The sequence below is a fragment of the Exiguobacterium sp. UBA6309 genome (genome assembly GCF_002439205.1).
Taxonomy (GTDB): Bacteria; Bacillota; Bacilli; order Exiguobacteriales; family Exiguobacteriaceae; genus Exiguobacterium_A.
In genome coordinates this window covers 1-56,546 of sequence record NZ_DJTL01000012.1, presented here as the reverse complement: position 1 = coordinate 56,546, position 56,546 = coordinate 1, and the positions used below count along the sequence as shown (strand labels likewise).

Genomic DNA, 56,546 nt, shown 5'->3' with positions numbered 1-56,546 from the left:
AACAGATCATTGACGTCTGGTGCCTTGAATTGCTCCATCGCAGTTACTGCCGCTTCGACTTCTGCCTGGTGCCGTTCCTGCAGCTGTTGCATCCATGTTTCGTCAAAGTAGCCTTGATGTTGTAAGAACTGTTCAAGTCGATCGAGCGGATCGACCCGGTCACGCGAGCGGGCTTGATCACGGTATTTCGTTGGATCGTCTGCTGTCGTATGGGCACCAAATCGCCACGTGACGGCTTCGATCAATGTTGGTCCACCGCCAGAACGGGCACGCGCAACGGCTGCTTGCATCGTGAAATAGACGGCAAATGCATCGTTCCCATCGATTCGGACGCTTGGCATCCCGTAGGCGATCGCTTTTTGTGCGATCGTTTCGGAATGCATCTGTTTTTCGATCGGAACAGAAATCGCGAATTGATTGTTTTGGTTGAACAGAATGACTGGTGCTTGGAAGACACTCGCGAAGTTCATCCCTTCGTGGAAGTCGCCTTCAGACGTCGCCCCGTCACCAAAGTAGGCGACCGCGACGTTCGTCGTACCTTTTCGTTTTTCCGCCCACGCGGCGCCGACGGCATGCGGAATTTGCGTCGCAATCGGAACGGTAGGAGGGAAGATGTGTTTCTCAGACGGCACGCAACCTTCGACACGACCGTTCCAGTAGAGAAGGGTCCGCACCATGTCGGCACCGAACGTCAACGTCGCACCGTGATCTCGGTACGTCGGGAATAACCAGTCCTGCTCTGACAACGCCAGTGCACTACCGACTTGCGCTGCCTCTTGTCCTTCGAACGGTGCATAAGTGCCGAGGCGCCCTTGGCGTTGTAAGTTGATCGCCTTCCGGTCGAACGTCCGGATCCGATGCATCTGTTCATATAGGGTGAGGGCGAGCTCTTTCGTCAGATCGTGTTCTTTTGAGGCGTCGATGATACGACCTTCTTCATCGATGATGCGTTGAATCGGAAAATGTTGCTCCATGTCAGTCCCTCCTTCAGTGGTTACGGATATCCCATTTTGGTTTTGTCGTATTCGTGAAGATGTTGTTGTGTTTTGCCCGGATCTGCATCCGTTTTTCACACATCCGGTTCGCGGCTTCGACCGTCGTGATGTTTTCTGCTTGCGATTCCTTGAAGACTTCGAGCACGGCGTCATAGATGTGACGCGTCTTCAGGAGGACCCGTTCGTGATTTGCTCCGTACAGTTCGTCAGCGACTTGAATCAATCCACCACCGTTGACGATATAGTCTGGTGCATACAAGATGCCGCGGTCCATCAAGACGTGAGCGAGCTGTTCATCCGCAAGCTGATTGTTTGCCGAACCGCAGATGGCTTTGCACGGTAAGAGGGCAATATTTTGAGCGTGAATGACACCACCGTATGCACATGGAACGAAGACATCAGCATCCGTCAGATGAATTTCGTGAGGCGAGACGACGCGAACTGTCCCGGGTGCCATTTCGGCTTGAGTTACGATTGCTGCGAGCGCGGCTTCATTGACGTCTGAAACATAAATCGTCGCACCGGCGAGTAACAGTTGTTCTGCGACCTTGAAGCCGACCTTTCCAAGTCCTTGAATCGCATAAGTCGCGCGACTTAAGTCGTCCGAACCGAATAACGTCTCGATTGTCGCCCGGAGTCCATAGACGACACCTTCAGCCGTCGGGATCGATGAATCGCCACTTCCGCCAAAGGCTTCCGGAATGCCGACGATCCGTGACGTCTCCCGACTAGCATGAACGAAGTCATCCATCGTCGTACCCATGTCGGTTCCGGTGTAAAAACGTCCGCCGAGCGAATCGACGAAGCGACCGAAGGCACGAAAAAGCTCTGGTGATTTATCTGTTGCCGGATTGCCGATGATGACGGCTTTACCACCACCAAAATCAACATCAGCGGCAGCGCATTTATACGTCATGCCACGTGACAGGCGGAGGACATCGTCAAGTGCTTCATCGACAGAAGCGTAAGGCGCCATGCGGCAACCACCGAGAGCGGGACCGAGCGTCGTATCGTGGATGGCGATGATTGCTTGTAACCCTGAGACAGGGTCGTTGCAAAAGACGACTTGCTCGTGACCCGCGATTTTTTCCATGATCGAGAGCGTTGGATTCGTAGATGGGTTTAACATGTTCATAGTAGAGTCCTCCTCTATCAAATATAAGTAAGCGCTTTCATTTTGTTGGAGCATTGACTTGCAATTTTTCTTGAATCCGGCTTTTTTCTAAAATGAATTGTGTTACTTCTCCTGTTCCAATGACCGCTTGTCCGTCTCGGACTTCGATGTCAGCGTCAACGCGACGTGCTGTGACGCGTGTTACTGTAGCGGTCACGATCAATCGTGCGCCTTCAGCTGCCATACCAAGATGCTTCAGTGAAACTGCACCCCCGACACCTTCTTCACCAGCTTCTAGGTAAGGCAAGATCAGTTGACGTGCTGCCCATTCCATGTGATAAACCATCGAAACGGTGGAGTATGCTGGATGAACGAGCTGACCTTCGAATCGTGCAAACATATCTTCCGAGACGACTGCTTGAATCTCTGCTGTATCCCCGACAGCTAAACCTGGCTTCATCGTGATCCCCCTTCACTACAACGAATCCTCATTCCATCAAGTGGTCTTACCAAAAATAGTATAACACTTGTCACACGATATTTTATCAATCCGTTACAAAATGAGCAAATCATTTCAGAAATATTTTCCAAAAAAAGACTCTCGTCATGAAAAAATAGCTTTATAAGCCGATTGATTTACTGGTAAGGTGCATTGAAGTGATAAAGTGAGAATCGTTTGGGAGCATTTAACAAAACAAGATTGACAACATTGTGAACGTATCGTACGTTAAACATATAACTAAAAATAAACGACCGTCTTATTATTGTATACATGATGAGGAGGTGCAGATGTGTACGATCAACATCACGAAACGATGGATGCTCAAACGCGGGAGCAGCTACAAATGGAGCGATTGCGCCAAACGATGGAACACGTCACGCGCGTCCCTTTCTATCAAGAACGTCTGCAGACATTGCAGATGACGGCACATGATTTTCAAACGATCGAAGATCTACGAAAATTTCCCTTCACACGCAAGCAAGATTTACGCGATCATTATCCGTTCGGGCTATTTGCCGTCGAACGAGAACAGGTCACTCGAATTCACGCCTCGTCTGGTACGAGTGGTAAACCGACTGTCGTCGGGTATACGCAAGAAGATTTAGACGACTGGGCAGATGCCGTAGCACGGAGCTTAGTCTTAGCCGGTGGTTCACCAGCTGACTTGTTGCACAATGCATACGGCTACGGACTGTTCACAGGTGGACTCGGTCTTCATGCAGGTGCTGAAAAACTAGGCATGACGATCTTGCCGATTTCCGGTGGCAACACGGATCGGCAAATCACGTTAATCGAGGATTTCCGACCGGATGGCATCTGTGGGACACCTTCGTATATTTTGCGATTAGCAGAACGCATGATCGAACGGGGGATCGATCCACGCAAGACAAGCATGCGTTACGGCATATTTGGAGCTGAACCATGGTCGGAAGAGATGCGGCAGACACTCGAACAGACCTTTGATCTACAGGCATTTGATATTTATGGACTCAGTGAAATCATGGGACCAGGTGTCGCGATGGAGTGTCAGGAGCAGGCAGGTCTGCATATCATGGATGACTTATTCATTACGGAAGTCGTCGATCCCGTTACGGGGGAACCGGTACCAGATGGCATGGTCGGGGAACTCGTTTTTACAAGCTTAAAAAAGAAAGCGCTTCCAATCGTTCGTTACCGGACAGGTGACTTAGCATCGATCACGCACGAAGCGTGTGCTTGTGGTCGGACGACAACACGGATGTCACGTGTCAAAGGGCGAACGGACGACATGCTGATTATCCGAGGGGTCAACGTCTTCCCGTCAGAAATCGAGCGGGTCTTACTCCAACAGCCGGACGTGACGCCGCATTATCAAATTCATCTCGTGCGTAAAGCAGGACTCGATGCCGTTGAGCTACATATCGAATTCGAAAACATCTCGGAGCGACAAATGCGTTCGATATGTGACGCCATCAAGTCGGAATGCCTCATTTCCATTGATCTCGTCTGTCACCCGCACCAAGGGTTACCACGATCGGAAGGGAAAGCCGTTCGGATCGTTGATCGACGCTCGACATCACTCGTCTGATTCAAAGGAGGAACTAGCATGTATGATGCAACACAACTGTTCGAACCCGTCCAACTGACGGAAGAAGAAAAATTAGCACGCTTCAAGGAACGAATCGAGCAAGGTGAAAAAATCGAAGCCGATGACTGGATGCCTGATTTTTACCGGGACACGCTAATTAAATTGATTTCGATGCATGGTATCAGTGAAATCATGGGTGCGCTTCCGGAAAAAGAATGGGTTCCAAAAGCACCATCACTTCGCCGGAAGCTTGGCATCATGGCGAAGGTTCAGGATGAGATGGGGCATGGACAACTGTTACTTCGTGTCGTCGAGGATTTGATGAAGCCGTATGGCAAGACACGCGGGGATTTGATGGACGATTTATTCACCGGACGATTGAAGTTCCACAACGTCTTCCACATGCCGACGCGGTCATGGGCCGATGCCGGGATGATCGGTTGGCTCGTCGATGGCGCGGCAATCATCACGCAGACGAACATGCTCGGTGCTTCGTACGGACCGTACGCACGTGCCTTGCAACGGATCTGTGCAGAGGAAGTCTTCCACGCACAACACGGAGAGTCGATCATCATGGCACTCGCGGAAGGAACACCGGAACAGCGGGCGATGATTCAGGAATCACTGGATGAGTGGTGGGAATCCTTGTTGATGTTCTTTGGACCAGCCTCGAAAGAGACGACCGGGACATCAAAACAGGACGTGACGATCGCTTATAAGATTCGGACGAAAACGAATGAAGAGCTCCGACAAAACTTCTTTACGAAGTACGTGCCACGGATTCGTTCACTCGGACTCGTCATTCCAGACCCGACGTTACGTTTTGATGAAGAGACAGGGCAATGGGAATATGCGCAGCCAGACTGGACGAAATTCAAGACGATCATCCAAGGGGGAGGACCACGTTCGAAAGAGCGACTGGATCTGCGCCGGACATCTTACGAAAATAACGCCTGGGTACGGGATGCACTCGCTGAAACGAAGGCATGAGAGGGGAAAGCACGATGAACGAGACGTTTTATCACGAATTCGAAGTCTTTAGCAAACGGACGCCGAACGCGGCGTTCACCCATCAATTCAGCTTGCTCGCTCCGAACAAGGAGATGGCACTGTTGATGGCGCAAGAAAATTTCATGCGCCGGGAACCGGTCGTCGACATTTGGGTCGTCAAACGCGAAGATATCCGTGGTTTATCACCCGATGAGAAGCAGATGCTCCAACGCCTCGATAATAAGGACTACCGGACAACGAAAGGATACGGCTACTTGAAGAAAAAATGGCGTCATTACGAGCAACAGATGCTCGATGAAAAAGAGATCATGTCTTGGCAAGGAGGCGATTCGAAATGACGGAACAAGAACGGACGGCACTCGCCTCCTTACTGTATCAACTCGCAGATGATGACTTTCTCTATGCGTATCGTGGTTCGGAATGGCTCGGGCTTGCACCGCATATCGAAGAGGACGTCGCTTCATCCTCGATCGCGCAAGATTCGATGGGACACGCGGCGATGTATTACCAACTCCTTGAGGAACTTGGTGAAGGGAATGCTGATGCGTTAGCCCACGTCCGCTTGGCACACGAACGGAAGAACTCGATTCTTGTCGAACGTGTCAATGGACCCGGCTATTATATGGAAAAACCCGAATATGACTGGGCATTCGCTGTCGTCCGGAACTATTGCTATACAGTCGCGAAAAAGATTCGGATTGATGCGTTGAAATCGAGCAGTTACGAGCCACTCGCTGCGGCTGCCGTCAAGATCAACATGGAGTTGTACTATCATTTGCTGCACTGGCAAACATGGTTCACCCAACTTTATCAATCGACGGAGACAGCTCGCCAGAAGATGGATGCAGCCCTAGAAAAAGTCCTCTATGACTTCGGCGACATGTTCGATTATGGCGAACACGGTCAACTGATCGAAGAGATGCGGTTGATTGAAGGGCAAGGGATTTTACTTGATTGTTGGTATCAGACGATCACACCGTTACTCGTCGAATTGAACGTGACCCTCCCAGAAATGCAGATGACACGCAACGGGCGGGACGGCGATCATACGGAAGACTTGAATGATGCACTCGCGACACTCGGAGAAGTCTATCTGATTGATCAAACGGCGACGTGGTGAAAGGAGAGGGAAGCATGACGACGACACTTCAACATGCGATCCGTGAAGCCCTGAACGGGGTGAAGGATCCAGAAATCGATAGCGTCAGTATTTTAGATCTTGGCATGGTCGAAACGATGGACGCGGAAGCGACGGCGCATGGCTACACAGTGCACGTCACGCTTCTCCCGACGTTTCTCGGTTGTCCGGCGCTTGAAATCATTAAAAAAAATACCGAAGCTGCTTTGCAGGTGATTCCGAACGTCGAGCAGGTCGATGTCCAGTTCCGGTTTGATCCACCGTGGACGTCAGACCGGATCACAGAACAAGGGATGCAAGGATTGAAGGCATTCGGCATCGCACCCCCTCGATTCGAACAAGGGAAGTGGGAGATCGACTGTCCGTACTGTGGGTCGACGTACGTGACGATGGAAAACTTATTCGGACCGACCGCTTGTCGAAGTATTCTCTATTGTAAATCGTGTAAAAATCCATTCGAGGCGATGAAACCCGTCTCTACTCTCATGTGAAGGAAGGTAATCAATATGGCAAAATTAATCGCACTGTACAAACATCCGGAAAACAAGGAAGCATTCGATCAGCATTACTTTGAGGTCCATGGTCCATTGACAGCAAAAATTCCAGGACTGCAAGAAATGAATGTCACGAAAATCGTCGGTTCACCAATGGGCGGGGACGGAAAGTATTACTTGATGTGCGAGATGGTCTATGAAAGTCAGGAAGCGATGCAAGCAGGCATGCGTTCTCTCGAAGGAAAAGCGTCAGGGAAAGACTTGATGAGCTTTGCGGGGGATCTCGTCACATTGATGATTGGTGAAGATGTCCATGCCGACACAACAGTACGTTAAGACAGAAACGGTTGGTCGGATCGGTCGAATTCGGCTCGACCGGACGGCACGATACAATGCGCTGAACCGGACGATGGTCCGCGAAATCGTCGAGGCGATGGAGATATTTGATCGTGACGATCGGGTGACGGTCATCGTCTTGACGGGAAACGGAAAGTCGTTTTCAGCAGGTGCTGATATCGAGGAGATGCTCGAAGCGACACCGATCTCGATGGAACTCCTCGATCCGTTCGCGGACTGGGACCGGATCAGCCGAATCAAAAAGCCGATCATTGCAGGTGTCCATGGTTTCGTCCTTGGCGGCGGTTTCGAACTCGCACTTGCTTGTGATTTAATCTACGCCGATCCTGCGACACAGTTCGGTTTTCCAGAAGTCGGACTCGGCGTCATGCCGGGAGCAGGCGGGACGCAACGTTTGACAAAATGCATCGGTCGGACGCGGGCGCTCGAATGGCTCTTCACGGGTGACCGGATGCAGGCAGACGAAGCAGAACGACTTGGCATCATCAATCGAGTGACGATGGATGTTGAAGCGACGGTGCTTGCGATGGCAGAGCGGTTATCGAACCAGCCGAGCATGGCGTTACGACTGATCAAGGATGCAGCAAACAAAGCCGTCGATTTATCGTTACAAGATGGCATGGAGCACGAACGCCGGAACTTCTATCTGTTGTTCGCAACAGCCGATCAAACAGAAGGTATGCAAGCTTTTCTCGAAAAACGCCCACCGATTTTCAATCAACAGGAACAGGAGTGAATACAATGTCGACAGTACATGAAAAAACACTTGAAATGAAACGGTCCGTCTATCATTTGCTCATTAACGGCGAACAAGTCGAAGGTGCAACAGGCGAGACATTTAAAACATATAATCCGGCAACAGGTGAAGTGATTGCGGAAGTTGCAAAAGCCTCGAAGGAAGACGCTGATCGTGCCGTTCAAGCCGCACGGGATGCGTTTGATCACGGGAAGTGGAAGATGTGGCCGGTCGGACGCCGCGCGCAAATCTTAAATAAGATTGCGAGCATCATGCGTTCCCGCTTCAACGAAATCGTTGAACTCGAGATTCTCGATACAGGGAAATCACTAGCAGCGGCACAAGGACAAGTCACGCAAGCGATTGAAGACTTTGAGTTCTACGCAGGTGCGATCGTCGGTCATCGTGGTGTCGTCAATAACGTGCCGGGACAATTCCATAACTACACAGAAAAAGAAGCGGTCGGTGTTTGTGCGCAAATCATTCCGTGGAACTATCCATTGATGATGGCAGCTTGGAAAGTCGCACCAGCGATTGCAGTCGGTTGTTCGGTCGTCGTCAAACCAGCGACATTGACTCCGTTGACAGCGATCATTCTCGGTGAGATTTGTCTAGAAGCTGGCGTTCCGGCAGGTGTCGTCAACGTCATCCCAGGCTCAGGACGCGAAATCGGCAACCATCTCGTCGAGCATCCAAACGTCGATAAAGTCGCCTTCACGGGCTCGACGCCAGTCGGAAAAGACATCATGGGACGTGCCTCGGAAACACTAAAACGAGTCACACTCGAACTCGGTGGAAAATCACCGAACATCGTCTTTGAAGATGCAGATGTGACAGCAGCCGTTGATGGTTCGTTGTTCGGAATCTTCTATAACAGCGGTCAATCATGTGAAGCACGCTCGCGTTTGTATGTTCACGAAGAGATTTACGACGCGTTCATGGAGCAATTCGTCGCGAAGACAAAACAACTCGTTCTCGGCAATCCATTTGATAAAGGGACACACGTCGGAGCGATCATCGACCAACAACAAGTCGATGTTATCGATGGATACGTCCAGTCAGCGAAAGCAGACGGAGCGACAATCGTCACAGGTGGTCATGCGACAGCACCAGAAGGATACGAAAAAGGCTTCTGGTACGCACCAACGATCATCACGGACGTCACGCACGAGATGAAAGCGGTCAATGAAGAAATCTTCGGACCGGTCGTCGTCGTCATGCCGTTCAAAGATGAAAAAGAAGCGATTCGTTTAGCGAACGACACATCGTTTGGACTCGGATCAGCGGTTTGGACAAAAGACGGTGCAAAAGCGACGCGCGTTGCCAACCAAATCAAAGCCGGTATCGTCATGGTCAACTGTCCGTTCTCTGCTTTCCCAGGTACACCGTTTGGTGGGTATAAGCAATCAGGATTCGGTCGTGAACTCTGTATCGAAACACTTGATCTGTACACAGAAACGAAGAGTATCTTGTCGTATTACGGCAGTCGTCCACTCAATCCGTTCGGACTATAAGCAAGAGGGAAGGCTGGAGTTCCGTCGGGAAGTCCAGCCTTTTTTAACAGCACAGGGGATAAGGGGGAAGTCAGATGATAGAACAAATCGTTGTCGTCGGATCCGGCGTCATGGGACGTGGCATTGCGTACGTTGCCGCACACCGCGGATTTCAGGTGACACTCGTTGATATCAAAGAAGCGTATGTCGAAAGTGCCTATCAAGAACTCGAACGCATCGCGGAGAAAGGCATCGCGCGAGGCAAAATGTCCGCGAGTGAAGTCGAGGGACTGTTCGATCGATTAAGTTTGTCGACGGATTTAGCAACAGCTGCACAACAAGCGGATCTCGTCATTGAGGCGGTACCGGAACAACTCAGCATCAAACAGCAAGTCTTTGAAACGTTAGAAGCGAATGCACGTCCGGACTGTTACTTTGCGACGAACACGTCGACGATGAGTCCGACGGAAATTGCCTCTTTTACGAACCGGGCGGACCGGGTCATGGCGATGCATTTCTTCAATCCGGTCCATCTGATGCCACTGATCGAGCTCGTTCGTGGTCTTGAGACATCGGATGAGACGGTCGCAGCTCTTGAGCAGGTAGCGAGTCAGATGCAGAAGGAAACGGTCGTCATCCGTGAGTTTCCTGGGTTCGTGACCTCGCGGATCAGTGCGCTCGTTGGAAACGAAGCGTTCTACATGTTACAAGAAGGACTCGGGACACCAGAAGAGATCGATAAAGCGATCAAACTCGGCTTAAACTATCCGATGGGACCATTCGAACTCGGGGACTTGGTCGGACTTGATACTCGGCTCCACAACTTAAAGTATCTGCATGAGAAGCTCGGCGAAAAATACCGTCCGGCACCACTGCTCGAACAGTATGTCAAAGCCGGACGACTCGGTCGTAAAACAGGTCGTGGCGTCTATGACTATACGAATCGCGAGGTGACATCATGAAACGGGTCGCCATCATCGATGCCGTTCGGACACCGATCGGTCGCTATAACGGCGCGTTGCGTCAGGTTCGTCCAGATGACTTAGGAGCACGCGTCATCGAAGCGTTGCTTGAGCGTAATCCACAAGTCGATCCGAAGACGATCGAGGAAGTCATTTTCGGCAATGCGAATCAGGCGGGGGAAGATAACCGGAACGTCGCCCGGATGTCCGGACTGCTGGCTGGTCTACCGGTCGAAGTCGCCGGTACGACGATCAATCGCTTATGTGGATCAGGACTCGATGCTGTCATCGCAGCTGCTCGCGGAATTGCCTTAGGTGAAGGGGACATCTATATCGCTGGAGGAACGGAAAGCATGACACGTGCACCGTTCGTCCTCGCGAAGCCGGATCAAGCCAACCCACGTGGCAATCAGACGATGTATGATACGACGATTGGCTGGCGGTTCGTCAATGATCGCTTAGCAGATAAATATGGAACGGATTCGATGCCAGAGACAGCTGAGAACGTCGCCCGTCAGTACGGCATCTCACGCGAAGCACAGGATGACTTTGCGTTTGAGAGTCAGCAACGCGCAAAACGAGCCATCGAGGCAGAGCGCTTCACGGAAGAACTAGTTGCGGTTACGCAAATGGATCGGAAAGGCAACGTCAGCGTCTTTGATCAAGATGAACACCCACGCCCTGAGACGACACGTGAGAAACTCGCGACGCTTCGTCCTTTATTCCCGAACGGTACCGTGACGGCGGGAAATGCATCTGGCGTCAACGATGGTGCGTCGGCGCTGTTATTGATGAGTGAAGAAAAAGCAAACGAACTCGGCTTGACACCGCTTGGGTATTACCGAGCGAGTGCGACAGCAGGCGTTGAACCCGCCATCATGGGCATCGGACCGATCGACGCGACGGAAAAAGTTCTCCGGCGGGCAGGATTGACGGTCGAACAGCTCGATCAGATTGAGTTGAACGAAGCGTTTGCGGCTCAAAGTCTTGCTTGTATTGAAGCACTCGGTCTACCGAGCGAAAAAGTCAACGTCAACGGCGGGGCGATTGCCTTTGGTCATCCGCTCGGCGCAAGTGGAGCGCGGATTTTGACGACGTTATTGCATGAGATGCGCCGGACGAACCGGACATATGGTCTTGCCACGATGTGTGTCGGAGTTGGACAAGGGATCGCACTCGTCGTCGATCGGGAGGGACTCGTATGATTCATTTGGAACGAGAAGGCTATATCGCGATCGTCCGGATCGATCGCCCAGAACGGTTGAACTGTCTCGATTATCCGACACTTGTCGCCTTACAGGAACAAGTCGATATGTTGTCGGTCGACTTGGAAGCGCGGGTCGTCCTGTTCACCGGAACCGGTAAAGCTTTCAGTGCCGGCGCCGATTTAAAGGAACGCGTACATTTGAATGAAGAAGAAGTCCGACGTAATGTCCTTGCGATTCGCAACGTCTTCACCTCGATTGCACAATTACCCCAACCGGCGATCGCTGCCGTCAATGGGCACGCGCTCGGTGGTGGCTTTGAATGGATTCTTGCCTGTGATTTCCGCTTTCTCGTCAAGGATGCACTCGTCGGGTTGACGGAGACTAGCTTCGGAATCATTCCTGGGGCTGGCGGAACACAACGCTTGCCGCGATTGATCGGGGAGACACGAGCAAAGGAATTGATCTTCACGGCGAAAAAAATCGATGCGATGACAGCAGAACGGTACGGACTCGCGACAGCCGTCGTCGCCCGGGAAGCGTTGATGACGACCTGTCTTGAGTTTGCCCATCAGATGTTACAGAACGGTCCGATCGCCTTGCGCCAAGCGAAACGAGCAATTGATCAAGGACGGGACGTCTCTCTCGAACAAGGACTGCAGCTCGAGACGGAAGCCTATGAAGTCGTCATTCCGACCGCCGATCGTCAGGAAGCGCTACAAGCCTTCGCTGAAAAACGACCACCACGCTTTGAAGGAAGATGAGGATGGTCGACGTTTGAAATAACCCGTATACTAACGATACACACTATGAACGACTGAAGAGAGAGTGAATACCATGAGTGCGAACACCCAATCAATGATCTTTACGATTTACGGCGATTATATCCGTCATTACGGAAACAAAATCTGGGTCGGGAGTTTAATTCGACTCGTCAAAGAGTTCGGACATAACGAACAAGCCGTTCGGGTCGCAGTATCCCGGATGGTCAAACAAGGCTGGCTCGTCTCCGAGAAGCAGGGGAGTAAAAGCTTCTATTCGTTGACGCCGCGTGGGGTGGAACGGATGGAAGAAGCAGCGCGCCGGATCTATAAATCAACACCGCACGACTGGGACGGGAAGTGGCGGACGTTAATGTACACGATTCCTGAGGATAAGCGACAGATTCGCGATGAGCTTCGTAAAGAACTGACGTGGAGTGGGTTTGGCAACTTATCAAACGGGGTCTGGATTTCGCCGAATCCGCTTGAAAAAGAGGCGGAACGATTGATTGAAGCGTACGAAATCGAAGAGTATGTCGATTTCTTCGTCGGTGAATACCACGGTCCAAAGCAAGACCAATCCCTTGTTGAGCGCGCTTTTCCACTAGAGGAATTGCAGGAACGTTACGAAACGTTCATCACGGATTATAGCCGGCAATACATCGTCCATCAGAGTCAGCTCCAACTAGGAGAAATGACGGATGAGCAGTGTTTCGTCGAACGGACGATGCTCGTACATGAGTACCGGAAATTCCTCTTCACGGATCCGGGACTCCCGCAAGAACTATTACCGGATGCTTGGAGCGGACACCATGCGGCACTGTTGTTCGAGCAATATTACCGTCTGCTTGCGCAACCAGCGAGCCGGTTCTTTGAATCAATCTTTGAAGAGACACACGATGTGTCACAACGTAGCGCTTCGTATGATGCAACAGAACACCCGCTGTTTGCGGAACGATGATATACAAAAGAGCGGGACGGATCGCGCGATCCGCCCCGCATTCGTGTCATTCAGATGTGTTCTGTTCAGCTGATCCTGCGAGAATGTTTCGGAAAGCATATCCTTTATCGACGTAGGAATCAATCGACTCCTGAATCATCGCGAGATCCGCTTCCGTCAGTTCACGCACGACTTTACCGGGTGAGCCGATGATCAGCGAACGGGGTGGGAAGACTTTTCCTGATGGAATCATCGTGTTCGCCCCGATGATGCATTCTTCACCGATGTCTGCATGATCAAGAACGGTCGCGCCCATTCCGACGATCGAACGACGTCCGATTTTACAGCCGTGTAAAATCGCGTTATGTCCGACCGTCACTTCATCCTCGATGACGACAGGTGCGCCTTCGTACAGATGAATCGTTGCGTTGTCTTGGATACTGCAGCGTTTGCCGATTGTAATCGGTCCTTCGTCACCGCGTAAGACAGCGTTGAACCAGATGGTAGACTCGGAACCGATTGTGACGTCTCCAATCAGATAAGCGCCAGGAGCGATGAATACATCGGATGCTACGTTCGGATGAATCGATTGATACGGAATCTTCATAACAGAACGACCTCATTTCTAGGATAAGATGAACTACTATTCATTCCCTGTCAGTATATCATGCGGTGGGAGTCGAGAACGGAGGAAAGATATGTTTCCGATTTGTGAGCTATTCAACATTCGTTATCCATTGATCCAAGGAGGGATGGGTAACATTAGTCATGCAGCACTCACGGCAGCGGTGTCGAATGCCGGAGGACTCGGAACGCTTGGGTGCGGTACGTTGTCGGTCGATGAAGTAAAGTCTCGGATTCAGGAGACACGAATGCTGACGGATCAACCGTTTGCCTTGAACATCGCGATTCGTGTGTCTCCTTATACGGAAGCACTGATCGATCTCGCGATTGCAGAAAAGATCCCGGTCGTCTCCTTGTCGGCGGGAAATCCGGCACCGTACATAGAGCGACTTCAAGTTGCCGGTATCAAAACGATCGCGGTCGTCGCTTCAGTCAAACAGGCAGTAAAGGCAGAACAGGCAGGGGCAGATGTACTCGTAGCGGAGGGAGTTGAAGCGGCAGGCATCAATTCACCGCTCGAGTTGACGACACTGACCTTGATTCCGCAACTCGTCGATCGGGTCAACATTCCGGTCCTTGCAGCAGGTGGGATTGGCGATGGGCGTGGACTAGCAGCTGTCCTGTTGCTTGGTGCTGCCGGCGTCCAGCTCGGAACACGGTTGATCGCGACGGAAGATGCGAAGGTCCATCCAGTTTATAAATCGCGCTTAACGGATGCGACAGATACCGATACACGCATCATCGGGCGCTCCGTTGGATTTGTCCGACGTGTCCTTGGTGGTCCTTACGTCGAACACCTCACAGCCGAGACACCTGCTGCTTTTCTCGATCAGACGAATGAGTCGTATCATATTACAGGCGCTCTTGAAGGCGATGAAGAGAAAGGATATGTCAACGCTGGACTGGTTGCCGGTTTGATTGGTGATGTGCCAACGGTTGCTGAGTTGTTTATGCGCATGATGGAGGAAGCAGAGGAACAGCTGAAGCGGACGACTGCTCGTTTTGCGACATGAACATACAATGATGACCCGTAAACCCGCTTGTGGAAAGCGGGTTTTTTCATGTTTTTTTGAAAATGGGACATTTGTCCTTTTCAAGTGAGGCACGAATAAGGTCTACTCTAGTGTAGAGATTAAAGGAGGAGATGACGTGCAAGGAGTCGTGTTTGCTTTGATGAGCGGTCTGTTCATCGCCCTGCAAGGCATATTCAATGCGCGCCTTGCGACAGGCGTCGGACCGTGGTTATCCGTATTGATCGTCCACTTTGTTGGTCTGATGGGTTGTTTAGTCATTTATAGCTTCGTACGAGATCGGAAAATCGGCGGATTCCGTCAGTTACCGTTGATTTATGCGAGCGGTGGTTTGATTGGCGTGCTAGTCGTCGTAACGGAACTGACAGCGATCCAAAAACTCGGCATGACATGGGCGATGTGTTTGTTACTCGTCGCGCAGATTTTATGTGCCTTTCTGATTGATTTAAAAGGATGGTTCGGTGTCTTAAAAAAACAAGGAAATCGTGGTCAGTGGGTTGGTGTGGGTCTCATGCTTGCAGGAGTTGCGATTTTCTCACTTGCCTAAAGGGAGGGAACGAACATGGAAACCGTCATCCAACAATATGGACTGGATACGATTTTAACGAAAGAGACGCGCGCTTGGTTGCGTGAAGAAACCTTCCGAAAAGGAGAACTCCTCTGTACGACCGGTGCGACAATCGACCGGATGTACTTCATCGTCGCAGGCAAGGTCAAGATTTCTGCTGCTTCATCAGAAGGAAAACAACGGATTTTACGATTCAAAACACCACTGACAGTGATTGGTGACGCCGAGTTCATCAATGAACGAGAAGTGTTGAATACAGTTGAGGCGGTGACCGATGTCGATGTGTTGAGCGTGCCGTATACGATTTTACGCGAGCACAATACGACGAATGTCTTTCTGCAATTTTTACTAAGAACAATTACAGCGAAGTGGTATGCCGATTCGAAATCAGCGTCGCACCACGTACTCTATACGGTCGAGGAGCGATTTGCAGGCTACTTATTATCGATTGCGTCCGAAGCTAGTGACAGTTTGTTTTATCAGGAGATGCGGACGTCGAATCTACATGACGTCGCTGACTGGCTTGGAACAAGTTATCGTCATCTCAACCGGATCATCACGAAGTTGTGTGAGGAAGAGATTCTTGTTCGACGACGTGGCAAGATCATCATCGTCGATTTGGAACGGATTCGCGAGAAAGCGAACGGTAACAGCTATGAGTAAGGAGGAACGAACATGATAATAGGCATTGTGTGTGCCGTATTGGCTGGAATGTTAATCAGTTTGCAGACGGTATTGAATGCTCGGATGAGTAATGCATTCGGCGCATGGGCAACGACGACGCTGGTTTTCTTCGTCGGCTTCATCGGAGCAAGCATCACGTATGTCCTGTTTCGTGGTGGAACGATCGGACAGATTCAAAACGTGTCACCACTCTACTGGTTCGGTGGACTCGTGGGTGTCGGTGTCGTCTTTTGTGTCATGCGCGGGATTCAATTGCTTGGTCCGTCCGTCGCGATTTCTGTCGTGTTGATTTCGCAGTTGAGCTTTGCCCTTGCTGTTGATACGTTCGGTTGGTTCGGTTTGCCACAAATCGACTTATCGTTTGGTCAGCTCATCGGTCTCGCTGTCATGGTGTGTGGCATCTTCGTCTTGAAACGGTATCAAGTCGTGGCACCGGAACAACAGGCAAAGGATCAAGTAGAACGTGTTTCATGACTTACTTTTTCCATAACAATGAAACAGGTCAGCAAACCAACGTTTACTGACCTGTTTTTATATACATTTTTTTGAATCAGACCGTCGTCGTATCTTTCCATTCCTGTTCGATGAAAGCATCGCGACCAGAAGCAGCACGATCTTTTTTATAGTGTTCTGGATTTTTCTTATGGAAGTCTTGGTGGTACTCTTCCGCCGGATAAAATTCAGAAGCAGCATCGATCCGCGTCACGATTGGCTGTTTGAAACGGTTGCTTGCAGCAAGAGCGTCACGAGAAGTAATCGCAGCTTCATGCTGCGCATCCGTATGATAGAAGATTGCTGGCGCGTACTGCGTGCCGCGATCTTGGAATTGACCTTCTGCATCCGTCGGATCCGTTTGTGGCCAGTAGAGTTCGAGCAGACGCTCGTACGGGAACAGGCTCGGGTCAAACGTGATTTGGACGACTTCGAGATGTCCCGTCGTTCCTGTCTTGACTTGCTCGTATGTCGGATTGTCGACGTGTCCGCCCATGTAACCTGATACGATTCCCTCGATTCCTGGTAATTCTTCAAACGGTGTCACCATGCACCAAAAACATCCACCTGCAAATGTTGCTTTTTCCATCTGTCTCTTCCTCTCCGTGGGAAATCCCCATTGTATGTCTGACAGCGAGAAAACGAAAACGACTCCTTCGCTTGGTTGCAAAAGGAGTCGCCGCTTTTTATCAACCAAAGCTTTCGCTTTGCTGGTCGTAGCACCTTGCTATGCGCAGGTTGCTGGGACGTCATCGATCCAGATCTCTCGGTCCACTCTTGATAAGGGTATATGAAGTTGATGTCATTCGTTATCATTGTTGTGATGATACCATTCACACAGAAATAAAGTCAATCCTTAGGTTTCAAGGCACGTAAAACCGTCGCTCCGAGTGTCTTCGCACCAATCAACAACGCCTGTTCGTTGATTTCGTACTGCGGATGATGCTGTGGATAGTTGACGCGACCGTCCGTATATCCGGAGCCAGTAAAGAAATAACTTCCCGGGACATGTGTTAGATAATGCGCGAAGTCATCCGCAGCCATCATTGGTGTGAGTGCCCGGACGGATGCTTCCGGTAAGAAAGAAGCGGCTTCCTGAACAAGTTTTGTCTCGTCCGGATGATTCCAGAGTGCTGGATAACCAGTCGTGAAGTCGATTGAATAGGTAGCACCGATGCCGGCACATGTCGTTTTGGCGACAAGATCGACTTCTTGCCGGAGCTGATGCCGCAATGTCTCATTGAACGTCCGAATTTCACCGACGATGCGTGCTTCACCCGTGACGATGTTCGGAGCCGTTCCCGCATGGAAAGAACCAATTGCAAGAACAGCAGGCTCAAACGGATCGACCCGTCGACTGACGAGATGCTGTAAGTTGCAGACGAGCTGCGCTCCAGCGACGAGCGCATCTTTTGTTTTATGTGGTGCTTGGGCATGCCCGCCTTGACCGTGGACGATGATTTCGAATTCGTCGATCGCACATAATGTATGTCCTTCCCGAAACCCAATCGTACCAACCGGTAAATCATTTTCGAGATGTGTCGCAAAAATCGCATCGACACCTTCGAGGACACCGGCTTCAATCATTTGAATTGCTCCACCGGGAAAGACCTCTTCACCATGCTGGTGAATGATTCGAATCGTTCCTTGCAATTGATCACGTAACGGATAGAGCGTAGCAGCCAGGGCCATCACCATTGCCGTGTGACCATCATGCCCGCAAGCATGCATGATACCAGGATGGATCGACCGGAAAGCAAGCGTTGTCTCTTCCTGAAGTGGTAATGCGTCAAAATCTGCGCGGACAGCAATCGTCGGACCAGGTTGTTTACCTTCAATCGTCGCGACGACCCCACGATCTCCAACGGCTGTTTGATGAGGAATGCCTCGTTCTGTGTAAAAGGTAGCAATCCGTTCTGGTGTGCGGACTTCTTGGAAGGACAGTTCCGGATGCCGGTGGAAATCACGACGTAACGCGATCATCGTGGGTTCAAATTGTTCAAGTGCTTCAAAAAGTTGAGTTTGCATCTTCAAGCTCCTTTGACGTGTGTCTTTTCGTGAAAATGGGTACATATACAGGTAATCACGAAAGGGGATAATGAAACATGGGAGAAATCGTCGTCAACGCTGTACTTACAATCAAAGCAGGACTCGCGGATCAAGTTTTCCCGATTCTACAAACGGTCTATCATGCCTCACAAAAAGAAGAAGGATGCTTACGTTATTCCTTGCACCAATCGATCGAGGATGAGCATCAATTCATGCTGTATGAAGTGTATCGGGACGAAGAAGCGCTTGAAGCGCATATCGCATCCGACCACTATAAAGCCTATCGTGAACAGATCGAATTATACTTGATGGACCGACAAGTGGCGAAATACGTCGAGATGACTTTCTGACGTGTTGCGATAAGAAGAGACGAACCCGTCGAAACCGACGGATTCGTCTTTTTTATTACATCGATTTAAAGCCGAGGAAATGCTCCTGCCAACGCGGTTCATAGATTGAATTGATTTGCAGCTGTGAACCACCCGCATGGATGAAGTGTTCGTTATCGAGCATGATTCCAATATGCGATGGACCGTCTGTATAGGTGTTCTGGAAGAAGACGATATCTGAGCGTTTACCACTTGAGATGCTCGTCCGGCGATTCGTAAAGAAAGCACCGTACCAGTAGCCACGAACGTTCGTCCGACCACCGTATTTTCCAGCCTTGTTCGTCGCGTAGTGAATCAAACCGGAACAGTCAAAACCACCATTCACGGCATCTTGCGAACCCCATGTGTATGGTGTGCCGATATGTTGGACTGCTGCTTGGATCAGCTTTTCACCACGCGTATTCGTATTATTCTTTTTAACGACCCGTTTATCGGACGTGATCGTCACAGCGGATACAGGAAGATAAACAGGTGTCCAGCCTGACTGGATGACATAGAAGTTTCCGACTCGATGACGCGGATAAACCCGTTTGCCTTGTTCAACGAGTCCGCTACCTTTTGGACTTGTTGGACTCGCAAAGAACGACGTCGTCTGTTTGACCGTATAGATTTTCGCCCGGTCGATCGCTTTTTGTGTCAGTTTCATATCGGGTTTGCTCGTGCTGATATAAGGGTTGAGGACGTAACCCGTTTGACCATTTGCCAGGCGAACTTGCCAAAAATCATCATCAATTGATTTTAGACCGATTAATTTCGTCCCTTTCTTCAAATAGGCAGCTGGGCGACTGTAAGCCACGTCGGCAGAGAAGAGTGGCGTCTGGTCCAGGTGGACATAAAATGTCGTGCCTTTTTTTGCTTTTGCCGTCGGCTTGTTCAGTCCGATACGACTCGAATCGACGAAACCAAAGGCATTTTTATATTTGACGCGTGTATAATAACCGCTTTTTCCGTAAATCGAAATCGAGGTACCTTTTTTTAGTGTGCCGATTTTTTTGCTCGAAAGTTTTGCCTGCGAACGAATGACGACATCGTCCTCTGTCACGTAGCGTTGACCAGTGACGTCATACAGATCCGGCTTTTTCGTCACGAGATCCGTCGTCTTGACGTAGCCGTAGACCGATCCTTTTTTCAAGCGTGTGTAACTACCGCTTGTGCCGTAAACCGTTAGTTTGTCAGCTCGTTTGACGGAATACATAATTTTGCTCTTCGTCGAAGCAGACGTGTAGACGGACAAGTTGCGTTTCGCGTATCGTGTCCCGGTTGATGCATAGACTTTTCCAGTACCGAGATCAGCTGTCTTGACGTAAGCATGAACTCCACGGAAGATGATCCGGCTATAGGTACCGCTTGTGCCATACACCGTCAGCAGCGTATTCGTTTGGTGTTGCTTCAAGACAGGACTTGAAGATTTGGCGTCCGAATAGATTGGCGTAGCGCGCTGAACATAGAGGCGTGCAGTCTTCGGATAGTATTTCAACGTACCGAGATGTGCCGTCAACACATAGGCATACTCGTCGTTTCGTTTGATTCGTGTAAATGACCCCTCGATGCCGTACGTCTGAAGAGAAGTATTCACAGGAATCGATTGTACGACTTTTCCTTTCGTAGTCGCAGTAGCATAGACCGTCGTCTGCTGTTGGACGTAACGTAGCCCGGTTTCCGAATGGTTCACGACCGGCGCATCAGCTAAATCAGCCGTCAATACGAAGGCGTAACCCGTCTTAGTCGCAACACGTGTAAAAGTACCGATCGTACCGAACGTTTCGAATGCTTGATTTTGAGTGACAGCTGACTTCGCGCTCGTCGTCTTCGGTTCAACGAAAAGAGAAGTCGCTCGTTTGGCATAACGCGTTCCAACTAATTTCGGAAGTTGCTCGAGTTGTGTCGTAGAGACGTAGACGTATTGCTCGTCCCATTTCAGACGTGTGAACGTGTCGAAAGTGCCGTATGTATCGATTCGCTGATAGGCGGGAAGTGTCGTCACGACGGTGGAATCAAATGGTGAAGCAACTAATGAGAGTGGACCTTTCGACGTCAGTGTTGCTTGTTTTTGAAAGACAGGTGCTGTTTGCGTCAACGCGTTTGTTGCGACATAAGCAGCGCCTTCTTGCCAACTGACACGGGTAAAGTCACCGTCCGTGCCAAGTGTCTTGAATGTCGTTCCTGCTGGTAGTTGTTGGATGACCGTTGCGGAATCAGCCGTTTGTAGCAACGCAGCATCCTCTTTCAAATAAGCCGTTCCGATCGTCTCGGTGACTGTTTGTGTTTCTGCCGTTGATTGAGCAGGTGGCGATTCAGCGAAAGCGGGTGCGGGTAAAACCGAGCTCAACATTAACGTTGCGGCAAGTCCAGCAACATGAGCAGTCCATTTTTTCATCAAGAGGTTCACTCCAATTCTTAAAATTTGTCATTATGAATAGTGTAGCATGCGCTTGTTTAAAAATTGATAAAAATCAAAAAAATAGGAGATTGTCTATAAAAAAACGGTATGCCTCGGCACACCGTTTGAAGTCATATGTTAGTTATCTTCTTCGTGATCCACTTGCCATTCCCAGTCGAGCATGCCGTAAATCAAGGAATCGCGCCAGTGGTCTTCGAGATAGACCGTCTCGCGAAGCTGTCCTTCCTTCGTCATGCCGACCTTTTGCAACACGCGTTCGGAAGCGACGTTCCGTGGGTCACACGTTGCCGTGATGCGGTGTAGTTCTAGTTTTTCGAAACCGAATTGGAGAAGGAAAGAGGCGATCGACGTCGCATATCCGTTCCCCCATTCATCAGGCGAGAGGACGTATCCGATTTCGGCGATTTTATTATCAACGTCTGTGATGACGAGTTCACCGGCACCGATGACGACGTCACTTGGAAACGTCACGGCAAAGACATAACGACGTCTTGGTGTCTCGAGTTCACTTTCAAGCGCATCATGTAGGAATTGTTTCGTATCCGTTTCGGTATTCGGTCCCCATGATTGGAATTGACTGACGATGGGTTGTGAGGCATAGGCGTGAACCGCTTCTACATCTTCTGGTGTAAAACGACGAATCCGAAGTTGATCATTGATTTTATAACGCATGCAGCATCCTCCTCTTTCAGATGAAGTCACTTTGATTCTATTTGACAGATGGGGAACGGATTCCTGTTTGACACGGGAAAAAGGGCGTGCTAGGGTGGTTGTATCGAATGGAATAGGGAGTATCCTCTAGGGTTCCGTACGGCTGGACCGAGGGAGGAACATGGACGTTTGTCCATGCAACGGAGGTATAAAAGCCCGGGAGTAAAGCGAATCGTCTCGCTTGCTCCCGGGCTTTTTCATTTGAATTTACCTATCAGGAGGCAATTACTATGGCAAAGTATTGGATTGGCATCATCGTCGCAGCGTGTTTTGAAGTGGGCTGGGTCATCGGATTAAAACATGCGGCAACACCACTTGAGTGGGCTGCAACGATCGTCTGTATCATCGTTAGCTTTACCGTATTGATTAAAGCGAGTAACCATTTACCAGTCGGAACGGTCTATGCTGTTTTCGTCGGTCTCGGAACAGCAGGAACGGTCGTGACGGATATCGTCTTGTTCGATCAAGCCGCTTCCGTGATGAAATTAGCATTGATTGCTGTCTTACTCGTCGGCGTCATCGGTCTGAAATTAGTCAGTGGAGAGGAGAAATCAGCATGAGTTGGATTTATTTAATCATTGCCGGAATCTTTGAGATGTTTGGTGTCGTCTTGATCAATACGTTCAATCAAAATAAGAATGCGAAGAATCTACTGTTGATGGGAACAGGATTCGGACTCAGTTTTCTATTTTTGACACTTGCGATGAATGGTTTACCGATGGGAACAGCGTACGCGGTATGGACGGGAATCGGAGCAGCGGGCGGTGCGATTCTCAGCATGGTGCTCTATAACGAATCAAAAGACTGGAAGCGACTGGTCTGCATCGGTCTTGTCTTGAGTGCTACAATCGGCTTGAAACTCGTCGGTGAATGATCGTTTACATGTCAAACAGATGACGTTTTAATGGAACGCATGTTTTTTGGCATATTTTAACGCAAAAGAGGAAATACTCCTTATAGAAGTCACGCATGACAAATCGTGTCGATAAGGGGAGAATATTCATGAAAACAAAACAATATATCGGAACGTTCTATTCAGAGGAAGAATTGATTTCAAAAATGGACGAACTGCACATTCAAGGACACCGGGAGGAAGACTTCTACGTCATCGTCAAGGAGAAGTCGAACATCGCACTCGTCCGTAGCCAAATGGACGCAGAAATCGCGACGACGAAACCGTCTTGGATCGACCGGATTCGTGGAAACAAAGGACGCGATCAAGAAGTCGATGATCTGTTCGGGTCACTTGATCTATCAGACAATGAGATCGAACAACGCAAAACGGAAGTCGAAGGTGGAGGCTTCGTTCTGTTGCTTGAAGTCCAAGACATCCAGTTCGATCCACATTTAAATACAGATAATACGCATCCTGATGTAAAGGTTCGTTATGGTAGTGGCGAAGAGACGCATACGTCATCAGATGCGAATTCCAATGCACAGCTCGGCTCTGGTAATCCGCTTGATATTGATAAAGATTCGAAGGAAGAGCATGCAGAGATTGATTTGCATCGTGCCGGTACGGATAAGATGCCGCAAGACGAGCAGGCAATCGATCATTCAAAAAAACTCGACGGGAACCGGGAACCGGACATCGCGATGCGTCGGGATGATGATTTCCGACGTCCGGAAACAGAACGCGAGGAAAAAGAACAGGATGCAACGCAAGACAGCGAAGAACATCGTCAATCGAAACATCAATCAGATGACATCGCCAAGCAAGACCATGGAAATAATTTAGACCGCTAAAATAATAGATTAGAATCACGCATCAGGGTCATCATCAAAGAAGGTACTTTCCGGATCAATTCCGAAAGGTACCTTCTTTTTGTATGGAGATTAAACGAGAATCGTCTCGTCTTATTTATGATCCGGATTTGATCCTGTACGCACGTTGGCGTTCAATTGATCGATGGCTTGCATATCAGCGTCTGACAAGGTGAAGTCGAAGACATCAAGATTTTCGCAAATGCGGCTTGGCGTGACAGATTTCGGAATCGCGACGATATCGTGTTGCAAGTGCCAACGGAGGACGACTTGAGCTGGCGTTTTCTGATGACGATCGGCAATATCGACGATGACCGGATGCGTTAACGCGTCGCGTCCTTTCATCAATGGACTCCAAGCTTCAACGACGATACCGTGCTTGCGGCAAAAGTCTCGGATCGCTTCTTGGCTGAGGAACGGATGGAGTTCAATCTGATTGACGGCAGGAACGATTGATCCTTCGGCTAAAATTCGTTCCAAGTGCGGAATATGGAAGTTCGAAACACCGATGGCACGCGTCTTTCCTTCTGCATAGAGATGTTCGAGCGCCCGCCATGTCTCGACATAACGATCCTCTTTTGGCATCGGCCAATGAATCAGATACAAGTCAACATAATCGACACCAAGCTTTTGCAGACTCGTCTCGAAAGCGGCAAGTGTCTCTTCATAACCGTGATCGGAATTCCAGACTTTCGTCGTTAGAAAGATCTCTTCTCGGGGAATGCCCGAGTCACGCAGCGCGCGACCGACACCTTCTTCGTTCTCGTAAATCATCGCCGTATCGATTGAACGATACCCGGCGCGGAGTGCTTCGCTGACCGCTTCATATACTTCTTCTTCCGGTACTTTAAAGACACCATATCCGAGTTGGGGCATGCTGATGCCGTTATTTAACGTAATCTGTTGCATCGATTCATCGACTCCTTTGTAGTAAATTCTTCTCTTTTCTAGTGTACGCGCTCCTCCTGTAAAAATCGAATGATTGCCGAAGTGAGTTCTTTTGCGTATACTGAGCGATAACAAATATTAGGAGGCGATCCTGTGATTCGACAAGCTGTTTTACAATACATACATGAGCAACACGCACTCGATCAACTCGAAGAAGTGATAGGTGATCGTTCAGCAGTCCTGATTCATGGACGTCAGGCCTATGAAGCAGCCGCTTTTGCTTTACCAGAATTACCACGTTTTTTATTTGAAGGACATTGTACGGATCAACAGGTGGAAGCTTTCAAACAGGTATGTGCTCCATACGATGTGATTCTCGCGCTCGGAGGTGGAAGTGTCATCGATACGGCAAAACAAGTCGCGTTTCAATTACAACGCCCAATCATCGTCATTCCGACGATCGTCTCGAACTGTGCTCCGTGGACTCCGCTTAGTGTCATGTATAACGAAGAGGGACAGTACATCCGATTTGATACGTTCCCCGTCGTGATTGAAGCCCTTTTACTCGATCATCGGATCATCGCAGCGAGTCCGTATGATTATTTTGTAGCGGGGCTCGTCGATACGTTAGCGAAGTGGTATGAAGCACGTGCCTTAAGCGGATCATCGGCTGAAGATCCCGTCATCGAGATGGCACTTCGGACGGCTGAACGTTGTAAGGATCTTATCTTGTCGACGAATATAACGGAAACGCGTTTTCGTGAGTATCCCGTTGAAATGCAACATCTCGTCGAAACCGTCATTCCGTTAGCCGGAAGCATTGGTGGTTTTGGTGACGCGGCGACGCGTGGTGCAATTGGACACGCAGTGCATAACGCGTTATCTCCTCATCCAGAAACGCATGCGTTCTTGCACGGGAGTAAGGTCGGTTACGGACTACTCGTTCAAGAGAAGTTACTCGGACATGATGATGATTATGCAGAGTTGCGTGACTATCTTCTTGCACAAGAGCAGCCGACGGCACTCGCAGACTTCGCATTATCGCTCGATGTCGTCGAAACACTTGCTTTACGGACATCGAAAGAGGAATTGTGTCGTCTGTTGCGTCCGATCGTGTCAATGGAACAACTAGTGGATGCTATTACACGGAACGAGACGGTTTTCGTTTCGACGACTTAACATAAAAATACGCACATGTGCCGAATAATCATCAAACGGTCCATGTGCGTATTTTTATTGTGCTTTCGCAAAGCGAGCGTAAGGAGCAGGGCGACCGAGTAAGTATCCTTGACCAAGATCAAAGTCGAGTTCGCGGCAAAGATCGAGTTCTTCTTGCCGTTCGATGCCTTCCGCTAAGATTTGAATCCCCATTTCTCGTGTCAGATGACGGGCTTTCCGTAAAAAGGCTTCGTTTTCTGGATTCGTATCGCAGTGATCGATGAAGGAACGATCAATTTTAATATAATCCGGTTGAAGCAAGGACAACATATCGAGTGTCGAGAAACCAGCGCCGACATCGTCCAGTGCTACTTGAATGCCTTGCTTTTTATACTGTTCGAAGACGTGTTTCAAATGGTTGACGTCTTCAATTTTTTCCGTTTCGACGACTTCGAAGACGAGCCGACTCGGATCGACTTGATAACGTTCGACGATCTCAAACGTATGGCGCAGGCAGTACTCCGGATTATAGATCGTCGAAGGGAGAAAGTTGATGAACGTTTTTGTTGTGCCACCGATATGATGCGTCGCACGGATGGCTTCTTCACGCGCCCGCTGATCAAGACGGGAATGAAGCCCCATTTTCGAGGCAGTGGAGAACAGGACACCCGGTGAGATCGGCGTGTTGTCATCTGCTGCGCGCAGTAAGGCTTCGTTCGCAACGAGGATATTTTGTTGAATATCATAAATCGGTTGCAGATGGCTTGTCATGACGCCGTGCTGGATAAAATCAATCGCTGACCGATGCTTTAGCTGTTCTAAGAGTGCTGAAGCTAGGATAGGTGCTGTCACATAACGCGATTGTGTGGCGCGACAGGATACGGGATAATCCGCTACACGCAAAAGCGACGTCAGTAACTGTTCGAGTTGTTCGAATGATTGATAGGAATAGATTTCTGGTGTTGGTGACTGGATATGGAGTGCTCCCGCTTCAATAAAACGGATTGATGTCGTGCATTCGGCGCAAGGATGCCACATAAAAAGATGTCCACCTCTCGATACATCAAAAGATGTATTAATTAAATTGGTTAAACTCTTTACCCTGAGAGAAAAAGAATTTAAACCTATCTTTTATAATCATTGACCTCATCCCAAAAAGAGAAGGGAACGACGGACACATTTCCGTACGTTCCCTTCTCTATCGGTCACATTCTTTCATTGTGAAGTGTAAAATATCCAGAAAGCGAGATGCAACACAGCTGCAAGCGGCACCAGCCATTGGAATTTCGCTTTCCGTGTCTTATGCCGGACTGTATACATACCAATCCAAGAACCGAGCGCACCACCGAGGAAAGCAATCGTCAATAGTGTCGCTTCCGGTGTCCGGTAAGCATGTTGTCGTGCTCGACGTTTATCCTGCCACATCGAGCCAAATCCGATGAGTGTCAGGAGGATGTAATAACCTAAAATGATCCTCATGAAAACCGACTCCTTTTCTAACGTTCGGCACCGCCGCCGCCGGAACTACCGCCGCCACCACGACTGCCGCCGTTTCCACCACCGCCACCGCGCATGATCGCGGAAAAGATGTTCAAAATCGCAAAGAAGAACATACCGCCGGTGAACTTCATATCGAGGAATAACAAGATCAGCAATCCGGCACCGATCAGAATCTTCGTCCACAGCGGAAGCCCCCCATCATTTTGGGATTTCGGAGGATCTTGTGACTCGAGCGACTGATCCTTTGAAATGACACTGACGACAGCTTTATATGTTTCAGTCGCCGCTTTTCCATACTCGCCATTCTCTTTATAAGGAACCGCGTATTGATCGAGGATGCGCCCAGCCGTGATGTCCGTCAGAATGCCTTCTAGTTTATAACCGACCTCGATCCGGAATTGCCGATTCTTTTCGTTCGGAGCGACGACGACGAGTACCCCATTGTCTTTTCCTTTTTGACCGATGCCTTGTCGCCGGAATGTTTCATTGGCGTAAGAACTTAAGTCCTGTCCCTTTAGATCGGGAACCGTCTTCAGCACGACTTGTGCTGTCGTGTACTGTTCCAGCTCCTGACCGAGTTGCGCGAGTTCGGCTTCTTCCGAAGGAGTGAGCAGCTGAGCATCATCCTGGATGAAAAAAGCTGCTCCCGTTCGTTCTGAAACGGCACTAGCTGTCGGAACGAAGAGGAAGAAGACGAGGAACGCGCTCAACAGAAGTCGCGTCCACCGCCGAATCATTTCGAATCACTGTTAAAGTCGACAGTCGGATTTTCTCGGTCGCTGTCTGAAATCTCGTAATACGGTTTTTTCTCGAATCCGAAGGCGGAGGCATAAAGTGCTGTTGGGAAGCTCCGACGTTTTTTGTTATAAAGCGTCACGGCATCGTTGTAATCCTTGCGGGCGATCCCGAGACGATTTTCTGTTCCTTCCAGCGTGTCCATCAAGGATTGGAATCGTTCACTTGATTTTAGTTCCGGATAAGTGGTTTGCAAAGCAATCAATCCACGAAGCGAAGACGTGACTTGTTGATCGGCTTCAATCCGCTGCTCAGTTGAAGCAGCGCGCGCAAGACCAGCTTGAGCTTCAGCGACTTTTCCGTAGACTTTTTCTTCTTGACCTGCGACACCTTTGACGGTTTCGACAAGGTTCGGAATCAAATCCGCACGACGCTTGATCTGGTTATCGACTTGCGACCATTTATTCGATACATCTTCTTCTACATTGACGAGGCTGTTGTATTGGCCGATTGCTAAAAACGCAATCACGACGACGACAACGACTCCGATGATTAATGGGAGTTTTGATCGACTCCGACTTCTGCGTGCCATATGGCGTTCACTCCTTTAATTATGTCTCATCCCTATATACCCTTAACCGAGTGAATTAGTTTCAAAAAAATAAAAAACCGTCAGCTAAAATAGCTAACGGTTAGGACTTACATGTAGACGATGACAGCAAGAACGGCTGCTAAGACGAGGCGATAGATCGCGAACGGAACGAGTTTAATCTTGTTGATCAGTTTCAGGAAGAAGCGAATCGATAAGAGGGCAAACACGAACGATGCGACGAATCCGACGGCATAGAAGCCGAAGTCGCCTGGATTAATATTATCCCAGTTCTTAACGAGTGAGAGGAAACTAGCACCGAACATGATCGGTACGGCCATGATGAACGTGAAGTCAGCTGCCGTCCGGTGATTCATGCCGAGGAAGACCCCTCCGGAAATCGTTGAACCAGAACGGGAGAAGCCAGGCCAAAGGGAAATACATTGGAATAGACCGACGAATGCTGCTTGGCGATATGTAATCTGATCAAGCGATGTCGTTTTCGGTTCCTTTGGTCCGAGTTTGTCGGCTGCAATCATCAAGAGGGCACCGACCGCAAGACCGATGATGACCGTTTCGATCGAGAAGAGGTTCTCATCGATGAAGTCTTCGAATAACAATCCGAGGATAGCAGCAGGTAATAGACCGATCAAAACGTGACGTAGTTTTAACTTGTGTGTACCCGTCGCATCGTGTTCTCCTTCAATCTTATACAGACCAATCAAACTGAAGAGACGTTTCCAAAAGACGACGATGACCGCAAGGATGGATCCGAGCTGGATGACGACCTTAAAGGTGTTTGCTGAGTATTTACCGAGAAATTCGGTTGTTTGTAACCACATGTCATCCACGATGATCATATGACCTGTTGAAGAGACAGGTGCGAATTCCGTCATTCCTTCGACGAAACCGAGTAAAAGAGCTTTCAAGAGTTCAATGATATGCATGGTAATCTCCTTCTATAATGATGTGCTATGTAAAAACATATCATGTTTTATTCTTGTGAGATAGAACCAATCGGAATATCGGGCGCAAGACCGAGGAAAGTACGGATTGATAACGGAAGGAAAAAGGCGTACGATGACTGTATAATCAAACAAATATTTGAATGAGGTGAGAGAATGCGTGAAGCGACTGAACCGATCCGGATTTCAGGAATTGATTGTGCGAACTGTGCAGCGAAAGTAGAGCGTGGCGTGGCAAACGTAACAGGAGTCAAGGAAGCGATGTTGGATTTCGCAGGGCAACGTCTCTATATCACATACGCATCCCCAGATATCCAAGAACAGACGTATCGTCACGTTGTTCAGCGTGTTCACGAACTAGAACCAGATGCTCTCCTGCAACGCGAGCAGGATACACGAGACACGACTGAAATGGTATTTTGGACAAGGTCAAAGAAACTTCAAACACTCATAGGTCTGACCTCTTTCGGAATAGCATTCCTTGTTCCCGAGTCCATACAAATATGGTTGTATCTTACGGCGTATGTATTCATCGGGAATGAAGTATTACGTAATGCACTTCGGTCGACACGACGCGGACAGTTGTTTGACGAGAATTTTTTGATGATGCTCGCGACGATCGGGGCATTCGTCATTGGGGAGTATACAGAAGCGGTGGCAGTCATGTTGTTTTATCAAATCGGTGAATATTTTCAGCATAGGGCTGTCAATCAATCACGACGCTCGATTTCAGCATTGATGGATATTAGACCACAGCAAGCCGTGCTTGAGGATGGGCGACGTGTGCGACCGGAAGATGTCATTCCAGGACAGCGAATCATCGTCCGTGCTGGGGAACGGATTCCACTTGATGGAACGATCAAGCAAGGTACTGCCTTTCTGGATACGGCAGCATTGACAGGAGAATCGGTTCCTCGGCGTGTTCATGAAACGGATCATGTGCTAGCCGGTACGATCAGCACGGACGGACAGTTAGTGATTGAAGTAGATCGGTCGTATACGGACTCGGCGGTCGCGAAAATCATTTCACTGGTAGAACAAGCCTCTCGTCATAAAGCACCGACGGAAAAGTTCATCACACGATTTGCGCGAGTTTATACGCCGGCTGTTGTCGTGATTGCGCTAATTTTAGCGGTTCTGCCGCCTCTCTTACTGAATGCTTCCTTTAGCGAGTGGACGTACCGGGCGCTTGTCTTTCTCGTCATCAGTTGTCCTTGTGCGCTCATGCTTTCCATCCCGCTCGGCTTTTTTAGTGGAATCGGTGCTGCTTCAAAGCGAGGCATACTCGTCAAAGGCGGAAATCATCTAGAATCGTTGCAACGAATCGATACCCTCGTCTTGGATAAAACAGGTACGTTGACGAAAGGGAATTTTGAAGTCGTCGCTATTCAAGCACATACGATGACGAAACAAGAGTTACTACAAGTAGCAGCTCGGGTGGAACGGCAATCGAATCATCCGATCGCGACTTCAATCGTCCGGGCGGTTGATGGCTTACCATCTAAAGATGGTGGCATTCACTTATCAGAAATAGCAGGGAAAGGCGTCAGTGGGGAGTACGATGGTCGACTGCTGCGTGCAGGAAATGCCGAGTGGTTAAAGGAACTGGGCTTTACACCTGATAAAGAAACCGAAACCGGTACCTATGTTCACATTACTCAGGACCAAGACTATCTGGGATGGATTCGAATTGCAGATCAACTGAAGACGACGACGATGGAAGCGATCATCCAATTGAAAAAGCGAGGCATCCGTCGAATCGTCATGCTGACAGGCGATCGGAAACAGACGGCAGAAGCAATCGGAAAACAGTTGGATCTCGATCACGTCATTGCGAACTTGTTGCCGCATCAAAAAGTCGAAGCGCTGGAAGAACTGATGAAGACAGCAAAAGGAAAAACAGCGTTCGTAGGGGATGGAATCAACGATGCCCCTGTCCTGACACGGGCGGATGTCGGAATCGCCATGGGCGGACTCGGGAGTGATGTGGCGATTGAAGCAGCGGATGTCGTTTTGATGACCGATGAGCCGAAACAGCTTGCCGATGCGATGGATGTTGCCAGAACGACGCGAAAGATCGTCTATCAAAACATCTATTTTGCCCTTGGAATCAAAGCAATCTTTTTGTTACTTGGAGCCTTTGGAATCGCAACGATGTGGGAAGCCGTCTTTGCTGATGTCGGTGTGACAGTGTTAGCGGTCCTGAATGCGACGCGTCTATTAAAGATACGTGCATGAACAAATATGCGATCATTTCCTCTTTTGAGGAGATGATCGCATATTTTTAGATTACCCGAGTGCGACATCGAGAATCATCATGACCGTAAAACCGACCATCAAACCAAGCGTTGCTAAATCGGATCCGTTCTCTGCTTGTGACTCCGGAATCAATTCTTCGACGACGACGAAAATCATCGCTCCGGCAGCAAACGATAACGCATACGGTAGAAGCGGTTGAACGAAGAAGACTGCGGCTGCTCCGACCATCGCGGCAATTGGTTCGACGATCGCTGACAATTGACCGTAATGGAAGGCCCGCCGACGCGACATCCCTTCACCGCGTAGTGGAATCGATAGGGCAGCCCCCTCCGGCATGTTTTGTATCCCAATACCGAGTGCGAGCGTCAAGGCACCGGCGACGGTCGCACCGTCCATGTTCAAGGCAGCGGCACCAAAAGCGACACCAATCGCAAGTCCTTCGGGAATATTATGCAACGTGATCGCAAGAAATAATAACGTCGTTTTCTTGAGTCCTGTCGAAGGACCTTCAGCCGTCTCGAGTGGTGCAGATAAGTGCAAATGCGGTGTGACGAAGTCAAGCAAACGGACGAAAAATCCACCAGCGAGAAAACCGATGGCGGCAGGAATCCAAGCGATTCCACCATCTTGCTCTGTGAACTCGATCGCAGGAGCAAGCAACGACCAAAATGACGCAGCAATCATGACGCCGGCAGCAAAACCGAGCATCATGTTCATGACGCGTTTTTCAATCGTCGTAAAGACGAAAACGAGTGCCGCACCAAGTGCGGTTAACCCCCAAGTCATCATTCCGGCAAGCAATGCTTGCACGACGACGGGGAGGGAAGTAAACCAATCCAACATGACTATTCCTTCTTTCCGGGCACGATTTAAAGCATCCATCTGTATGAGAGCTTACCCGTTTTCGATCCGGACGATTCGTGTGAAGGGAATTTCAATGACTTCACGTCCGCGCAGAAAGAGAACGGAACGTTCGGGTTCTAGTCGTTCCACGAAACCGACGACCGTCACGTAGCTACTTTCCTTATAATACGTGATTTCAAGTTCGTTTCCTTCTATTAAAGCTTCTTGAAGCAGAAAGTGCCATGATTCTTGCAACTGTTCATCAATTTCAGGCAAGTCGAGCTGATGCATCTGGACATAATATTCCCGCAACAGTTGCAAATGTTCCGGCATGAGAAAAGGAATCCATTTTAAATTTCCTCGATCACGATACGCTGTCATGAAGATCACCTCCCGGATGACCGCCGACGAAACGAAGACGACGTTTGGCGACACTCGTATCAAGAAACGAGACAGCGAGGCGAATCGTTCCTTTTCCGTAGCGGAGGTTGACGACATCCATTGCTTTTAATAACCGTCGTCGTTTCCAGAGCCGCGCATTATCCTCGAACAAAGACAACTGTAAGGTGCCTTGATCGGCAGTCAAATGCCCCACTGCGACGGATAAAAAACGAACAGGTTCTCCGTCGAGCCAATTCGGTTCGAATAATTGTAAGACGTGACGCAGAATGATTCGTTCATCGGATGTCGGATAAGGCAACCGCACTTGACGCGAGAAACCACTTCGGACGACGTTTCGAGAATAGCGGACGCCGATGTGAACGGTCCAACCGACTTGATTCGAAAAGCGGCAACGTGCGGCAACATCCTGCACGAGTTCGTTGAGCACATTCCGGATACGTTCGAACTGATAATAGTCCTGCATTAAGGTCACACCGTGTCCGATCGTCCGTTGAGGGGCTTTCTCGAACAGATGACGAGGCGCAAGAAGTGTCGGTGACGCGTCAAGACCCCAAGCGTGGTGCCATAGTTCGGCACCGATGACACCGAATCGTTCGTGCAACTCTTCGACAGGGCGCATTGCAAGATCACCGATTGTTTCAATCCCCATCATCTGCAGATGTTGTTCCATACGGTGTCCGACCCCCCACATCTTCCGAATCGGAAAATCATGAAGACGTCGTGCGACGTCGGCATATCCACATCGCGCGATGCCTTCTTTTTTCCCGATTAAATCAAGGGTCAGTTTCGCGATGACGTTATTTGGACCAATCCCGATCCGGACGTGGATGCCGGTCTGTTTCAGGATCGCTTCTTTAATTTTGAGGGCAGCTTGCAGGTCGGAACCAAATAGGCGATCGGTTCCGGTCATGTCAATGAAGCTTTCGTCAATCGAATAGACGCGGATCGCTTCAGGTGGGGCGAATTGGTGCAGGACATCAAGGACACGTATTGACGTCTTCATATAAGCGAGCATGCGTGGTTCGACAAGTTGAATCGTGCGACGAACAGCGTATGGCAATTGCTCGATTTCATATAGTCGACCGGCTGTCTTGATTCCTAGTGCTTTTAAGGCAGGGGTGGCAGCGAGAATGACGGATCCGCTTCGTTTTAAATCGGAGACGACCGCTAGGCGTGTCGTCAAGGGAGGGAGATTGCGATACTGGCATTCACAACTGGCGTAGAAGGACACACTGTCGACACAAAAAATACGTTTATCTTGTGGTAAAACGACGGAAGGAAACATTTGAATCACTCCTTTACATAAAAGAACGTATGTTCTTATTTTGATTTTCTTTGACTATAGCATGGTCTCAAAGTGTCTCAAAATAAAAACTGTTGAAAAAAGGGGAATTTGAACGATTTTCCCTCATATAAAAGGAGTTTGATACACTAAGGGAGAGAAAAAGGGGGAATTTTTATGAAAGAGATCGTTATCCGTTTACCAGAATTACCGAAAACGCTTCAACCAGAGACGTTCGATCAAGTCGAAATCGATGACCCGTATCTGAAAGGGGCGCGTTATGAGAAAGAGTCGATGCCGAGTGAACTGACAGAACGCATCGATGCCTATCAAGTGTGTTTTCAAAATGTCTCGTTCGCGAATCTCACCTTTGACCGTGGTTCGTTCGAAGATATCCGTTTTGAGCAATGTGACTTAACGGGATGTCACTTCCAAGAAACTCGTTTTCACCGCGTGTCCTTCGTCGGATGCCGGATGACGGGTGTTCAGTTCGAAGATTGTACGCTAGACCATTTGACGATTCAGGAAGGACTTGCAGATTACGCACAGTTCATTCGCAGTACGGTCCGTCACCAACACTGGAGCGAAACGACGATGAAAGAAGCACAGTTCTTCGAAGTGAAACCGACCCAGTGGAAACTCGAAGCGGTCCGGCTTACGGGTAGTCAATGGATTGAAACGCCGTTAAAAGGTCTCGACCTCCGGCAGACGGAGCTCTCTGGTATTACGATCGATCCGCGATTTTTACCAGGTGCTGTCATTACGGAAGAGCAAGCAGTTGCCTTTGCTCGCTTGTTAGGTCTTGTCATTCCATAACAAAAAGAAGTCCTGCTTTCGATTGTTACTCGAAAAGCAGGACTTCTTTTCAATGAAGATTACTGTTCTTAAAATGACATCGTTTCGCCATCCTCTGGAATCAGGAAATGGGCAGAAAGGTGGAAGGCGGCTAAAAAGTCAGCAATCATGTCGCGCCGCAGGAGACAGTGATTGACGGACTCGAGGTGCGAGACGATGATCGTCGCTTCCGCCGCCGCTTCGTGTACGGCAAGGAGATCACGCTGTGACATCGTGATCGGCTCTCCCGTCAAGAACTGGGCGGCGCCACTGTTGACGACGATGATATCGGGCGTATGTTGTTCGATCGCATGCGCGACCTCGTCACACCAGATCGTATCACCTGCGATATAAAGTGTCGGTTCGTCCGAATGGGTCAGGACGAGCCCAGACACACGTCCCATCCGTTCGCCGATTTCACCGACACCATGCTGTCCACCTGTTCGATGGACTTGGATATCACCGATCGTTACACCGGAATCGAAGGAAGAAACGTTCGTGAAGCCGGCTTCTCGGATTTGTTGCGCGTCGTCTTCTTGCTGCGCATAGAGTGGCAAATGCTTGGGTAGAAGTTGTTTTGCAGCATCGTCGAAATGATCGGCATGCAGGTGCGTGACGAAGATTGCGTCAGGATCAAGCAGTGTCTTGACATCGACCGGTAAGTCGACGAGTGGATTGGCGACGGCATTCGGTGTTTGACCGAAGGGAGGTAAGCTGCCTTTTTCGCCAAGGAACGGATCAATCAGTAAGACTTGATTGGCATACGTGACAACGAGTGTTGCATTACGAATTTGTTGAATATCCATTAGGTTCATCCTCTCTCAATGACTCGGATTGACTATTCCCTGTCTGGCATTCAATGAATCCTATCGTAAGCGTTTCTCCATCGCCATGACGTCGACATATTCGCCGTTCAAGCGACCTTGTTCCTTAAATGTCCCAACAATCCGGAATCCGGAACGGATATAGAGCTTTTGTCCGATTTTATTGAACGGGAAGGTAAAGAGAATCAGCTTATGCATCTGATGATCGCGCGCATGTTGTTCGGCAGTTTCTAACAACTGTGTCCCGATCCCTTGTCCGCGATGTGTTCGAGTAATGTAGACGGAAATCTCACCAACTGTCGCATAGACAGGACGCGGGTTATACGGATCAAGAGAAATGAAGCCGAGGACACCTGTCTCATCTTCTGCGACATATCCAGCGTAGCGATGCGTACGCTCTGCATACCACTGGGTCATGAACGATAAATCTTTTCGATCCGTCTCAAGCGTTGCGATTCGGTCTTCGATGCCTTCATTATAAATGGATAGAACAGCGGGTAAGTCATGTTCCGTTACAGGACGAATATGCATGTTGCTCACTCCCCAATCGCTTTTCCCTCATTATATCTGTTACGTGTCGATGTAGTGATATGTTTGTGAGATAAGAAAAAGCGCCGATTCTCCTTATATAGAAGAAATCAACGCTTTTGTCGTTCTTAAGAGACCGTGGATGTCTCGTTCTCGTAAATTGGAACCCAACCATCCGTCGTGACGAAAATTCGAACAGCGACGACTTTCCGATCCTCTTGGAGCGTAAAGTAGTGGCGTGTATTGACAGGAACAGAAATCAAATCACCAGGATTGAGTTCGATGTTATAGTAGCCGACTTCTTCGTCTTTGATCGCGAAGACGCCGTGACCGCTGACGATGAAACGGACTTCATCATCCGTGTGATGATGTTCTTTCTGGAAGTTGACGAGCAACTCGTCAAGGTTCGGTGTCGTATCCGAAAGTGAAATGATATCAGCTGTCTGATATCCACGACGTTCTGATACGTCTTTGATTTCTGGAGCGAACGTATCGAGAATCGTTTGTTTGTCGGCATCCGTCAGTGTGAAGTTCTCGACGAGAGGTGCTGGTAGTTTTGAGACGTCCCATTGTTCGTAAAGAACGCCGCGCGATGCGAGGAAGTCAGCGACTTCCGTTTGATCCGTATACCGTGTGTTTGTTTCTTGGAATAAGACTGTTGCCATGAGATGATTCCTCCTTTTAATAGATAGATTGACGGCATGATTGCAACGTCAACGTATAGTTGAATAAAAACTCGAAGGCTTCGAGGTGTTTCTTTGCTTCAAAGGCGGTCGGTGCCCAGACCGTGATTCCGTGATTGCGAATCAGGACGGCACCGCTGTCCGCTGTGACATATGGCGCAAAAGCAGCAGCGAGTGTCGGGATGTCCGCGTGATTCGGAATGATCGGCACCGTGACCGTCGCATCTTCTTCCCAGTGACCGAGTGCCTTGATGATTTCTTGACCGGAGAAGGTGATACTTCCTTGATCGCCATATAACTCCGAAATCACATTGTTCGCAATCGTATGGACATGCAGGGAACATCCGGCGTTCGTTCGGTTGAACACTTCGACATGGAGCAATGTCTCAGCAGAAGGACGCCCGGATTGCTCACCGATCAATTGACCGGTCGCATCGACATGAACGAAGTCGTCAGGAGTCGTCTGCCGTTTATCTTTTCCGCTTGCCGTCACAAGGAATTCAACCGGGACACCGGATGTCCGGATGGCGAGATTGCCACTCGTACCAGGGAACCAATCGCGCGCCGCAAGCTCTTGTTTGATGGCGCGTAGCTCTTCATACCGTCGCATGAATGTCATGTTGTCACCTCCGCTCGTGTTAAATCATGAACGATATCGTGGAACGTCTCAAACGGTGTATAGGCGATATCGTTCTCTTCACACAACGTGATCAGATAATCACGGGCATAGACACGATCCGCTTGTTTTGCGAGTTCGAAGTCCGTCACCGAGTCGCCGATGACGATGATGACGTCACCGTCTTTACGTAGTGTCCGGGCAACGGACGTTTTACAACAGCCGCACCCGTTCGTGCAATGGGTATCGCAGGCGTTTGGCCAATCGATATGGACGAATGGACCACTAAAATCAGCGACGCTACAGTAAATCTGTTCTTGGTCGAGGAATGGCGCTAAGATTGGTTCGACGAAAAAGTCCATTCCACCGCTGACGATCGAAAAATCGATGCCTTGACGACGACTGTACTGCAGTAACTCCGAAAATCCGTCGCGAATGACTGCACGCTCCAACAAAAAGTCAAGATAGGCTGTTTTTCCGTCAGACGGCAGAAGTGCGAACATTTGCCCGACACCACTCTGAATCGATAACGTCCGGTCGAGTACACCGCGTTTTAACGGTTCGAAGTCACTCGCTGGCGCAAATGCCTGCATGAGTGCGATGATGTTATCCTGTGTCGTCACCGTCCCGTCGAAGTCACAAAGAATCCGTACGGTCATGACTTGATCCCCCAAGCGTCGAGGGCAATTCGTAATTCTTCATGACGCGATGCTGCCGTCGATAGGGATTCATTTGCGAGTGCCGCATCGAGTGCCTGACGGAAAGCAATGACACCAGCCGCAGCACCTTGCGGATGACCATGTACGCCGCCGCCGGCGTTGATGACGGAATCGATCCCGAAGTCTCGTACGAGTTGAGCGACGAGTCCAGGATGAATACCGGCTGAAGGAACCGGGAAGATTGATTTCGTCTGACCGAGACGGGTCGCTTCGACCGCGATACCACGGGCGACATCCTTTGGCAAAGCGACATTGCCGTAAGGAGACGGGAATAGCGTCAAGTCTGCTCCAGCAGCGCGCGGTAATGTGCCGAGTAAGACAGGAGCTGCGACTCCGTGATTCGGGCTAGCGATCAACGCACCGCTATATGCCGGATGATTGAAAATCGGAACGTTGATTTCCGGATCACTTGCCAGTTCGCGTAAGACGTCGAGTCCGTATGTGAAGGTATTCAGCAAGAAAGCAGTCGCTCCAGCATCAATCAATCGCTTGGCTTGATCCTTGAGCGTAAAGACAGGACCGCTGAGTGTGATCGCATATAACGCACGTTTACCGGTCCGTTGGAAGTGAGCATCGATGACCTCACGTCCGATCCGTGCCCGGTCAATCGTTGGTGTCAATGGATTGTCGTATAGGATCTCATCGTCTTTGACGAGATCGATCCCACCAGCGAGTTGTCCTTCGAGTTGATCACGAAGGAACGATAAATCGCGTCCGATGACTCCTTTGAAGATGCTCATTAATAGTGGGCGATCTTCGACACCGATCAAGGAACGGACCCCTTCGATCCCGAACTTTGCACCTGGAAAGTCCGACGTAAATGTATCGGGTAGTAGCAATTCCGTTAATTTGATTTCACCGTCGAGTGAGAGTTTCCCGAAGACGGTCGTCAGAATCGCAGAAAAGTCGCGCGATACGTTATGTTCCGGGTAACGAATCGTGATATATCCTTTGCCATCGCGCTCTTCGGTATGTACGACTTCCCCTTTGAACGAGGCAAGTTGTTGTTGTTCGAGATGATTCAGTTCCGTCCAAGAACCGACTGTCAGACCAAGCGCGAGTTGTTCAGCGCGCTGCTCGAGTCGATCACGGGCAGTCAATTGATAAGTAGCAGTGATATAAGCCATGTCTTTCCTCCTTCAACAAAAAAATGGTCTCTCGTCAGCGACAAGAGACCATGAATGATTCGAACGTGGACTCTTATCTGTCAGCTTAGTAGCTGCAAGAATTAGCACCGTGCCAAAAGGTCGGTTGCTGCGACATCGTAGGGCTTGTCCCTCCGTCTGCTCTTGATAAGAATTGGATGAAATTGTGAAATCTAATTGCAATTTTTACATGAGAATCGCCACTTGTCAAACTATTTTTAGAAAATTTATTTTTTTGAAAATACTCTTTCTATAGATGACTTAAAAATGATATCCGTTTCTGCTTGATTTCGATTTGACAGCGAGGAAGTCGATTGCGTAAGATTCAAATCAATATCACACACGACAACTACATACGACTCTTATCGCGAGTTGGCAGAGGGAATTGGCCCGATGACGCCGCAGCAACCGACCACTGGGCACGGTGCTACATCCAACAGACGTTTCGTCTGAGAGATAAGAGGACGCAGTGACTTTTCTGCGCCTCTTTTCGATGACGAAAAGAGGCGCTTTTTCGTGTATCACATAGGGGGAAACTGAGATGACATATAAAGCATTCACAGAACAGGACGCGATTGATTGTGTTCGGACATTAGGACTGATCGGCGATGGAGCCGTCGAAGCAGAAGAGATTGGCGACGGGAACCTCAACCTCGTCTTTCGGATTCGAGAAGGCGAACATCGCTTGATTTTAAAACAAGCATTACCATATGCGAAGGTCGTCGGGGAGAGCTGGCCGTTATCGCTCGAACGAGCGTGGATCGAGCAATCCGCACTCCGTGAATTCGCACGGCATGCCGTACCGTTCGTGCCACGTGTTTTTCATGCTAGTCATGAAGAGGCATATACGGTCATGGAAGATCTTTCACATCTGACGATCGTTCGAAGTGGTTTACTCGCAGGTGAACAGTATCCGTTGCTTGCGGAACATATCGGTTCTTATCTCGCTCGGACGTTATTCCATACATCGGACTTTGCGCTTGGTCCGGTTGAAAAGAAACGTGTCGCCCGAACGTACTACAATCCAGACTTGTGCGACATCACGGAAAAATTAATCTTCACGGATCCGTTTCATGACGCGGAGACGAACGAGATTGAAGCCGGACTCGAAGAAGAGGTGGCACGTCTATGGGCAGACGATGAGTTGAAACGCGAAGTCGCAAAACTCGAAGCGCTCTTCATCACGAAAGGAGATGCATTGCTGCACGGCGATCTACATACAGGAAGCATCTTCGCCTCGGCGACGGAAACGAAAGTCATCGACCCTGAATTCGCCTTTTATGGTCCATTCGGATTCGATGTCGGGCAGTTCATTGCGCATCTATTCTTCGCGGCATATCCGGATTACCCTACACGACGTGGCGCCCGAATCAAGGATATCGATACGTTCTGGCTGACGTTTGCTTCAACGTTCCGTGCATTATGGGAACGGGAAGCCGTCGAACCATTCCGGGCATCGGGGCTCGTCGACGATGTACTGAGCACGATCTTGCAGGATGCCCTTGGCTTTGCCGGTTGCGAATTGATTCGGCGGACGATCGGCCTTGCACCGGTCGCTGATTTAGAATCAATCGATTCAACGACGGAACGCTTAGAGCGGAAACGTCACGCTCTTCGTCTAGGAGCGGCGTTAATCAAACGCCGTACAGAATGCCGGACATTCGATGATTTACGAAACTTTGACGTAACGGAGGAACTGAGCCGATGACTACATTCGTTCAAAGTATCCGTTACGAAGATCGTGTCTTGACGATTCTCGATCAGACACGTCTACCGCAAGAAGAGCACTATGAAGTCATTGCTGATCTCGCGCAAGCGGTTGAGGCGATTAAACAACTACGTGTCCGGGGCGCACCTGCGATCAGCTTATTCGGTGGATTCGTGCTCGTTCAAGAAGCGTACCGCTTTGAAGCAGAGCTACCGGTCTACAAGCAAGCCTTGCTTGAGACATCGGCGACGTTACTCGCGACACGACCGACGGCCGTCAACTTGCGAAATGTCCTCGATCAATTGAATCCAATCATTCAAGACGGGACGTCGGTAGAAGTGATTCGCGAACGGTTGGAAAAACGGACGGTCGCCTTATACGACCAGGATGCGCAGACGTCACGTCAAATCGGGATTCATGCACTGGAATTGTTCCAGTCAGGCGACCGGATCCTAACGATTTGTAATGCTGGATCGATTGCGACCGCTGCTTATGGAACGGCACTTGCGCCGTTCTACATCGCAAAAGAACGCGGCATCGAATTATCCGTTTTTGCGAGTGAGACGCGACCGTTACTGCAGGGAGCACGATTGACGACATGGGAGCTGCAACGTGCCGGCATCGATGTCACGTTAATTACGGACAACATGGTCGCCCATACGCTGAAAGAAAAACAGATCGATGCGATCATCGTCGGTGCCGACCGCATTACACGAAACGGAGATACGGCGAATAAGATCGGGACGTTCCAATTGGCACTGCTCGCGCAAGCTTTTGGTATTCCGTTTTACGTCGCAGCACCGCTCTCGACGTTCGACTTCTCGCTCGTTTCCGGAGACGCGATCGAAATCGAAGAACGTGATCCGCAGGAAGTGACGACTGTCCAAGGTGTCGCGACAGCACCGGGAGGCGTCGCTGTCTTCAACCCGGCGTTTGATGTCACACCACACACATTGATCACGGGCATCATTACCGAACTTGGTGTCATCACGCAACCGAATGAAGAAACGATTGAACAATTAACAGGGCTTCAACCCCTCGGATAAGGAGATATGTCATGAAAAAACTAGCTTACGCCGTCCTAGCACCGGCACTGTTACTAGCGGCTTGTGCGAATGGAGAAGCCACGACGACGAAGGTCGTCAAGGATGTACCAAAAGGGGTTCAATCGGACGTCAAGATCGCCGTCATCCGCAACCTAGCATCGGACGACCATACGAAACAATTCCTTGATGGCGCACGAAGTGAAGGCGAAGCGCTTGGCTTTAAAGTCAGCACGTTCATTTCGGAAGGTAACGACGTCAAGTTCAAGGAGCTGGTCGCGCAAGCGATTCAGCAAGATTATGATGGGCTCATCATCTCGCATGGTAAGGAAGACTACGCCTATGACATGATTAAACCAGCGGTCGACAAAGGGCTGAAGGTCGTGACGTTCGATACGGTCACGAAGAAAAAAGGAACGGCGTTAAAAGGTGTGACGGAAACATTCCAAAACGATCATCAACTCGCGAAGCTATCGCTTGATGAAGTGACGAAGGTGACGGACAAAAAGCCGGTCCGTGTCATCAAACTTTGGTTCGGACCAGGTTTTGCCCCGCTCGATCGTCGTCAGGAAATCTATAAGACGTACGAAGCAGACGGTAAGATCAAAACGCTTGAGACGGTTGGACCGACAAACTTCCAAGATGTCCAAGGGGATATCGCAACGAAGATGAATGCGATTCTCGCGAAATATCCGAAAGGAAGCATTGATGCGGTTTGGGGAGCGTGGGACGAAGTCGCAAAAGGGGCTTACAAATCGCTCAAGGATAATAAACGTCAAGAAATCCCGCTAATCTCGATCGATGTCTCGAATCAGGATATCAACCTGATGCGTGAAAAAGGCAGTAACTGGGTCTCGACGAGTGCGGTGGATCCATTCTTGATTGGACAAACGGACATGCGATTACTGGCTAAGAAAATCGCTGGCGAGAAGACGCCGGATAGCTTTGATCTCGATGCGAAACTTGTGGAGCAGAAGGCGTTGAAGCAGGATACGACGATGTACAATCTCGATACGATCATCAAAGGATGGAGTACATCGGACAAATTCAATGAACCGTGGATGGACCGGTTGCGTGACGTCCATAAAAAACAATGACGTCTACCAATCATCACTTGAAGATGACTGGGATTTCACTGGCGTTTCCAGGAGTGCAAGCCTTAAAACAAGTCTCGTTTGAAGTGAAATCCGGTGAAATCCACGCGCTTGTCGGTGCGAATGGTGCCGGTAAGTCGACGTTGATGAAAGTCTTATCCGGAGCGGAAACGGCGGACGAAGGAACGATCCGTCTCGACGGGAAGGAGTTGTCCATCACGTCACCGCGTGATGCGAAACAGATTGGAATCGACCTCGTCCAACAAGAGGTCGATGTGGCACTTGTCCCGTATTTGACGGTCGCTGAGAATATCTGTCTCGATCTGTTGACGGACGGAACGATGACTGGCTTCGTATCCCAACGCCGTTACATACAGCGTGCCAAGGAAGCGTTAGCGACATTACAGGCGGATATTTCCGTCAAGACACGTGTCGAGGAGTTGCGGCTTGCTGAAAAGCAACTCGTACTGATTGCTCGCGCCCTCGTCCAAGAACGCCGTTTTTTGATTTTAGATGAACCAACGGCACCTCTCAGTCAGGCGGAAACAAGCCATCTCTTTTCAGTCGTGCGTCGTTTAGCCGAACGAGGGCTTGGGATCATCTTCATCTCGCATCGTTTACAGGAACTATATGAGATTTGCGACTCCATCTCAGTCATGCGCGACGGTCAACTCATCTCACGATGTCTTTTGACAGACATCACGAAGGAAGCTGTCGTTGAGCAGATGCTCGGGCGTCAGCTTACGTCTGTTGCGAAAACGTCACGGGTAAATGGAACGAACGTATTGACCGTCGAGAGTGCTACGAATGCGGACGTCCACGATATCTCCTTGACGGTTCAAGCAGGTGAAGTCGTTGGTATCGCGGGTCTTGTCGGTGCTGGTAAAACGGAATTATGCAAAGCATTGTTCGGTGATCGCCCGTTTCAGGAAGGGGAGGTTCGGATAGGTGGAAAAGCCCATCGCCTTCGCAATCCACAAGCTGCGATTCAAGCGGGAATCGGTCTCGTTCCGGAAGAACGGCGAAAAGAAGGAATTCTTGTTGCCGATTCTGTCGCAGAAAACCTGACAGCAGCGGCAGCTCATGATTTCGTCAACCGCTGGGGGCTGATGGATCGTCGTAAAGAAGTCGAACAGGCATCGCAATGGGTCAAGGAGCTGGGCATCAAAGTGGCAGACGTGAAACAGGAAGTAGGTCAACTATCCGGTGGGAATCAACAAAAAGTCGCCATCGGAAAATGGTTACTGACCGATGTTTCTGTACTCGTCTTGGACGAACCGACGAAAGGTGTCGACGTCGGAGCCAAACAAGATATCTATCGTCTGATTGACGGACTCGCGCAACAACAAAAAGGGATCCTTTACGCGACGAGTGAATGGGATGAACTTTTGACCGTCACGGACCGAATCTACGTCATGTTCGATGGACGGATCGTCCATGAAACGAAGACGGCGGATACATCAGAAGAAACCTTGTTGTGGTATGCGACAGGAGGAGGGCAACGATGAATGAGGTAGTATCAAAACAAACGAACCGAGGGAAGGGTTTACGTCCTGTCCTCGGATTCTTGAACGACTGGGGGATCGTCCTCGCGATCCTTGCCCTCGTCCTGTTTTTTGCGACGACGGCTCCAACATTCCTACAAGGGACGAATTTAATTAATATTTTACGAAGTATCTCCATCGTGACGATTATCGCGATCGGCTTGACGGTCTCTTTGACGGTCAATGGATTTGATTTATCGGTCGGGTCGACCGCGACGCTTGCGAGTTCTTTCGTCGTCTCGTTCTTCGTCTGGTACAGTCTACCGCTCGGTGTCTCGATTGGTTTAGCACTTCTCTTATCTCTTAGCGTTGCTCTGGTGAACATCTTACTCATCGTCTGGTTTAAGATTCCGGATTTGTTTGCGACGCTTGCGACGATGTTCATCGTCGAAGGTGTCGCGATGACGTATACCGGTGGTGGTTCAATCAGTGCCGGAATGCCGCGCTTGGACGGTACACCAACAGTCGGCACGATTCCGGAGGCATTCGCGAAAATCAGCCAGGCACCTTGGATCATCGTCATCATGCTCGTCGTCGTCGCTGTGACACACGTCTTCTTAAGCCATACGCGACACGGTCGTTTTCTCTATATCATCGGCGGGAATCCGGAAGCCGCACGACTGACAGGAATTCGTGTCAACCGCTACCGGGCACTCGCGTATCTGATTGCTGGGTTACTTGCGGCGGTCGGTGGGATTTTGCTTGCGTCACAAGTCGGATCGTCACAAATCAATGCCGGTTCCGGTTATCTGATGCCAGCGGTCGCAGCCGCATTCATCGGCTCGTCGTTCGCAGGACAAGGGAAGCCGAATGCGCTTGGCACACTCGTTGGGGCTTGTCTCGTCGGGATTCTTGAAAATGGTCTCGTCATGTTGTCTGTTCCATACTATTCGTTGAATATCATCAAAGGGCTGGTCCTTGCGGTCGCACTCGCGACGACCTATGCGCGGTATCGGAAAAAATAATTAAAATTCGACGTTTTGTTTATAACATATTCGGTAATATTCAATATATGAAAGGATGGTGATGCACATGAATGATTACCAATGTAGAGGGAACGATCGCATGTCGCTTCTGAAAGAAGAGGATCACCGGACTTGACGAACGTTGTCCATTGACACGGATGTATTCGTGTTTTACGTGCAACTGCACGGTTCAAGAACGGATTACGGCATGTGTTCGTTCCTGAAACAAATAAGGGGGAAACGCTACGGCGTTCCCCCTTTTTCATGTGCTAGAAACTGCTCGTATTTCTTTAAAAGCGTAGCGGAATATGAGATGATATAAAAAGTCAGAAAATTCAACTACTATGAGAGCAAGGGGCCTGACAATGCGAACATACACTAAGGAGATTCAAGCGATTATCGACAACGTAGAGAAAGTCATCATCGGTAAGGAAGATGTCATCACACAATCATTGGCAGCATTACTAGCGGGCGGTCACGTTCTATTAGAAGACGTACCGGGAGTCGGGAAGACGATGCTCGTCCGTGCGTTCAGCCGATCGATCGGGTTGACCTTCAAACGTGTTCAGTTCACGCCAGACCTACTTCCGTCAGATTTGACGGGTGTATCGATGTATAATCAGAAAACTAGCCAATTCGAATATAGACCGGGTCCTTTAATGGGAAACATCGTCTTAGCCGATGAGATCAACCGAACATCACCAAAAACTCAATCTGCCTTACTCGAGGGAATGGCGGAAGCGAACGTCACCGTCGATGGTGAGATTCATACGCTTCCGAATCCCTTTTTCGTCATGGCGACACAAAACCCGATTGAACATGAAGGCACGTATCCGTTACCAGAAGCACAACTCGACCGTTTCCTCGTCAAAGTCAAAATGGGTTATCCTGATTTCCAGCAAGAAATGAAGTTGCTCACGCGTTTTGAACGGGATGAACCAATCGAAACACTCGAAGCTGTAATTGGTCGCGAGCAATTGCTCCAGATGAAAGAAGACGTCAAGAACGTCCATGTCTCACAGCCCGTCAAAAAATATATCGTCCATCTCGTTCAAGCGACACGGACGAATGGGTCACTCTATCTCGGCGCGAGTCCTCGTTCTTCGATCGCCTTGATGAAAGTCGCGCAAGCGTGGGCGTACATGGAAGGACGCAGTTTCGTTTTGCCAGATGATGTTAAACATCTCTTGATTCCAGTCCTGTCACACCGCTTGATTTTGACAGCGGATGCGCGTTATCACGGTCAATCGTCGGAACGGATTTTAGAACAGATCAAACAAGAGGTTGCTGTACCGATCCAACAAGACGTGGAGTCTCTATGACGAAGTGGCAAATTGGTTGGCGTTACGCTGTATTACTTTTGACGACGGCAGCCTTATGGGCATATGCGCGCGTTGATGGCGGAAATGTCGCTTCCTTGCTGTTTTACGTCATGGCTGGTTTGACCGTCTACTGGACTCTCTTCCTCGTTTGGCCCGTCACACAGGCACTTGCGACACGCGAAGTATCGAATAAGATGCTCGTTGCTGGAACCGATATCCCGGTTTCCTTACGGGTTCGTCGACGTTTTCCGTTTCTCGTAGGAGCCGTCGAAGTGACGGAGGTGATTCCGAACGAACTCAGTGAAGAAAAACTCGATATTAGACGTCCACTCCGAGCCCATTACCGGAAGACGGAGCAAATCGATTACACGATACCATCGATTCGTCGAGGGGTGTATCAGATTCCAGGCTGTATCGTCGAAATCACGGATCCATTCGGGTTATTCAAGCGGAAGCGGATGTTTCCGGTCGAGACGTATCTTGCGATTGAACCAGCGCGCCTTGCCGTTCAGCTTCCCCATGAGGAAGACCGTGGCGATGGGGGAATCTCACCGGTGTCACTTGATCTTCGCCAGTCGTCCTTTACCGTCGTCGGGGTCCGGGAATACGTCAGTGGGGATCGGATGAATCAGATTGACTGGAAAGCGACAGCGAAACGCCAAGGGTTGATGACGAAGACGTTCGAACGAGAGCAAGAACGGGAGACGACGATCGTCTTTGATGAGGGAACGGAGGCAGGTGAAGCCTTCGAACGTGTCATCTCGATGCTCGCAGAAACGACGGATCAGTTGAACAAACGACGACTGAGCTATCGGATCCATCTCGTCGGGCATGCCGTTCAATCATTGTCGTTACCACTTGAAGGAGCGAAACTGACGCATTACCTGATGACGGCGCAACCGAGTCGGACGCGAACGTTCATCGAGTCATGGGAGTATTCGTCTAAGGCGCTTCGATTGAGCGGGAACGTCCTCTTCATCACACCGGATCTTGAATCGAACAATGAACTATGGATTTCGAAGATTAATCAAGAAGCCACCGTTCATGTCTATACACCAGAACGGAGGGGAGTGCGATGATACGACGATTAATCTGGAACGCCATCGCAGCAGCCCTTTTGACTTGTTTCATGCCACCACTTCTCGAACTGACGACATTCGAGCATCTTTGGTCCTTCTTACCGATGCTGTTCCTGCCTTTACTGTTATCGCATCTCGCGCGACGTTACTTCTTACTTGGCAGTCTCGCGGGGCTACTATTATCGTTCTACTTGATTTTGACACCGGGTTCCGCACCGTGGGGAATTTTTACGGAAATCAGCTCGGATATTCGAAGTGTCATCAATGGTGAATTACCAGGACGACCAGCCTTTGCGCTGTCGATTGGTTTGATCAGTTTCTTGATCGCTTATCTCGCGCGCCGGACGTTCCCGAATCGTGGGTTCGTCTTCGGACTTGCTTTTGGAGTCATCGGGTTCATCGCCTATTGTGATACCTGGACGGATTACTCGGGAGAGACGTTCATTCTTTATCCGATCATCTTGTCTTTGGTATTGCTGTATGCGACGGAGGTCAATGAACGACCGCGTGCTTCCTACGTACGCCCACTGAGCGCATTATTCATCATGGGAGCTGTCATCGTCGTTGCTGTCCAAAGTCCTGTCATCAATGCGACATGGCAAGACAGTTGGTACGATTTGACGTCGGGTCTTGAAGGGGAAGGAGAGCCGACAAATGCGATTCAAAAGGTCGGATACGGTAACAACGATGAACAACTTGGAGGACCATTCCAGATGGACGACCGAGAAGTCTTCCAAGTCGAAAGTGAAGGAAACCGCTATTGGCGCGTTGAAACAAAAGATATTTATACTGGAAAAGGTTGGATCTTGTCGGAGTCAAACCCTGAAATCGATGGACGTGGTTTTTTCTCGACCTTCGGTACAGAGGTCAAGACCCGCGAAGAGACAGCAACATTTGAAATGGCGCGTGAATTACCATTCGTGCCATATAACGGTGACAATGTAAGGGTCGAAGTGAATCAGCAACGACAAAATGTGTTGGTTGACCTCGAGAATCAAAAAATTTCGTATCTCGACGAGGCGGATCGTCAACGAAACTATCAAATCGACTATTCGTACCCGCTCTTTACGGAAGAACAGCTCCAGACAGATGAACCCGTCAATTTATCTGAGAATGAAACGGAGCGGTATCTACAACTGCCGGAAGGTTTACCGCAACGTGTCCGTGATTTAGCGAATCAAATCGTTGAAAACAAAAAAACACCATGGGACAAAGCACGGGCGATTGAAAATTATTTCGAAGAAGAAAACTTTGAATACAATACAGAAGATGTTGCTGTACCGAAAGAAAATCAGGATTACGTCGATCAGTTTCTGTTCGAGACGAAACTCGGATACTGTGATAACTTCTCGACGTCAGCCACTGTGTTACTTCGGGCAGCTGGGTTACCCGCACGCTGGGTGAAAGGATTCACGGGGGGCGAATCCGACGTCATCGGAGCTGCCGTAACGAGTTATACAGTACGCAATAAAAATGCCCATTCGTGGGTCGAAGTTTACATTGAAGGACCAGGCTGGGTACCGCTTGAACCGACAGTCAGTTTCGATGGAGTAGGACAATACACGATCGATCGGGAAACGAACAACGAGACGGAACAAACGAATCCGCAACGTGAGACAGAAAACAATACAGAGACAACAACGCCGAACCGTCCACAGGAAAATCTTCTTGATGAAGAACAGACGACGAGCACTGGACAGACGGAGCAGAAGTCAATTCCATTTTGGCCAATCTTCCTGACGGCACTCGCTCTCTTGTTCCTCTACCTGTTCCGAAAACCAATCATTCGGACACTCGCGATTCTCTTCTTCCGGAGACAGATTGAACGACCGGAAGGATTCCGACGGATGTACCGGTATCTCTTGCGACGTCTTGATAAAAAAGGATTCCATTATCAAGATGGTCGGACGCTTGCGGAACTGGCGTACGAAGTCGATGGGTACTACGAGACGTACGCGATGCGACCGTTGACGGATGCTTACGAGCGGATGGTTTATGGTGGAGAATCATTGTCGGCTGAGAAAAAACGTGAATATTTCGAAAATATCATTCGTCATGTAGAGGGTTGATATTTACGAAACGATACAGGTACAATGGGAACAACGTAAATCACACACATGCAATCTCCTTTGTATATACTCGCGAATATGGCGCGAGAGTCTCTACCGGGTCACCTTAAACGACCTGACTATGAAGGAGCAGATCCTTCGTATACATTTTTTTGTGAAGCGGCCTGCTCTTTTTCCATTTTATCCATGGGCGAAGAGCGGGCTTTTTTCATAGGGTACGCATGAAATCAGAAAGGCGGGAACAGATTTGGAAGCACATTTGGACCAGGAAATGATTCTCGTCCTCGATTTTGGAGGACAGTACAATCAATTGATCACACGTCGTATTCGGGACCTTGGTGTCTACAGTGAATTGCATTCGCATAAAATCACTGCAGCAGAAGTAAAGGAAATCGCACCTGCTGGTATCATCTTCTCAGGTGGTCCACGTAGCGTCTACGCAGAGGATGCGTACCGGTGTGACCCGGAAATCTTCGACCTCGGTATTCCAATCTTCGGGATCTGTTACGGCATGCAGCTCATGTCACAACATTTCGGCGGAACAGTAGAACGTGCGGGACATCGTGAATATGGAAAAGCCACATTGACGTTACAAGACCCGTCACCGATGTATGCGAACCTACCGCTTGAACAAACGGTCTGGATGAGCCACAGCGACCTCGTCACATCTGTGCCAAACGGATTCGTCGTCGATGGAACGAACGTGTCATGTCCGATCGCTTCGATCAAGAACGAAGAGTTGAAAATGTATGGTGTGCAGTATCACCCGGAAGTAAACCATACGGTCTTCGGAAAAGAATTGCTCAAGAACTTCCTCTTTGAAGTCTGTAAATGTGCAGGCGATTGGTCAATGGAGAACTTCATCGAAATCGAAGTAGCGAAGATTCAAGAACAAGTCGGCGACAAAAAAGTCCTCTGTGCCCTTTCAGGTGGTGTCGACTCGTCTGTCGTCGCAGCCTTGATTCACAAAGCAATCGGTGATCAATTGACATGTATGTTCGTCGATCACGGTTTACTGCGTAAGGGTGAAGCGGAAAGCGTCATGAAGACATTCGCGGATCATTTCCACATGAACGTCATCAAGATTGATGCCCAGGACCGTTTCCTCAACAAACTCCGCGGTATCTCGGATCCGGAGCAGAAACGTAAAATCATCGGCAACGAGTTCGTCTACGTCTTTGATGAAGAAGCAGCGAAACTGACGGATATGGACTTCCTTGCCCAAGGTACACTCTATACGGATATCATCGAGAGTGGTACGGATACGGCACAAACAATCAAATCACACCACAACGTCGGTGGACTGCCGGAAAACATGCAGTTTGAATTGATCGAACCGATCAACACGTTGTTCAAGGATGAAGTTCGTGAACTTGGGAAAGAACTCGGTCTTTCCGATGAAATCGTATGGCGTCAGCCGTTCCCAGGACCAGGTCTCGGAATTCGTGTCCTCGGTGAAATCACAGATGAGAAACTCGAAATCGTCCGCGAATCTGATTTCATTCTTCGCGATGAAATCAAAAAAGCAGGACTCGAGCGCGAAATCTGGCAATACTTCACAGTCCTTCCTCCAATCCGTTCGGTTGGTGTCATGGGCGATGAGCGGACATACGACTATGCGGTCGGAATCCGCGCCGTCACGTCAATTGACGGAATGACATCTGACTGGGCACGGATCCCATGGGACGTGCTTGAGAAGATTTCGGTCCGGATCGTCAACGAAGTTCAAAACGTTAACCGCGTCCTGTACGATGTGACGTCGAAACCACCTTCAACGATTGAGTGGGAATAATAATGAATCAGCACCACGTTTCTGTAAAAGAACGTGGTGCTATTTTGTTATCTCCTGCTACACTATGAGATGGAACTTATTACTACAGAGGATAGGTAAGGACATTCGTTATGAACAAACGCGATGCATATTGGGATAATGCAAAATTCGGATTGATTACGCTCGTCGTATTCGGTCATTTGATTGAACCGATGATTTCAAAAGATGTCGGTATGACGAACCTGTTTCATTTCATATATCTGTTTCATATGCCAGCTTTTATTTTCATCTCCGGTTACTTTACGAAAGGACACATGACGGCATCTCGTCTTCTTCGACTCACACTAGACTATCTTGTACTGTTTCTGCTTGTACAAACGGTATTCGTCGCGGCGACAAAGTGGATGGGACTCACACAATATGCGTTTTGGACGCTGCAACCAGCTTATATCTATTGGTATCTGTTTGCCGTATTTATATGGACGTTGGTGTTGTGGGGAATCGTCTGTATCAATCACTTTCTACAAGTGTCATTATGGTACTTTGTCGCGGGAAGCATCGTGATCAGTGTTTATCTCGGCTTTTCTGAAACGATTGGTTGGACACTCAGCGCTTCACGGATTATCGTGTTTTTCCCGTTCTTTTTACTGGGCTATACATTCCGACGACACAAGTTAACCTTTCCGACGTCGGGTGGCGCAAAGGTTTTTGGATTAGGGATGGGTGGAGTCGCAATCGTTTTACTGTTACGTTATCCAGAGATTTTGAACTTTCAATTGTTGAGTGGTACAACCGGTTATGCTCCTATGGGACTCGGTTTAGAAGGAGCAGGGGTTCGACTTTCTTTGTATGGTCTGCAACTACTCTTAGTCTGCGCTTTTTTTGCTTGGATACCACGACGACATGGAATTGGAACAACACTGGGTGCTCATACATTACCGATTTATGTCGGGCACGGTTTTATCGTCAAAGCGATGATAGCTGCATCGTTTTATGACAATGTAGGGAGTTGGCATCTGGTATGGATCGGGATGGCAACCATTCTAATATTAGTTTTACTCGGAAAATTCCCAATGACACTACAACTATCGAAATGGATCATGGTAGATTCCGAACAGAAGAGCGCTTACAAAACCGAACGTTCGGATAAATTAAGTGGTTAAATTTCGTTTTTATGGTTGACCCATGAATTTGACCATGCTACGATGTGTCTGTTCTTATTTTTCATACCACTAAAAAAACATAAATAATGCCGTATAATTCTGGGGATAGGGCCCGGAAGTCTCTACAGGAACACCGTAAAGGTTCCTACTACGGCGCACACGCAGCATCGTGCGCTTATTGAAACGGCTTTTACCGCTTAGGTAAGGGTCGTTTTTTGTTTTCAAGGAGACGGCTTATTTGGAAGGAAGGCAATCATGAGCACACAATTGAAACAGCCACACCAACCGAAAGCAAAAGAAAATGCGATTGCGCGTTTCTTTGATTTCAACGGGCTTGGTACGAACATGCGTACAGAGTTCATCGCCGGCATGACGACATTCTTCGCCATGGCGTACATCCTATTCGTCAACCCAAATACATTAGCAGAAGCAGGCATGGATGCCGGAGCGGTCTTCGGTGCAACCGCACTCGTTGCGATCATCGGTTCCGTCACGATGGGATTACTAGCGAACTATCCAATTGCGCTCGCGCCAGGAATGGGACTAAATGCTTTCTTCGCCTACAGCGTCGTCATTGGAATGGGTATTCCATGGCAAACTGCACTTTCAGGTGTTCTCGTCTCAGGTCTCGTCTTCATGGTATTAACGGCTTCAGGTATTCGTGAGGTCATCATCAACGCAATTCCAGAACCGTTGAAAATGGCTGTTGCAGCAGGTATCGGATTGTTCATCGCATTCATCGGTTTAAAAACAGGTGGTCTCGTCGTTGCGAATGAAGCGACACTCGTTTCACTCGGTGATTTAAGTAAAGGAACAACACTTCTCGCGGTATTTGGTCTTGTCATATCGGCGATCTTGATGACACGCGGTGTCAAAGGCGCGATCTTCTTTGGAATGATCGTGACGGCGATTGCTGGAATGATCTTCGGTTTGATTCCAGTCCCAACAAGTCTTGGTGAAATCGTTTCAGCACCACCGAGTATCGCACCGACATTCGGACAGGCATTCCTTCACTTCGATGAAATCTTCACGGTTCAAATGATGATTGTCATCCTGACTTTCTTCTTCGTTGATTTTTTCGATACAGCAGGTACGTTGGTTGCAGTAGCAAACCAAGCGGGTCTGATTAAAGAAAATAAAGTACCGCGTGCGGGTCGCGCATTAATTGCTGACTCAACAGCGACAGTAGCAGGTTCGATTCTTGGAACATCAACAACGGTTTCTTACGTTGAATCCAGTGCAGGGGTCGCAGCAGGTGGTCGTTCAGGGATGACCGCAATCGTCACAGCATTGTTCTTCGGTCTCGCTTTATTCTTCTCACCATTACTTGCAATCATTACAGCACCGGTCACAGCGCCTGCATTGATCATCGTCGGTGTATTGATGGCAGCTTCACTGCTTCAGATTGATTGGAAAAAATTCGAGTACGCTGTTCCGGCTTTCTTGACCGTCATCATGATGCCATTAACGTATTCAATCGCAACAGGGATTGCATTCGGTTTCCTCTTCTACCCGGTCACGATGATCGCAAAAGGACGAGCAAAGGACGTACACCCAATCATGTACGTATTATCACTTGGATTCCTCGGTTACTTCATCTGGTTGCACTAATTCAAACTGCGTCTTTCTTCTATATAGAAGAAAGACGTTTTTTTGTTAGGGAGAGGGTAAGGGAGAAGGGAGAGGGTGATTCAGATGTTACAGCAGATTACTGGACCTGTATTCGAGTACTTGGCTGAAAATAAGTTACTGATTCAATTAGCCAGAAAAGTCGGGTTACCACTTGGTGGAACATTGTTCGTCGGAGGGCAGGGCGCGGAAGAGACACTCGACACAGTCAAACAGTTCAATCAAGATGGACGAGCGGCGACAGTAGATTGTTTAGGCGAATTCATCGAGACTGAACAGGACGCGGAAGAGATTGCGAACGAATGCATCAAAGTCATCGGACAAATCAAAGCAGATGATCTAGATGCACAAGTATCTTTAAAGCTGACATCGATCGGATTAAGGATTGATCCAGATATCGCCTATCAACAGTTGAGACGTATTGCGGAAGTTGCAGATCAACAAAACATGCGTGTGACAGTCAATATGGAAGAAGCGATGATGGTCGAGTCGATCGTTCGAGTATTCGAACGCGTACATGAACATTATCCAAACGTCGGAATTGCATTACAGGCAAATGTATACCGCAGTCGTTTTGATCTAGAACGTCTTCAGGCAACAGTACGTGTCGTCAAAGGCGCATACGATGGAGACGATGAAATCTATATTCAACCTAAAAAGACCGTCGATGAGACGTACCTTCAATTAGTGAAGATTAATTTGTTAGAAGGCAACTACACGCAAATCGCGACACATGATGAACAAGTTATTCAGCAAATCATTGACTTTACTCAAATGGAACAAATTGATCCATCACGGTTTGAATTTCAAATGCTTCAAGGCATGCGACCAAAACGACAACAAGAGTTAGTTCGACAAGGTTATCGTGTCGTCATCTACGTTCCACATGGTTTGGACTGGTATACGTATTTGATGAGACGGCTAGCAGAACGCCCAGCGAATATCGCGTTTACAGTAGGCGCTATGTTAAGAAGGTAAAGACTTTGCGAAGAGGATTTAAACTCTTTACAAAGTTTTTTTAAAATAATGCTTGTGTTTGTCGAATTTTGTTGTTATATTAATAAATGTTCCAGCGAGACGCCTTTTATAAACGGTTCGTTGGGGCTGAAAAGTTTATTAAAAAGCATGGTTGACATAAACAAAACAACCTGTTAATCTATTAAAGTCGCTAAGGCGACAGACGAACTTTGAAAACTGAACG

58 protein-coding genes and 5 riboswitches (1 of these 63 running past the window's edge) are annotated in these 56,546 nt (G+C 49.1%); of the genes, 35 read left to right on the top strand and 23 right to left on the bottom strand.

Annotated elements, in window-relative coordinates; all coding sequences use genetic code 11:
- The 3 genes in view from pdhA to B3M90_RS03570 are tightly spaced (at most 37 nt apart) and all read right to left on the bottom strand, a layout consistent with a single transcriptional unit that may run on beyond the window.
- Positions 1–974, bottom strand: the 5' portion of a protein-coding gene (pdhA, locus tag B3M90_RS03580; RefSeq protein WP_290782620.1) for a pyruvate dehydrogenase (acetyl-transferring) E1 component subunit alpha. 76 nt of this gene lie to the left of the window's left edge; only the first 974 of its 1,050 coding nucleotides appear in the window; it begins with the start codon at positions 972–974; its stop codon lies beyond the left edge, outside the window.
- Between the two features lie 13 nt (positions 975–987).
- Entirely contained in the window at positions 988–2,130 is a 1,143-nt protein-coding gene (locus B3M90_RS03575; RefSeq protein ID WP_290782618.1) for a Glu/Leu/Phe/Val family dehydrogenase, read from the bottom strand.
- Positions 2,131–2,167: 37 nt separating this feature from the next.
- Complete coding sequence (locus B3M90_RS03570) at positions 2,168–2,569, bottom strand: thioesterase family protein (protein ID WP_290755804.1); 402 nt, start codon at positions 2,567–2,569, stop codon at positions 2,168–2,170.
- Positions 2,570–2,924: 355 nt separating this feature from the next.
- Here B3M90_RS03570 and B3M90_RS03565 point away from each other — a divergent pair, with 355 nt between their 5' ends.
- The 12 genes from B3M90_RS03565 to paaX all read left to right on the top strand — a co-directional run bounded on the left by B3M90_RS03565 (position 2,925) and on the right by paaX (position 13,296).
- Entirely contained in the window at positions 2,925–4,178 is a 1,254-nt protein-coding gene (locus B3M90_RS03565) for a phenylacetate--CoA ligase family protein (RefSeq protein WP_290782638.1), read from the top strand.
- A gap of 18 nt (positions 4,179–4,196) precedes the next feature.
- A complete protein-coding gene (gene paaA, locus B3M90_RS03560) occupies positions 4,197–5,168 on the top strand; it encodes a 1,2-phenylacetyl-CoA epoxidase subunit PaaA (protein ID WP_023466990.1) in 972 nt (323 codons plus the stop codon).
- A 14-nt stretch (positions 5,169–5,182) separates the two neighbouring features.
- Positions 5,183–5,527 carry a 1,2-phenylacetyl-CoA epoxidase subunit PaaB gene (gene paaB, locus B3M90_RS03555; RefSeq protein WP_023466991.1) on the top strand — a complete coding sequence of 115 codons (345 nt, stop codon included), beginning with the start codon at positions 5,183–5,185 and terminating at the stop codon, positions 5,525–5,527.
- Complete coding sequence (gene paaC / locus B3M90_RS03550) at positions 5,524–6,309, top strand: 1,2-phenylacetyl-CoA epoxidase subunit PaaC (protein ID WP_214856074.1); 786 nt, start codon at positions 5,524–5,526, stop codon at positions 6,307–6,309. The genes paaB and paaC overlap by 4 nt, the downstream gene beginning before the upstream one ends.
- A 14-nt stretch (positions 6,310–6,323) precedes the next feature.
- The gene (gene paaD, locus B3M90_RS03545) at positions 6,324–6,818 is read left to right on the top strand and encodes a 1,2-phenylacetyl-CoA epoxidase subunit PaaD (protein ID WP_056063796.1); all 495 of its coding nucleotides are present in this window, start codon (positions 6,324–6,326) and stop codon (positions 6,816–6,818) included.
- A 15-nt stretch (positions 6,819–6,833) separates the two neighbouring features.
- A complete protein-coding gene (locus B3M90_RS03540; protein ID WP_023466996.1) occupies positions 6,834–7,157 on the top strand; it encodes an EthD family reductase in 324 nt (107 codons plus the stop codon).
- Positions 7,135–7,914 carry an enoyl-CoA hydratase/isomerase family protein gene (locus B3M90_RS03535; RefSeq protein WP_290782616.1) on the top strand — a complete coding sequence of 260 codons (780 nt, stop codon included), beginning with the start codon at positions 7,135–7,137 and terminating at the stop codon, positions 7,912–7,914. Before B3M90_RS03540 ends, B3M90_RS03535 begins: the two co-directional genes overlap by 23 nt.
- 5 nt (positions 7,915–7,919) lie before the next feature.
- Positions 7,920–9,428 (top strand): aldehyde dehydrogenase family protein, encoded by a 1,509-nt coding sequence (locus tag B3M90_RS03530; protein WP_290782614.1) that lies wholly within the window; start codon positions 7,920–7,922, stop codon positions 9,426–9,428.
- 74 nt (positions 9,429–9,502) lie between these two features.
- Positions 9,503–10,369 carry a 3-hydroxyacyl-CoA dehydrogenase gene (locus B3M90_RS03525; RefSeq protein WP_290782612.1) on the top strand — a complete coding sequence of 289 codons (867 nt, stop codon included), beginning with the start codon at positions 9,503–9,505 and terminating at the stop codon, positions 10,367–10,369.
- Positions 10,366–11,574, top strand: coding sequence for an acetyl-CoA C-acyltransferase (locus B3M90_RS03520; protein WP_290782610.1), 1,209 nt, complete (start codon positions 10,366–10,368; stop codon positions 11,572–11,574). Before B3M90_RS03525 ends, B3M90_RS03520 begins: the two co-directional genes overlap by 4 nt.
- Entirely contained in the window at positions 11,571–12,338 is a 768-nt protein-coding gene (locus B3M90_RS03515; RefSeq protein WP_290782608.1) for an enoyl-CoA hydratase-related protein, read from the top strand. The genes B3M90_RS03520 and B3M90_RS03515 overlap by 4 nt, the downstream gene beginning before the upstream one ends.
- A gap of 73 nt (positions 12,339–12,411) precedes the next feature.
- The gene (gene paaX / locus B3M90_RS03510; RefSeq protein ID WP_214856067.1) at positions 12,412–13,296 is read left to right on the top strand and encodes a phenylacetic acid degradation operon negative regulatory protein PaaX; all 885 of its coding nucleotides are present in this window, start codon (positions 12,412–12,414) and stop codon (positions 13,294–13,296) included.
- A 46-nt stretch (positions 13,297–13,342) separates the two neighbouring features.
- Here the strand turns inward: paaX and B3M90_RS03505 are convergent, their stop codons facing one another.
- Complete coding sequence (locus B3M90_RS03505) at positions 13,343–13,882, bottom strand: gamma carbonic anhydrase family protein (protein WP_290782605.1); 540 nt, start codon at positions 13,880–13,882, stop codon at positions 13,343–13,345.
- Between the two features lie 91 nt (positions 13,883–13,973).
- On the opposite strand from B3M90_RS03505, the gene B3M90_RS03500 reads away from it, so the two are divergent.
- The 4 genes from B3M90_RS03500 (at position 13,974) to B3M90_RS03485 (ending at position 16,656) form a co-directional block, all read left to right on the top strand.
- Positions 13,974–14,912: an NAD(P)H-dependent flavin oxidoreductase gene (locus B3M90_RS03500; protein ID WP_290755783.1), complete on the top strand. Its 939-nt coding sequence runs from the start codon at positions 13,974–13,976 to the stop codon at positions 14,910–14,912.
- Positions 14,913–15,048: 136 nt separating this feature from the next.
- Entirely contained in the window at positions 15,049–15,477 is a 429-nt protein-coding gene (locus B3M90_RS03495; protein WP_290782603.1) for a DMT family transporter, read from the top strand.
- A 15-nt stretch (positions 15,478–15,492) separates the two neighbouring features.
- Entirely contained in the window at positions 15,493–16,161 is a 669-nt protein-coding gene (locus B3M90_RS03490; RefSeq protein ID WP_290755781.1) for a Crp/Fnr family transcriptional regulator, read from the top strand.
- A 12-nt stretch (positions 16,162–16,173) separates the two neighbouring features.
- Positions 16,174–16,656, top strand: coding sequence for a DMT family transporter (locus B3M90_RS03485; RefSeq protein WP_290755779.1), 483 nt, complete (start codon positions 16,174–16,176; stop codon positions 16,654–16,656).
- 76 nt (positions 16,657–16,732) lie between these two features.
- Here the strand turns inward: B3M90_RS03485 and msrA are convergent, their stop codons facing one another.
- Both msrA and B3M90_RS03475 read right to left on the bottom strand, forming a co-directional pair.
- Positions 16,733–17,263: a peptide-methionine (S)-S-oxide reductase MsrA gene (gene msrA / locus B3M90_RS03480; protein WP_056063762.1), complete on the bottom strand. Its 531-nt coding sequence runs from the start codon at positions 17,261–17,263 to the stop codon at positions 16,733–16,735.
- Between the two features lie 94 nt (positions 17,264–17,357).
- Positions 17,358–17,461: riboswitch (SAM riboswitch) on the bottom strand.
- A gap of 62 nt (positions 17,462–17,523) precedes the next feature.
- Positions 17,524–18,702 carry a M20 metallopeptidase family protein gene (locus B3M90_RS03475; RefSeq protein ID WP_290782601.1) on the bottom strand — a complete coding sequence of 393 codons (1,179 nt, stop codon included), beginning with the start codon at positions 18,700–18,702 and terminating at the stop codon, positions 17,524–17,526.
- Positions 18,703–18,779: 77 nt separating this feature from the next.
- Between B3M90_RS03475 and B3M90_RS03470 the strand changes: the two genes are divergently transcribed.
- Positions 18,780–19,073 (top strand): putative quinol monooxygenase, encoded by a 294-nt coding sequence (locus B3M90_RS03470; RefSeq protein ID WP_035411012.1) that lies wholly within the window; start codon positions 18,780–18,782, stop codon positions 19,071–19,073.
- Positions 19,074–19,128: 55 nt separating this feature from the next.
- Here the strand turns inward: B3M90_RS03470 and B3M90_RS03465 are convergent, their stop codons facing one another.
- Together B3M90_RS03465 and B3M90_RS03460 are read right to left on the bottom strand one after the other, a co-directional pair.
- Complete coding sequence (locus B3M90_RS03465) at positions 19,129–21,489, bottom strand: C40 family peptidase (protein WP_290782599.1); 2,361 nt, start codon at positions 21,487–21,489, stop codon at positions 19,129–19,131.
- A 141-nt stretch (positions 21,490–21,630) separates the two neighbouring features.
- Positions 21,631–22,185, bottom strand: a complete 555-nt coding sequence (locus B3M90_RS03460; protein WP_133208350.1) for a GNAT family N-acetyltransferase — start codon at positions 22,183–22,185, stop codon at positions 21,631–21,633.
- 269 nt (positions 22,186–22,454) lie between these two features.
- On the opposite strand from B3M90_RS03460, the gene B3M90_RS03455 reads away from it, so the two are divergent.
- From B3M90_RS03455 to B3M90_RS03445, 3 genes are all read left to right on the top strand, one after another.
- Entirely contained in the window at positions 22,455–22,784 is a 330-nt protein-coding gene (locus B3M90_RS03455) for a DMT family transporter (protein ID WP_029340708.1), read from the top strand.
- Positions 22,781–23,098 (top strand): DMT family transporter, encoded by a 318-nt coding sequence (locus B3M90_RS03450; protein WP_023467016.1) that lies wholly within the window; start codon positions 22,781–22,783, stop codon positions 23,096–23,098. The genes B3M90_RS03455 and B3M90_RS03450 overlap by 4 nt, the downstream gene beginning before the upstream one ends.
- 128 nt (positions 23,099–23,226) lie before the next feature.
- Positions 23,227–23,970: a general stress protein gene (locus B3M90_RS03445; protein WP_290782597.1), complete on the top strand. Its 744-nt coding sequence runs from the start codon at positions 23,227–23,229 to the stop codon at positions 23,968–23,970.
- A 111-nt stretch (positions 23,971–24,081) separates the two neighbouring features.
- Here B3M90_RS03445 and B3M90_RS03440 read toward each other — a convergent pair whose 3' ends face one another.
- The gene (locus B3M90_RS03440) at positions 24,082–24,897 is read right to left on the bottom strand and encodes an aldo/keto reductase (RefSeq protein ID WP_290782596.1); all 816 of its coding nucleotides are present in this window, start codon (positions 24,895–24,897) and stop codon (positions 24,082–24,084) included.
- A gap of 132 nt (positions 24,898–25,029) precedes the next feature.
- Between B3M90_RS03440 and B3M90_RS03435 the strand changes: the two genes are divergently transcribed.
- Complete coding sequence (locus B3M90_RS03435) at positions 25,030–26,055, top strand: iron-containing alcohol dehydrogenase family protein (protein WP_290782595.1); 1,026 nt, start codon at positions 25,030–25,032, stop codon at positions 26,053–26,055.
- Positions 26,056–26,109: 54 nt separating this feature from the next.
- Here B3M90_RS03435 and B3M90_RS03430 read toward each other — a convergent pair whose 3' ends face one another.
- The 5 genes from B3M90_RS03430 to B3M90_RS03410 all read right to left on the bottom strand — a co-directional run bounded on the left by B3M90_RS03430 (position 26,110) and on the right by B3M90_RS03410 (position 29,805).
- On the bottom strand, positions 26,110–27,072 hold the full coding sequence (locus B3M90_RS03430) for an EAL domain-containing protein (protein WP_290755766.1): 963 nt from the start codon (positions 27,070–27,072) through the stop codon (positions 26,110–26,112).
- Between the two features lie 177 nt (positions 27,073–27,249).
- On the bottom strand, positions 27,250–27,513 hold the full coding sequence (locus B3M90_RS03425; RefSeq protein WP_035410989.1) for a DUF1294 domain-containing protein: 264 nt from the start codon (positions 27,511–27,513) through the stop codon (positions 27,250–27,252).
- A 17-nt stretch (positions 27,514–27,530) separates the two neighbouring features.
- Positions 27,531–28,271: a TPM domain-containing protein gene (locus tag B3M90_RS03420; protein ID WP_290755763.1), complete on the bottom strand. Its 741-nt coding sequence runs from the start codon at positions 28,269–28,271 to the stop codon at positions 27,531–27,533.
- Complete coding sequence (locus B3M90_RS03415; protein ID WP_029340715.1) at positions 28,268–28,861, bottom strand: LemA family protein; 594 nt, start codon at positions 28,859–28,861, stop codon at positions 28,268–28,270. The genes B3M90_RS03420 and B3M90_RS03415 overlap by 4 nt, the downstream gene beginning before the upstream one ends.
- 107 nt (positions 28,862–28,968) lie before the next feature.
- Positions 28,969–29,805 carry an undecaprenyl-diphosphate phosphatase gene (locus B3M90_RS03410; protein ID WP_290782594.1) on the bottom strand — a complete coding sequence of 279 codons (837 nt, stop codon included), beginning with the start codon at positions 29,803–29,805 and terminating at the stop codon, positions 28,969–28,971.
- A gap of 174 nt (positions 29,806–29,979) precedes the next feature.
- Here B3M90_RS03410 and B3M90_RS03405 point away from each other — a divergent pair, with 174 nt between their 5' ends.
- Positions 29,980–32,061 carry a heavy metal translocating P-type ATPase gene (locus B3M90_RS03405; RefSeq protein WP_290782593.1) on the top strand — a complete coding sequence of 694 codons (2,082 nt, stop codon included), beginning with the start codon at positions 29,980–29,982 and terminating at the stop codon, positions 32,059–32,061.
- A gap of 51 nt (positions 32,062–32,112) precedes the next feature.
- On the opposite strand, the gene B3M90_RS03400 is transcribed toward B3M90_RS03405, so the two are convergent.
- From B3M90_RS03400 to B3M90_RS03390, 3 genes are read right to left on the bottom strand one after another with little or no spacing between them, the layout of a single operon-like run.
- Positions 32,113–32,925, bottom strand: a complete 813-nt coding sequence (locus B3M90_RS03400) for a ZIP family metal transporter (protein WP_023467025.1) — start codon at positions 32,923–32,925, stop codon at positions 32,113–32,115.
- Between the two features lie 51 nt (positions 32,926–32,976).
- The gene (locus B3M90_RS03395; RefSeq protein WP_023467027.1) at positions 32,977–33,306 is read right to left on the bottom strand and encodes a YolD-like family protein; all 330 of its coding nucleotides are present in this window, start codon (positions 33,304–33,306) and stop codon (positions 32,977–32,979) included.
- Complete coding sequence (locus tag B3M90_RS03390) at positions 33,290–34,612, bottom strand: DNA polymerase thumb domain-containing protein (RefSeq protein ID WP_047391492.1); 1,323 nt, start codon at positions 34,610–34,612, stop codon at positions 33,290–33,292. The genes B3M90_RS03395 and B3M90_RS03390 overlap by 17 nt, the downstream gene beginning before the upstream one ends.
- Positions 34,613–34,786: 174 nt before the next feature.
- Here B3M90_RS03390 and B3M90_RS03385 point away from each other — a divergent pair, with 174 nt between their 5' ends.
- Entirely contained in the window at positions 34,787–35,425 is a 639-nt protein-coding gene (locus B3M90_RS03385) for a pentapeptide repeat-containing protein (RefSeq protein WP_290782592.1), read from the top strand.
- A 68-nt stretch (positions 35,426–35,493) separates the two neighbouring features.
- Here B3M90_RS03385 and B3M90_RS03380 read toward each other — a convergent pair whose 3' ends face one another.
- From B3M90_RS03380 to B3M90_RS03355, 6 genes are all read right to left on the bottom strand, one after another.
- Positions 35,494–36,249 carry an MBL fold metallo-hydrolase gene (locus B3M90_RS03380; RefSeq protein ID WP_290782591.1) on the bottom strand — a complete coding sequence of 252 codons (756 nt, stop codon included), beginning with the start codon at positions 36,247–36,249 and terminating at the stop codon, positions 35,494–35,496.
- A 60-nt stretch (positions 36,250–36,309) separates the two neighbouring features.
- Entirely contained in the window at positions 36,310–36,798 is a 489-nt protein-coding gene (locus B3M90_RS03375; protein ID WP_056063724.1) for an arsinothricin resistance N-acetyltransferase ArsN1 family A, read from the bottom strand.
- Positions 36,799–36,923: 125 nt separating this feature from the next.
- The gene (locus tag B3M90_RS03370) at positions 36,924–37,460 is read right to left on the bottom strand and encodes a 1,2-dihydroxy-3-keto-5-methylthiopentene dioxygenase (protein ID WP_035410968.1); all 537 of its coding nucleotides are present in this window, start codon (positions 37,458–37,460) and stop codon (positions 36,924–36,926) included.
- A gap of 16 nt (positions 37,461–37,476) precedes the next feature.
- Positions 37,477–38,097, bottom strand: coding sequence for a methylthioribulose 1-phosphate dehydratase (locus B3M90_RS03365; protein ID WP_290755756.1), 621 nt, complete (start codon positions 38,095–38,097; stop codon positions 37,477–37,479).
- Positions 38,094–38,753 carry a 2-hydroxy-3-keto-5-methylthiopentenyl-1-phosphate phosphatase gene (locus B3M90_RS03360; protein WP_290782590.1) on the bottom strand — a complete coding sequence of 220 codons (660 nt, stop codon included), beginning with the start codon at positions 38,751–38,753 and terminating at the stop codon, positions 38,094–38,096. Before B3M90_RS03360 ends, B3M90_RS03365 begins: the two co-directional genes overlap by 4 nt.
- Positions 38,750–39,940 (bottom strand): 2,3-diketo-5-methylthiopentyl-1-phosphate enolase, encoded by a 1,191-nt coding sequence (locus B3M90_RS03355; protein WP_058714038.1) that lies wholly within the window; start codon positions 39,938–39,940, stop codon positions 38,750–38,752. The genes B3M90_RS03360 and B3M90_RS03355 overlap by 4 nt, the downstream gene beginning before the upstream one ends.
- Before the next feature lie 70 nt (positions 39,941–40,010).
- A riboswitch (SAM riboswitch) is annotated at positions 40,011–40,112 on the bottom strand.
- A gap of 205 nt (positions 40,113–40,317) precedes the next feature.
- A riboswitch (SAM riboswitch) is annotated at positions 40,318–40,421 on the top strand.
- Between the two features lie 78 nt (positions 40,422–40,499).
- Between B3M90_RS03355 and mtnK the strand changes: the two genes are divergently transcribed.
- The 12 genes from mtnK to B3M90_RS03295 all read left to right on the top strand — a co-directional run bounded on the left by mtnK (position 40,500) and on the right by B3M90_RS03295 (position 56,323).
- Positions 40,500–41,666 carry an S-methyl-5-thioribose kinase gene (gene mtnK / locus B3M90_RS03350; protein ID WP_290755752.1) on the top strand — a complete coding sequence of 389 codons (1,167 nt, stop codon included), beginning with the start codon at positions 40,500–40,502 and terminating at the stop codon, positions 41,664–41,666.
- Positions 41,663–42,712 (top strand): S-methyl-5-thioribose-1-phosphate isomerase, encoded by a 1,050-nt coding sequence (mtnA, locus tag B3M90_RS03345; RefSeq protein ID WP_290755750.1) that lies wholly within the window; start codon positions 41,663–41,665, stop codon positions 42,710–42,712. Before mtnK ends, mtnA begins: the two co-directional genes overlap by 4 nt.
- Positions 42,713–42,723: 11 nt before the next feature.
- Positions 42,724–43,806: a sugar ABC transporter substrate-binding protein gene (locus tag B3M90_RS03340; RefSeq protein WP_029340727.1), complete on the top strand. Its 1,083-nt coding sequence runs from the start codon at positions 42,724–42,726 to the stop codon at positions 43,804–43,806.
- Positions 43,803–45,311, top strand: a complete 1,509-nt coding sequence (locus B3M90_RS03335; RefSeq protein ID WP_214856035.1) for a sugar ABC transporter ATP-binding protein — start codon at positions 43,803–43,805, stop codon at positions 45,309–45,311. The genes B3M90_RS03340 and B3M90_RS03335 overlap by 4 nt, the downstream gene beginning before the upstream one ends.
- Positions 45,308–46,312, top strand: coding sequence for an ABC transporter permease (locus B3M90_RS03330; protein WP_029340729.1), 1,005 nt, complete (start codon positions 45,308–45,310; stop codon positions 46,310–46,312). Before B3M90_RS03335 ends, B3M90_RS03330 begins: the two co-directional genes overlap by 4 nt.
- 365 nt (positions 46,313–46,677) lie before the next feature.
- Positions 46,678–47,634, top strand: a complete 957-nt coding sequence (locus B3M90_RS03325; RefSeq protein ID WP_290782589.1) for an AAA family ATPase — start codon at positions 46,678–46,680, stop codon at positions 47,632–47,634.
- The gene (locus B3M90_RS03320) at positions 47,631–48,713 is read left to right on the top strand and encodes a DUF58 domain-containing protein (RefSeq protein WP_290782588.1); all 1,083 of its coding nucleotides are present in this window, start codon (positions 47,631–47,633) and stop codon (positions 48,711–48,713) included. The genes B3M90_RS03325 and B3M90_RS03320 overlap by 4 nt, the downstream gene beginning before the upstream one ends.
- Complete coding sequence (locus B3M90_RS03315) at positions 48,710–50,782, top strand: transglutaminaseTgpA domain-containing protein (RefSeq protein ID WP_290782587.1); 2,073 nt, start codon at positions 48,710–48,712, stop codon at positions 50,780–50,782. The genes B3M90_RS03320 and B3M90_RS03315 overlap by 4 nt, the downstream gene beginning before the upstream one ends.
- Positions 50,783–50,822: 40 nt before the next feature.
- Positions 50,823–50,924, top strand: a riboswitch (purine riboswitch).
- A gap of 129 nt (positions 50,925–51,053) precedes the next feature.
- Positions 51,054–52,574 (top strand): glutamine-hydrolyzing GMP synthase, encoded by a 1,521-nt coding sequence (guaA, locus tag B3M90_RS03310; RefSeq protein ID WP_290782637.1) that lies wholly within the window; start codon positions 51,054–51,056, stop codon positions 52,572–52,574.
- Between the two features lie 110 nt (positions 52,575–52,684).
- Positions 52,685–53,716, top strand: coding sequence for an acyltransferase family protein (locus B3M90_RS03305; RefSeq protein WP_290782586.1), 1,032 nt, complete (start codon positions 52,685–52,687; stop codon positions 53,714–53,716).
- 69 nt (positions 53,717–53,785) lie between these two features.
- Positions 53,786–53,887: riboswitch (purine riboswitch) on the top strand.
- 135 nt (positions 53,888–54,022) lie between these two features.
- On the top strand, positions 54,023–55,327 hold the full coding sequence (locus tag B3M90_RS03300) for an NCS2 family permease (protein WP_414655223.1): 1,305 nt from the start codon (positions 54,023–54,025) through the stop codon (positions 55,325–55,327).
- A gap of 84 nt (positions 55,328–55,411) precedes the next feature.
- Positions 55,412–56,323 carry a proline dehydrogenase family protein gene (locus tag B3M90_RS03295; RefSeq protein WP_290782584.1) on the top strand — a complete coding sequence of 304 codons (912 nt, stop codon included), beginning with the start codon at positions 55,412–55,414 and terminating at the stop codon, positions 56,321–56,323.
- Positions 56,324–56,546 lie beyond the last annotated feature (223 nt).

Bases quoted from the DNA above. Each gene is read 5' to 3' on its own strand.
- B3M90_RS03575 (WP_290782618.1), bottom strand. From the start codon at position 2,130: ATGAACATGTTAAACCCATCTACGAATCCAACGCTCTCGATCATGGAA.
- B3M90_RS03570 (WP_290755804.1), bottom strand. From the start codon at position 2,569: ATGAAGCCAGGTTTAGCTGTCGGGGATACAGCAGAGATTCAAGCAGTC.
- B3M90_RS03565 (WP_290782638.1), top strand. From the start codon at position 2,925: ATGGATGCTCAAACGCGGGAGCAGCTACAAATGGAGCGATTGCGCCAA.
- paaA (WP_023466990.1), top strand. From the start codon at position 4,197: ATGTATGATGCAACACAACTGTTCGAACCCGTCCAACTGACGGAAGAA.
- paaB (WP_023466991.1), top strand. From the start codon at position 5,183: ATGAACGAGACGTTTTATCACGAATTCGAAGTCTTTAGCAAACGGACG.
- paaC (WP_214856074.1), top strand. From the start codon at position 5,524: ATGACGGAACAAGAACGGACGGCACTCGCCTCCTTACTGTATCAACTC.
- paaD (WP_056063796.1), top strand. From the start codon at position 6,324: ATGACGACGACACTTCAACATGCGATCCGTGAAGCCCTGAACGGGGTG.
- B3M90_RS03540 (WP_023466996.1), top strand. From the start codon at position 6,834: ATGGCAAAATTAATCGCACTGTACAAACATCCGGAAAACAAGGAAGCA.
- B3M90_RS03535 (WP_290782616.1), top strand. From the start codon at position 7,135: ATGCCGACACAACAGTACGTTAAGACAGAAACGGTTGGTCGGATCGGT.
- B3M90_RS03530 (WP_290782614.1), top strand. From the start codon at position 7,920: ATGTCGACAGTACATGAAAAAACACTTGAAATGAAACGGTCCGTCTAT.
- B3M90_RS03525 (WP_290782612.1), top strand. From the start codon at position 9,503: ATGATAGAACAAATCGTTGTCGTCGGATCCGGCGTCATGGGACGTGGC.
- B3M90_RS03520 (WP_290782610.1), top strand. From the start codon at position 10,366: ATGAAACGGGTCGCCATCATCGATGCCGTTCGGACACCGATCGGTCGC.
- B3M90_RS03515 (WP_290782608.1), top strand. From the start codon at position 11,571: ATGATTCATTTGGAACGAGAAGGCTATATCGCGATCGTCCGGATCGAT.
- paaX (WP_214856067.1), top strand. From the start codon at position 12,412: ATGAGTGCGAACACCCAATCAATGATCTTTACGATTTACGGCGATTAT.
- B3M90_RS03505 (WP_290782605.1), bottom strand. From the start codon at position 13,882: ATGAAGATTCCGTATCAATCGATTCATCCGAACGTAGCATCCGATGTA.
- B3M90_RS03500 (WP_290755783.1), top strand. From the start codon at position 13,974: ATGTTTCCGATTTGTGAGCTATTCAACATTCGTTATCCATTGATCCAA.
- B3M90_RS03490 (WP_290755781.1), top strand. From the start codon at position 15,493: ATGGAAACCGTCATCCAACAATATGGACTGGATACGATTTTAACGAAA.
- B3M90_RS03485 (WP_290755779.1), top strand. From the start codon at position 16,174: ATGATAATAGGCATTGTGTGTGCCGTATTGGCTGGAATGTTAATCAGT.
- msrA (WP_056063762.1), bottom strand. From the start codon at position 17,263: ATGGAAAAAGCAACATTTGCAGGTGGATGTTTTTGGTGCATGGTGACA.
- B3M90_RS03475 (WP_290782601.1), bottom strand. From the start codon at position 18,702: ATGCAAACTCAACTTTTTGAAGCACTTGAACAATTTGAACCCACGATG.
- B3M90_RS03470 (WP_035411012.1), top strand. From the start codon at position 18,780: ATGGGAGAAATCGTCGTCAACGCTGTACTTACAATCAAAGCAGGACTC.
- B3M90_RS03465 (WP_290782599.1), bottom strand. From the start codon at position 21,489: ATGAAAAAATGGACTGCTCATGTTGCTGGACTTGCCGCAACGTTAATG.
- B3M90_RS03460 (WP_133208350.1), bottom strand. From the start codon at position 22,185: ATGCGTTATAAAATCAATGATCAACTTCGGATTCGTCGTTTTACACCA.
- B3M90_RS03455 (WP_029340708.1), top strand. From the start codon at position 22,455: ATGGCAAAGTATTGGATTGGCATCATCGTCGCAGCGTGTTTTGAAGTG.
- B3M90_RS03450 (WP_023467016.1), top strand. From the start codon at position 22,781: ATGAGTTGGATTTATTTAATCATTGCCGGAATCTTTGAGATGTTTGGT.
- B3M90_RS03445 (WP_290782597.1), top strand. From the start codon at position 23,227: ATGAAAACAAAACAATATATCGGAACGTTCTATTCAGAGGAAGAATTG.
- B3M90_RS03440 (WP_290782596.1), bottom strand. From the start codon at position 24,897: ATGCAACAGATTACGTTAAATAACGGCATCAGCATGCCCCAACTCGGA.
- B3M90_RS03430 (WP_290755766.1), bottom strand. From the start codon at position 27,072: ATGTGGCATCCTTGCGCCGAATGCACGACATCAATCCGTTTTATTGAA.
- B3M90_RS03425 (WP_035410989.1), bottom strand. From the start codon at position 27,513: ATGAGGATCATTTTAGGTTATTACATCCTCCTGACACTCATCGGATTT.
- B3M90_RS03420 (WP_290755763.1), bottom strand. From the start codon at position 28,271: ATGATTCGGCGGTGGACGCGACTTCTGTTGAGCGCGTTCCTCGTCTTC.
- B3M90_RS03415 (WP_029340715.1), bottom strand. From the start codon at position 28,861: ATGGCACGCAGAAGTCGGAGTCGATCAAAACTCCCATTAATCATCGGA.
- B3M90_RS03410 (WP_290782594.1), bottom strand. From the start codon at position 29,805: ATGCATATCATTGAACTCTTGAAAGCTCTTTTACTCGGTTTCGTCGAA.
- B3M90_RS03405 (WP_290782593.1), top strand. From the start codon at position 29,980: ATGCGTGAAGCGACTGAACCGATCCGGATTTCAGGAATTGATTGTGCG.
- B3M90_RS03400 (WP_023467025.1), bottom strand. From the start codon at position 32,925: ATGTTGGATTGGTTTACTTCCCTCCCCGTCGTCGTGCAAGCATTGCTT.
- B3M90_RS03395 (WP_023467027.1), bottom strand. From the start codon at position 33,306: ATGACAGCGTATCGTGATCGAGGAAATTTAAAATGGATTCCTTTTCTC.
- B3M90_RS03390 (WP_047391492.1), bottom strand. From the start codon at position 34,612: ATGTTTCCTTCCGTCGTTTTACCACAAGATAAACGTATTTTTTGTGTC.
- B3M90_RS03385 (WP_290782592.1), top strand. From the start codon at position 34,787: ATGAAAGAGATCGTTATCCGTTTACCAGAATTACCGAAAACGCTTCAA.
- B3M90_RS03380 (WP_290782591.1), bottom strand. From the start codon at position 36,249: ATGGATATTCAACAAATTCGTAATGCAACACTCGTTGTCACGTATGCC.
- B3M90_RS03375 (WP_056063724.1), bottom strand. From the start codon at position 36,798: ATGCATATTCGTCCTGTAACGGAACATGACTTACCCGCTGTTCTATCC.
- B3M90_RS03370 (WP_035410968.1), bottom strand. From the start codon at position 37,460: ATGGCAACAGTCTTATTCCAAGAAACAAACACACGGTATACGGATCAA.
- B3M90_RS03365 (WP_290755756.1), bottom strand. From the start codon at position 38,097: ATGACATTCATGCGACGGTATGAAGAGCTACGCGCCATCAAACAAGAG.
- B3M90_RS03360 (WP_290782590.1), bottom strand. From the start codon at position 38,753: ATGACCGTACGGATTCTTTGTGACTTCGACGGGACGGTGACGACACAG.
- B3M90_RS03355 (WP_058714038.1), bottom strand. From the start codon at position 39,940: ATGGCTTATATCACTGCTACTTATCAATTGACTGCCCGTGATCGACTC.
- mtnK (WP_290755752.1), top strand. From the start codon at position 40,500: ATGACATATAAAGCATTCACAGAACAGGACGCGATTGATTGTGTTCGG.
- mtnA (WP_290755750.1), top strand. From the start codon at position 41,663: ATGACTACATTCGTTCAAAGTATCCGTTACGAAGATCGTGTCTTGACG.
- B3M90_RS03340 (WP_029340727.1), top strand. From the start codon at position 42,724: ATGAAAAAACTAGCTTACGCCGTCCTAGCACCGGCACTGTTACTAGCG.
- B3M90_RS03335 (WP_214856035.1), top strand. From the start codon at position 43,803: ATGACGTCTACCAATCATCACTTGAAGATGACTGGGATTTCACTGGCG.
- B3M90_RS03330 (WP_029340729.1), top strand. From the start codon at position 45,308: ATGAATGAGGTAGTATCAAAACAAACGAACCGAGGGAAGGGTTTACGT.
- B3M90_RS03325 (WP_290782589.1), top strand. From the start codon at position 46,678: ATGCGAACATACACTAAGGAGATTCAAGCGATTATCGACAACGTAGAG.
- B3M90_RS03320 (WP_290782588.1), top strand. From the start codon at position 47,631: ATGACGAAGTGGCAAATTGGTTGGCGTTACGCTGTATTACTTTTGACG.
- B3M90_RS03315 (WP_290782587.1), top strand. From the start codon at position 48,710: ATGATACGACGATTAATCTGGAACGCCATCGCAGCAGCCCTTTTGACT.
- guaA (WP_290782637.1), top strand. From the start codon at position 51,054: ATGATTCTCGTCCTCGATTTTGGAGGACAGTACAATCAATTGATCACA.
- B3M90_RS03305 (WP_290782586.1), top strand. From the start codon at position 52,685: ATGAACAAACGCGATGCATATTGGGATAATGCAAAATTCGGATTGATT.
- B3M90_RS03295 (WP_290782584.1), top strand. From the start codon at position 55,412: ATGTTACAGCAGATTACTGGACCTGTATTCGAGTACTTGGCTGAAAAT.